A 43,789-nucleotide genomic window follows, 5' to 3' on the forward strand; every position below is an offset into this window, starting at 1 on the left:
CGCAAGCTTGGCTGTTCACGGCTTGCCTCTCTGGAGGTAAAGCCTCCTGTGCGGCGTTACCAGTGGGAAAAGCCCGGTCTCATGTCGCATATCTTCGCGAACAAGATCAGGCTGGACGGGCGGGAATGTGTGGTGGGCTTCGTGCTGCGGGAGGACAGAACGGGGAACCGTTTCTATGACCACGAACTGACAAAAATAATTAACCCCGATTCGCTCAACACGGGCGCGTTTTCTTCCGAAGAAGGCGTAGCTCTCGTGGCCCGAGCGAACCGGGGCGATGTGATGAACATACTCCGTGACAGGCTGGGTGTCAATGACGGGACGGGGCAGGTGCTTTTTCAGGCGCGGGAAAGCGGCGCGCCCGCTGAGACATTCGGCAGGCTGCATACAGCGCAGGCGCGAGCCTTTGAAACGGCTTACGGCGTTGATGCCGCCGGGCTGATGAAGCGGAGAAGTGTGGAGCTGGGGAGGGGCGACGCCCAGGGCGAGGCCCTGCATCAGGCCGCGCTGTACGAACAGACGCCTCTTGGCGAGACGGCACGCGCCAGTCTGGAACGGGACATCCGCGATTTCGGCACGGCGGTGGACGGCATCGTGGCGGCCGGGAAACTTCCGTCCAGCCCGGTAAAGATGCTTGGGCAGACGCCTCTGGTCATGCGCCTGTTGGGCAGGGATACCGTGACCGGCAAGGCCGCCGCACAGGGCGGCGTGTACGCCGCGCCACATGTCTTTGACGGTACGCACCCCAATATGACGCCGGAGATGTGGAAGCAGATCCCCGGGGCGCTGGCCGACCCTGTGGCGGTCTTTGATTCCGACAGCCCAAAGGGCCGGGCCAATGGCGATCTGGTCTTCATGCTGGAGCTTACCGACGCCGACGGGGCGACGGTCGTCGTGCCCGTGGCGTTGCAGGCGCGAGGGAAGCTAGGTGCACGTATCAATATCGTGAAGAGCGCTATGCCAAGGAAAGCGGCGGCGTTCCTGCCAACACATGGTTTTTGCGGCAGCTCAAAAAAAATGCCCGTTATGTGAACGGGCAGAAGTGGAAACATTGGCGGGACATCGGCTCCGGAGCTGATTCTCCTTTGGTTGTACCCTCCAACGCTTCCGGTAATACAGTATACACAGACGCAGATCTTGTCAATTTGCGGCAGGGCAATCCGACGCTCTACCAGTCGGAAGTTTCAGGCGATTCCCCAGCCCTGCGCGCCCAGGTCAATCTTGACGCTGAAACGGCCGCCATCCGCATCTTCAAGGGCGCTGACCTTTCCTCTATCCCGCACGAGTCCGCCCACATCTTTGTGGACGACTTGCGGCGTGTGGCTGCCGACGACGGGAGCATGGCCCGCGAGAGCCTGCGCTCCGATCTGGAGCAGGCCGGCATGGACGCAACCCCCTTTGCGGGTATTTTGTCCGGTGAGGTGGATGCGGAGAGGGCGCGCGCCATGCTGCGGGATGCGCGGGAAGAGCAGGCCATAACGCATATCGATCAGATCCTGGCCGTGGCCGAAGACGTCGGTCAGCCGGAGATGGTCAGCGTCTGCCGCAGGGCCCTGGCCATGTATCACTTCCTGAGCCGGCGGCGAAAGGAGGCGCGGCGCATCCTGGCGCTGGACGGCAGGGGCGGGCCGGCGCTGCCGCTGACGGATCCGCGGATGCTGGAGATGCTGGTCAGTCTGGAAAAGGACGGGCCGCCCATTCCCGGCTATGGCCTGCGGGAGATCATGAGCGAACTGGAGAAGGGGCCAAGCCGCCTCCTGCGCGGGGTATGCCTGCGGCTGCGGGCTCATTTTCCTGAAACGCCGGCAAGCGCACGCGGCAGGCTGCTGCGCGAAAGCTGCGAGGAGCTGGCGCGCACGGGCAACGTGCGGGAGGAACTGCTGTCCGTCAGGATGTTGGTGCAGGCGCTGGAAGAAGAGGGCAGGCCGGAGGATATCCTCGCGTGGAAGCAGAGGGAGAAGACCCTGCTGGCCTCCTGGCGGAGCGATCGCCGGTCCAAGGAAAAGCCGGGGGAACATGCGGCCTTCCCGGTCTGCGGGCCGTGCCTCAATGCCTTTTTGCGCATCCGGCCCGTCACGCGCGGCAGCGCCATCCGCCATGTGGTCGGGACGGTGCAGCGGGAGCTGGGCGCGCAACGGGCCATCCTGCTGCGCCTCTACAACGACGAGCGCATGGACTATCTGGAGGCCGTCAACGTCAGCCTCACCGAATTCGAGGACGCGTCGTTCCACACCATACGCCGGGCGCTTCTGGAGCTTTTGCAGTCCTCGGGCGCAGGGGCGGTCTTTTTCCCGCTCAATGATAACCGCAGCGCCTTTCTGCTGGACATCGACGAACAGACCCGCTGGCTGCTGTATCTGGACAGCGAGCTGCCCGGGAGCCTCTTTTCCCGCATCGGCCAGACGGAGGGCAGCGCCTTCGCCGCGGTGCTGTCCTCGGAGTTCCGCGCGGCCTGGCATCTGCCGGGGGAGGGACGCCGGGCGGGACAGGCGCAGGACGTGACGCCTTATTTCGGCATCGACATGGACAGGGTGCTGGAACAGGCCACGGAGGCCCTGGTGTCCGATGCGCCCCTGATCATCCACGGCGAGACCGGCACGGGCAAGGAACAGATGGCGCACTTCATCTACACGCGCGGCGACTACAAGGGGGCGTTCGTGCCCGCCCAGCTGTCCAGCCTGCCGGAACAGCTGTTTGAAAGCGAGATGTTCGGTCACGAGCAGGGGGCCTTTACGGGCGCACACCGCCGCAAGATGGGCTTCATGGAGCTGGCCCACGACGGCGTGCTCTTCCTGGACGAGATCGCCGACATTTCCCCCCTGATCCAGGTCAAGCTTTTGCGGGCCCTGCAGGAGAAGCGCTTTACCCGCGTGGGCGGGGTGCAGCAGCAGTTTTCCAATTTTCGCCTCATTTCCGCCACCAACAAGGACATCTGGCAGGAGGTGCGCGAGGGCCGCTTTCGCGAGGACCTCGCCTACCGCCTGTGCGTCATCCCGCTGGAGCTGCCCCCTCTGCGCGAGCGGCCGCATGATCTGGAGGTGCTGATCCGGCAGCTGCACACGCATTTCCTGCGCAAGTACGGCAAGGCGGAAAAGCCGGTGCGGGCGGAGGACATGCGCCGCCTGCTGGACTATGGCTGGCCCGGCAATATCCGCGAACTGTACAGCATCATGGAGCAGTATGTGCTGTTCGGCTGCTTTCGCTTTCGCGCGGCGGCGGAGGACAGGCCGGCGGCCCCCTGTGCGAGCGAGGCCGGCGAGTGCTTCGCGGATCTGCCCAGCATGGAGGACATGCAGCAGCGGTACATCCGTATGGTGCTGCGGCGCACAGGCGGAAAGATCTATGGCCCGGACGGCGCCGCGGCCATCCTGGGGATGACGAAGTCCACCCTTTACCAGAAGATGAAAAAATACGGCATCAGTCACAGGCACGACGATTGAACGCGAACCGCCCCGGACAGAGGGTATCCGTCCGGGGCGGTCCGTCATCGATGCGGCAGGGGCGTGCCGCACATAACGATATGGCCGCGCCTATTTGTTCTTTTTCTTGGCGGGTTGGGGCTGGGCGGGGCGCAGGCCGTCGGCGGCGTCCACATAGACCCAGACGGAGCTGCCTATCCGCAGCGGGCGGGGATCGCCGTCATGGCCCTTGAGGGGCGTGCCGTCCATGATGGCGGTGCAGCACCACCAGCCCGGCCGGTTGAGCGTCAACGCGAATTCGCCGCGCTCATTGGTGCGCACGGTGACGTCTTCATGCCAGCGGCTGGGCACGGGGCAGTTCTCCAGATTGATGCGCTGGGCGCGGACGATGGTCCCGGCGCTCGGCTTGCCGTGCGCCAGCACGCGCCCGCTGAACAGACAGGGATTGCTCAGGCCGAAGGGGCGGCTCAGGGGGACGATCTCCACCGGCAGGCCCGCGGGGTATTCCCAGCCGGTCTCCACGCCGTAGACCGGCAGGAAGCTCTTGACGTAGTGCTGGTCGTAACGCTGCGCGGCCTCGTTCCACCACGGGCGCGTCTCGATGATGAACTGATAGAGGCCGGGCTTGTCCAGCGCCACATTGGCGCCCCAGGCCTTTTTGTCGAGGTACTGGGCCTCTTCCACGTCGCCCAGAAGATCGACGCGCTCCGGCTGCATCACCCCGTCCTTGGGCAGGGTGTGCTCGTCGAAGCGCAGCACGGCAAAGAGCTGCGGCATGCTCATCTCTTCCGCCAGATGCCGGAAGGGATCCATGCGGGTCATCAGCACGTCCACTTCCTGCTCGATGCTGGGGGCCGTGGGCGCGGGCTCAGGGACGGACGTTTCGGCAGCGGGCGTTTCGGCTGTCTGGCCTTCCGCCGCCGGGGCGGTCTCCGGCGGCGTGCCGGGGGGCGCGTCTGGCGCGGACGTGCCGTCGCGCTCCGTTTTTTCCGCCGCAGCCGGCTTTTCCGTCGTTTCCGCTTTCTCCGCCGTGGCGGCGGATGGGGCGGACGCGGCCTGCCTGGCGCTCTTGCCGTCGTTCTTGCCGCTGGGAGCATCGGCCTTGCCGTCAGCTTCCGGGGCCGCGGCGGGCTCGATGCCGGGCTGGCTCGGGATGAGCAGGGTGACCGAGGCCTCGGCCGGGACGGGCGCGGCCAGACCGCAGAGCAGGCCCGCAAGCAGCAGTGCCGTAAGTGATCGGAACATTCTTTTCCTCCCTGAGGCCAAAGAGCCTAGAACAAAAGCGGAAAATTGTCATCTTGCCACTGTGCCCCCGGCCTTGAGGCGGGGCGGCCTCAGCTTGCGGGAGAACGGAAGGCGAAAAAAAAGCCCCTGTCAGATGACAGGGGCCGCAGGGAGGCGGATGGCGCGGCGGCTACATGCCGAGGTAGGCGGCGCGGATGTCGCTGCTTTCCAGCAGTTTGGAGGCGGCGTCGCTCATGACGACGCGGCCGTTTTCCATGACGTAGCCCCGATGGGCGATGCGCAGGGCCTGATTGGCGTTCTGCTCCACCAGAAAAACCGTGGTGCCGTCGGCGTTGACCTTCTGGATGATCTTGAAGATCTGCTGGATGATGATGGGCGCAAGGCCCAGGGACGGTTCGTCCAGCAGGAGCAGCTTGGGGCGTCCCATGAGCGCGCGGCTGATGGCGAGCATCTGCTGCTCGCCGCCGGAAAGGGTGCCGCCCGCCTGCTTGCGGCGCTGGGCAAGGATGGGGAAGAGGTCGAAGACATAGTCCATGTCGTCGCGGATGCCCTGCTTGTCCTTGCGCAGGAAGGCCCCCAGGTCGAGGTTCTCGCGCACGCTGAGATCCGGGAAGATGAGACGGCCTTCCGGCACCTGCGAGATGCCGAGTTTGACGATCTCATTGGGCGGCAGGTTGTGGATGGGCTCGCCGTTCCAGAGGATCTCGCCCTTGCGGGGCCGGTTGATGCCGCAGATGGTCATGAGCGTGGTGGACTTGCCCGCGCCGTTGGCCCCGATGAGCGTGACGATCTCGCCGTCATCCACGCGCAGCGAAACGTCGCGCAGCGCCTGGATGTTGCCGTAAAAGGTATCAATGCCCTTGACTTCAAGCATCGTCGCTTTCTCCCAGATAGGCCTGAATGACGCGGGGGTTGCTGCGCACTTCCTCCGGGGTGCCGTAGGCGATGCGCGAGCCGTATTCCATCACATAGATGCGGTCCGAAAGGGACATGACCATGCCCATGTCGTGCTCGATGAGCAGGATGGAGAGCTTGAGCCTGCCGCGCAGATCGCGGACAAGGGCCTCCAGTTCCTGCGTCTCGTGCGGGTTCATGCCCGCGGCGGGCTCGTCCAGCAGGAGCATGCGCGGCTCGGTGGCCAGCGCGCGGGCGATCTCCAGCCGCCGTTGCGCCCCGTAGGAGAGGTTGCGGGCCGATTCGTTCCAGAGGTTCGCCAGATTGACGGTCTCCAGCAGGGCGTAGGAACGGTCGATGGTGTCCTGTTCTTCCCGGCGGGTGCGGGCGTTGCGGGTGAGCGCCCCCCAGATGCCGGCGTGCGTGCGGCAGTGGCGGCCGATCATCACGTTCTCCAGTACGGTCATATCCCCGAACAGGCGGATGTTCTGGAAGGTGCGGGCCATGCCCATGCTGGTGATGATGTGCGGCTTTCTGCCGTTGAGCAGCTGTTTCGTGCCGTTGACGTCATACAGGAAGATCTGCCCCTCGGTGGGGGTGTAGATGCCGGTGACGCAGTTGAAGAAGGTCGTCTTGCCCGCGCCGTTGGGGCCGATGAGGGCGACGATCTCCCCTTCGTTGATGGTCACGTCCAGGTCGTTGAGAGCGCGCAGGCCGCCGAAGTCGCGGGAAAGCCCCTCGACGACGAGGACCGGGCGGGGGCTGCCGTCCGTCTGCGCGTCATGCTTGGCGAGAATGTTCATGCCTGCTCTCCCTTGAGGGCGCTGATGCGGTATTTGCGGCGTTCGCCGGTGACCAGGCCCTGCGGCCGGAAGATCATCATGATGACCATGATGGCACCGAAGATGAGCATACGGTAGTCCGAAAAGGCGCGCAGGTATTCCGGGGCCAGGATGAGGATGAGGGCCGCGATGACCACGCCCACGATGGAGCCCATGCCGCCCAGCACCACCATGGACAGGATCATGGCCGATTCCATGAAGGTGAAGCTGGCGGGGTTGATGAAGGTGTTCTTGGCGGCGAAGATGACGCCGGCAAAACCGGCCCAGCAGGAACTGAGGGCAAAGGCGGAGAGCTTGACCCGCGCAAGGTCGATGCCCATGGCCTCGCAGGCGATTTCATCTTCACGCAGGGCCTGCAACGCAAGGCCCACTCGAGAGTTCTTCAGACGGGTGATGACCACGATGGTCAGGATGACCGCCAGAAGGACAAGGTAGTAGATGAAGATGGTGTTGCCCTCGATGGAGAGCTGCTTGCCGAAGAAGCTGGGGCCGGGGATGTTCTTGATGCCGCCGGAGCCGCCCGTGAGGCTGGTCCAGTTGAGCAGGGTGAGGCGGACGATCTCGCCGAAACCGAGGGTCACGATGGCCAGATAGTCGCCCCGCAGGCGCAGCACGGGGAAGCCCAGCGCCAGGCCGAAGAGCACGGCCAGCAGGCCGCCCACGGGCAGACAGGCCCAGAAGCCGAGTCCGAAGAACTGATTGAGCAGGGCGTAGGCATAGGCGCCCACGGCGTAGAAGGCCACATAGCCCAGCACGAGCTGTCCGGCGATGCCCACGGCGATGTTCAGGCCCAACGCCAGCATGACGTAGAGCATGGCCAGGATCATGATGTTGGTCTGGTAGAAGGAGCTCGCCAGCGGCATGGCCAGCATGACGAGCAGCAGCACGGTCAGCGAAACGGCGCGGCTGCGGCCGTCCCGCAGGGGCAGGCTGCACAGGCGGCCGAGGCGCGCGCCCATGCCGGAGGGCAGGGCGATGAGGGGCAGGCCGCGTCCCTTGCGGCTGAAACACCAGTTCCAGAGCAGGGAAAGGAAGAAAATGGCCACGCCCAGCAGGATGATGCGGTCGAACTGCCATTCCACGGTCTGCTTGACCGTGTTGAGCTTGATGCCCATGACCGGGAAGGTCAGGAGCATGAACCAGATGGAGGCAAGGAGGGCTTTGCTGACAGGACGCATCATGGCTTACACCTTTTGTACCTTTGCCTTGCCGAGGATGCCGTCAGGGCGGAAGATAAGGATGAAAATGAGCAGGGCGAAGGCCAGGGCGTCTTCATAGTTGCCGGAGAGGTAGCCGGTGGTGAAGCTCTCGGCGATGCCGAGCACCAGACCGCCCACCACGGCGCCGGGGATGGAGCCGATGCCGCCCAGCACGGCGGCGGTGAAGGCCTTGAGGCCCGCCAAAAAGCCGATGCTGAAGTTCACCTGCCCCATGTGGGAGGCGATGAGCACGCCGCCCAGCGCCGCCAGCGATGAGCCGACGATGAAGGTCAGCGAGATGATGCGGTCGGCATTGATGCCCAGCAGCAGGGCCATCTTGCGGTTCTGGGCCGTGGCGCGCATGGCCTTGCCCATCTTGGTGTAGCGGATGAAGATCGTCAGGGCGACCATGGCCAGCATGCTGCAAACGAGGATGAGGAAGTCGCTGGGCCCCATGATGTTGTCGATGTAGTCCAGGAATTCCATGTCCGGCAGCAGGCGCGGGAAGGGCAGATACTCGGAAGTCTGGGCCAGCAGCACATAATTCTGCAGGAAGATGGACATGCCGATGGCGGAAATGAGCGGCGAGAGGCGCGGCGCGCCGCGCAGGGGCTTGTAGGCGACCTTTTCCAGCGTGAAGCCGTAGGCGGCGCTCCAGATGATGGCGGCCAGCGCGGCCACCACGAGGATGCCGCCCGCCGGGAAGCCCATGATGCCCAGCACCCCGGCCACCAGCAGGGCCGTGAAGGCGCCGAGCATGTAGATCTCGCCATGCGCGAAGTTGATGAGCTCGATGATGCCGTACACCAGCGTATAGCCCAGGGCAATGAGCGCGTAGATGCTGCCGCGGGTAAGGCCGCTGAAGAAAAGTTCAATGAAATATTGGACGTCCATGCCGTTCTTGTGTGCTGCGGTTCGCCCGGGGCGCAACGGGCAAAAGGGCGCGGAGGCCGTGCCTCCGCGCCCGTGCGCCGATGTCGGTTAGTGCAGGGTGATGGTGTGGTCGGTCTCCACGAACTTGCCGTCCTTGACCACATAGACGGACAGGCCGAGACCGGCGGCGTCGCCGCTCTTGTTGAAGGAGAGCTTGCCCAGCGGGGTATCCACTTCGTTGCTCTTGAGGGCTTCGAGCAGCTTGGCGGTGTCGGTGCCGCCGCTGGTCTCGATGGCCTTGAGGATGGCCTGCATGGCGGCATAGGCATTGTAGAAGCCGAAGCCGGGCTCGGTGCCGAACTGCTTCACATGGGCTTCGCGGGCCTTCTTGTACATTTCAAGGGAGCTGGTGTCCTTGGGATAGGAGGCCAGCACGCCTTCGCTGTCCTTGCCGGTCATCTTGAGGAAGGTCTCATCCTTCACGCCGTCGGGGCCCATGAGGGGCGTGTCCACGCGGTCGCGGCGCATCTGCTGCACGAGCTTGGAAGCGGTGGGCTGATAGCCGCCGAAGACGAGCACGTCGGCCTTGGCGCGGCGCAGCTTGCGCACCACGGAGGAAAAGTCCACGGCGTCGGGGGTCACGGCTTCAAAGAGCACGGTCTCGATGCCGGCCTTTTCAAGGATGTTGCGGTTCTGGGTGGCGAAGCCCTTGCCGTATTCGCCGTTGTCGTGCAGGTAGGCGACTTTCTTGGCCTTGATCACGTCCTTGATGTAGCCGCTGGTCAGTTCGGCCTGGGCGTTGTCATGCGCCACGGTGCGCAGGAAGTAGGGGTGCTTGCCTTCCAGGGTCAGCGCGGGCGTGGTGGCCGTGGGGGAGATGCTGATGAGCTTGGCGCTTTCGAACATGGGCAGCGCGGCATTGGTGGGGCCGGAGCAGATGGGGCCCATGACCGCGGCCACGCCGTCGGAGATCAGCTTGGTGGCGGCGTTGGTCGCCAGTTCGGGCTTGCACTGGTCATCCTGGGCCACGAGTTCGATCTTCTTGCCCAGGACGCCGCCCTTGGCGTTGGCTTCCTCAATGACGAGCTTGGCGGCATTGAGGCTGGGCACGCCGTAGGAGGCAAGGTCGCCGGAATGCGCGCCCTGCACGCCGATCTTGATGGTGTCTTCCGCCAGCGCCGGGGCCGCGAGCGCCGTGGTCAGCAGGGCCGCGGCGAGCCAGGAAATGCCTTTTTTCATCGTGCTTCTCCTCACGAAAAAAAGTTGCACACGACCACGCCGCGGGCCAAACCCCGTGGCGCAGCGTTAAAGTAGAGCAGCAATCCTAGCCGCAGTACAGGGGCTTGTCAACGAATCCCCTTGTCCGGCGCGGCACTACGGCCTTTTTTCTCTCCTGCCGGACAGGGGCGCGCCCGGCCGCGACGGACGGGCTGCCGGGAGGCGGTCCCCCTATTTTTTGTCCTTCTTGTGGCTGGAACGCAGGCGGATGCGCATGGGCGCATGGCTGATGCCGAAGATCTTGCGCAGGGAGCGCTCCAGATAGCGGGCATAGCTCTCCGGCACTCGTTCGGCGTCGCTCACGAAGAAAACGAAGGTCGGGGGCTGCGTCTCCGCCTGGGTGAGATAGAAGAACTTGGCTCGCACGCGCTTGACCACCGGCGGCTGATGGCGGGCCAGCACGTCTTCCATGGCCCGGTTGAGCTGCCCGGTGGGCACGCGCACGCCGCATTCCTCATGGATGGTGCGCGCCAGCGGCAGGATCTTCTCCAGCCCCTTGCCGGTGAGGGCGGACACGGGCAGGATGGGCACATGGCCGCAGAAGGCCAGCATCTGCCGCACGTTCTTCTCCAGCTGGCGCAGGGCCCCGGCGGGGACGAGGTCGCATTTGTTGATGAGCACCATGAAGGGGATCTTGCGGTTGTCCAGCAGATCCATGAGGCGCTTGTCCTGCTGGCTCACCTGTTCGGTGGCGTCCAGCGTAAGCAGGGTGACGTCGGCCTTGGTGGTGGACTTGATGGCCGCGTTGACCGAATATTTTTCCACGATGTCCGTGATGCGCGTGCGGCGGCGCACGCCGGCGGTGTCCACGAAGATGTAGTCGCGGCCGTCCTTGCTGAAGCGCACGTCCACGCTGTCCCGCGTGGTGCCCGCCACGTCGGAGACGATCATGCGCTCTTCGCCGGAAAGCGCGTTGATGAGGGAGGACTTGCCCGCGTTGGGGCGGCCCAGCATGGCCAGACGCAGGGGGGCGTCCTCCTCGCTCGCCGTATCCGCCTCCTCGCCGTCCGTGTCGGGCAGCAGGGCGGTCAGCTCTTCGACCAGCGCGCGGATGTTGTGCCCGTGTTCGGCGGAGACGGCCAGCACCGGGAAGCCCAGCGCATGGAATTCGGCAAGCTGCTCGTCCTCGCGCTCGATGCCGTCCACCTTGTTGACCACGCAGAGGGTCGGCAGGCCCATGCGGCGCACATGGGCGGCCAGAAACTCGTCCAGCGGCAGGAGGCCGTCGCGGGCGTCCACCACGAAGGCCACGGCGCGGGCGTCCCGCATGGCGGCTTCGGCCTGACGCAGGATGTCGGCCTCGAAGCCGCGGATGCCTTCGGGCCCCTCGGCCACGGCGGCGTGCGCGTCCAGCGTGATGCCGCCGGTATCCACCACCTGGAAATCCGGCAGGCCCTTGCGGCGCACGATCCCTTCCATGCGATCGCGGGTGACGCCGGGCCGGTCGTGCGTGATGGCGCGATTGCTGCGGATCAGACGGTTGAAGAGGGTGGACTTGCCCACGTTGGGGCGGCCCACCAGTACGATGCTGGGCAAGGGTGCTGCCATGACGCTGTCCTCGTTGTCGGGGTTCGGCGGGGGCGGGCGGTGCGCCCCGGCGCGGGAAGTGCACCCCTATAGCATCGAACGTCGCAAGAGGGAAGGGCCCGGCAGGGGACGCCGCCGGGCCGCCGGTGGACTACCTCGTCATCTGCGCGGCAAAGGCGGCGCGCATTTCCGCAAACATCGGTTGGGCCTTGGCGTACAGGGCGTCGTGGGCTTCCTTCTTGACGAGCATGTCGGCCTTGATGCGCTCAAATTCCTGTTCCGCCTCGCGAACGGTGTCCTCGTATTCCTTTTGGGTCAGGCAGACCTCAGGGTAAAATTCATTGTTGCCTTTCATCATCAGGGAAGCTGAGACAGCGACATCCTGCATGGTTCCTGAAAACATTTTTACACGAAGCGTCATGTAATATATGGACGACTTGCAATTTTTGTATTCAGGAAATTGCTTGGCGGCACTGATATCAGGGCTGTGTATAGCTTCCAGCATCATGGCGCTATGCGCAAGGCCGAGGCGCATCGCTTTCGTGTAGTATGCAACTGATTTTTTAATGTTTATAAGGCATTTTTCAGCTAGATACGCACCGCCGAACAGGCCGGTTGCGCGTGCCGAGCCGTTGGCGGCTGCCGCGCCCATCCAATAGCGGGATTCCGGGGTCTGGCAACCGTATTCCTCGATATCTTGAGGAAGGATGAAGAACTCCAGTTTATCCGGCAGGCGAAACGTCTTGTCCGGGTAGGTTTCGGAAAGATAGGCCAAGCCGTACATGGCTTCAGGATGCCCGAGCCTGGCCGCCTTGCGCAGGGTATCCGTCGCCATCTGCTGCAGCCGCGTTCTGGGGAGGTGGTCCGACTTGGCGCATATAAGCAGGGCCGCGCCGATGCGGAACCAGGCTTCCTTTTCACCCAGCATACGTACGGCCCAGTCCTCCCAGAAGGCGGCGGGCGCACCGAAGATAGGAGGGCGCTTTTCCGCTTCGGCCAGCCGGCTCAGCGCGGCCAGCGCAAAAAGGGCATCCATATCGCCGTTCAGGGCCTGCTCACGCAGGGCCGCCGCTCCTTGTGCATCGCTCTCCCGATAGAGAACGGCCGTCCGTGCATAGACGGGGGACATTTTTTGATTGCTGCTGGTGACAGGGATGATCTGCAGGTCGTCCCAACTATCGTCCGACGCTCCGTAATCAATGATGAACAGGCCTTCGGCGTGCGGCAGACACGGGACAAGGCAGAGGCAGAGGGCAAGGAAGAGGGTGCGAAAAATCGGCATAAGGTACCTCACTGGGGATGGCTGAAAGCGTTTTCTCTGTGGGAGCGACATCATGACAATATGACAGATTTTTCTTTTTCGGTCGAGCGATACCCTGCGGCAGGAGATCCGACGGCGCACGCCGTCCGGGTGGCAGAAAAAGAGCGGGGCACGCTTCCTGCGTACTCCCGCTCTGTAAAGGCTGCCTGCCGGTGGGGACAGGCGGAATGTATGGCCTCAGTTTGCCGCCTTCTTTTCGGCAGGAGCGGTCTTTTCCTTTGCCTGCGCGGCAAAGGCGGCGCGCATTTCCGCAAACATCGGTTTGGCCCTGGCGTACAGGGCGTCGTGGGCTTCCTTCTTGACGAGCATGTCGGCCTTGATGCGCTCAAATTCCTGTTCCGCCTCGCGGATGGCTTCCTTGTATTCTTTCCGGGTCAGGCAGGCTTCTGGGAAATATTCGTTGTTGCCTTCAATCATGAGGTTGGCCCACATTTCATTATACTTTAAATCTGTTGTGTCGTCAAGCATTTTTGTCTGAAGGTCTGCGTAGAATATGCCGGATTTGCAGCTGACATATTGCGGAACACTGGCTTTTTCATAGGGAGTGCAAATTACTTCCAGTGCCTCTGCGGCAGTTACAAGCCCAAGATGCAGACTTTTGGAGAACATTTCAAAGCTCTTTTGGTTGTTATAATTGAGAAGCATGACTCCGGCTGTATAACTGGCTCGTGCAGAGCCATAGAAGGCTCCCGCACACACCCAATACCAAAACTCGGAAACATCTTCTGGTTCACCTGTTGCTGTGGATGGGTAGATCGGGAAGCCGGGATCCTTCGGCATTTGAAACGAGGTGTCCGGATAGGGGCGTGAAAGAAACGCCAGAGCAAACATGGCTTCGGGATGTTCGAGTTTGGCCGCCTTGCGCAGGGTGTCCGTCGCCATCCGCCACAGCATAATTTGGGGAAGGCCGTCCGTCTTGCCGCATTCAAACAGAGCCGCGCCGATACGGAACCAGGCTTCCTTGCCGCCCAGCATGCGCACGGCCCAGTCCTCCCAGAACGCTGCGGGCGCGCCGAAAAGGGGAGGGCGCTTTTCCGCTTCGGCCAGCCAGCTCAGCGCGGCCAGCGCAAAAAGGGCATCCATATCGCCGTTCAGGGCCTGCTCACGCAGGGCCGCCGCTCCTTGTGCATCGTTCTCCCGATAGAGAACGGCCGCCCGTGCATAGGCGGGGGACATTTTTTGATCGCTGCTGGTGACAGGGATGATCTGCAGGTCGTCCCGACTATCAGTGTCCGGCGCTCCGTAATCAATGATGAACAGGCCTCCGGCGTGCGGCAGACACGGGACAAGACAAAGGCAGAGGGCGAGCAAGAGAGGGCGGAGCATCGGCATGGCGTACCTCGTCGGGAAAGGGGCAGGATGGCGTCCGGCAGATATTCCTATCTTCCACCGGAAGGGAAGCGCCTCTATTTTGCCTGCGCGGCAAAGGCGTCGCGCATTTCCGCAAACATCGGTTGGGCCCTGGCATACAGGGCGTCGTGGGCTTCCTTCTTTGCGAGCATGTCGGCCTTGATGCGTTTGAATTCCTTTTCCGACTCGCGGATGGCTTCCTCGTATTCCTTTTGGGTCAGACAGGCTTCTGGGAAATATTCGTTGTTGCCTTCCATCATGAAGTTAGCCCACATTTCATTATACTTTAAATCTGTTGTATCGTCAAGCATTTTTGTCTGAAGGTCTGCGTAGAATATGCCCGATTTGCAGCTGACATATTGCGGAACACTGGCTTTTTCATAGGGAGTGCAAATTACTTCCAGTGCCTTTGCGGCAGGTACAAGCCCAAGATGCAGACTTTTGGAGAACATTTCAAAGCTCTTTTGGTTGTTATAATTGAGAAGTATGACTCCGGCTGTATAACTGGCTCGTGCAGAGCCATAGAAGGCTCCCGCACACACCCAATACCAAAACTCGGAATCATCTTCTGGTTCAACTGTTGCTTTGGATTGATAGATCGGGAAGCCGGGATCCTTAGGCATTTGAAACGACGTGTCCGGATAGGGGCGTGAAAGAAACGCCAGAGCAAACATGGCTTCGGGATGTTCGAGTTTGGCCGCCTTGCGCAGGGTGTCCGTCGCCATCCGCCACAGCATAATTTGGGGAAGGCCGTCCGTCTTGCCGCATTCAAACAGAGCCGCGCCGATACGGAACCAGGCTTCCTTGCCGCCCAGCATGCGCACGGCCCAGTCCTCCCAGAAAGCGGCGGGCGCACCGAAGATAGGAGGGCGCTTTTCCGCTTCGGCCAGACGGCTCAGCGCGGCCAGCGCAAAGAGGGCATCCATATCGCCGTTCAGGGCCTGTTCACGCAGGGCCGCCGCTCCTTGTGCATCGTTCTCCCGATAGAGAACGGCCGCCCGTGCATAGACGGGGGACATTTTTTGATCGCTGCTGGTGACAGGGATGATCTGCAGGTCGTCCCGACTATCAGTGTCCGGCGCTCCGTAATCAATGATGAACAGGCCTCCGGCGTGCGGCAGACACGGGACAAGACAAAGGCAGAGGGCGAGCAAGAGAGGGCGGAGCATCGGCATGGCGTACCTCACGGGGAATAACAAGGTGAAGCGTCGTGTCGGCGGGAACGCTATCCCGGCAGTATGGCAGATTTTTCTTTTCTCGTCGAGCCATGCGTGGCCGCCGCAGGCCGTCCGGCGGCATACGCTGTGAAGATGGCAGAAAAAGAGTGGGGCACGCTTCCGGCACGCCTGCCGTGGCGGGAGCTTGTCATTTTTTGCACGATTTTTTATTGACTTTGAAATTCTTTTTCAATTATTCTCCTCCCAGAAAGGACATCAAACCTGCGCCAAAAGGCGCAGCTTCAGGAGAAGACCCATGTGCGTTACGCTTATCGGCGGTATGGACAGACTCAAGCCCGAATACATCGCCGCGGCCCGCGAGGGCGGAGCCACCCTCAAGTGCATCAGCCGCAATGAACGTAATTTCACGGACAAGATCGGCAATCCGGACGCCATCATCGTCTTTACCAACAAGGTCTCCCACGAGGCCCGGCGCAAGGCGCTGGAGCACGCGCGCTCCCGGCGCATCCCCATCCATATGATCCATTCCTGCGGCGTTTCGTCGCTGCGGGATTGTCTTGCCGCACAACGGGCTTGACAAGCGGCGGCAAATAGCGCATCACACGGTCGGAAATGAATTTCAATTCTTGCTGTGGACAGCAAGAAGGTGCGAGCGAGGAGAGTGGAAATGAGTGCTGTCATCCAATTCAGCGAGGCAGGGAGGCGCGCGGCCGGACAGCCGCTGCGCATCGCGCTGGCGGGCAATCCCAACTGCGGCAAGACCACGGTGTTCAATGCCTATACCGGGGCACGCCAGCATGTGGGCAACTATCCCGGCGTCACGGTGGACCGCAAGGAAGGCGTGGTCAGGCACGGGAGCGAAAGCGTCACCCTGGTGGACCTGCCGGGGACCTACTCCCTGACGGCCTATTCGCAGGAAGAGATCGTCGCGCGCGCCGAACTGGCCAGCGGCAGGGTGCAGGCCGTCATCAACGTGGTGGACGCCTCCGCGCTGGAGCGCAACCTGCTGCTCACCGTGCAGATGCTGGAGATGGGCCTGCCCGTGGTGCTGGCCTGCAACATGATGGACGAGGCCCGCAAGGCGGGCATCCATATCGACATCGACCGGCTTTCGCACAAGCTGGGCATCCCGGTGGTGTCCACCGTGGCCCGCAACGGCGAAGGCCTCAAGGAGGCCATGAACGAGGCCGTCCGGCTGGCGCAGGCCGGGGAGCGGCGCGTGCTGGAGGTCAACTACGGCGCGGACCTCAACGAAGGCATCACGGCCATGCAGGCCATCATCGAGCGGGAAAAGCTGCTGCCCAAGTACGCCCCCCGCTGGATCGCCGTCAAACTTATGGAAGGCGACCCCGAACTGCGGCAGGAGCTGCGCGCGGCCAACGCCACGGCGGCGCAGGAGATGGAAGGCATCTGCCGCCGGGTGGCCGATCATATCCGCACCGGGCACAGCGTGAGCATGGAATCCCACATCACCGACGCCCGCTACGGCTTCATCCGCGGCCTGCTGCGGGACGGCGTGGTCCGGCAGGATGCGGGCAAGGACCGCCTCGCCCTGTCCGACAAGCTCGACAGGGTGCTCACCAACGCCTTTTTCGGCCCGCTCATCATGCTGGCCGTGCTCTATGCGGTCTTCCAGATCACCATCGAGATCGGGGCCTATCCCCAGGGCTGGGTGGAAGACGCCTGCGGGGCGCTCGGCGAGCTCTTCGCGGGCATCATCCCTGAAGGCGACCTCCAGTCGCTGGTGGTGGACGGCATCATCGGCGGTGTGGGGGGCGTGCTGAGTTTCGCGCCGCTCATCGTCATCATGTTCGCGCTCATCGCCTTTATGGAAGACAGCGGCTACATGGCCCGCATCGCCTATATGATGGACAGGGTGTTCCGCGCCTTCGGCCTGCACGGGGCCTCGGTCATGCCCTACGTCATCTCCGGCGGCATCGCGGGCGGCTGCGCCATCCCCGGCGCCATGGCCACCCGCACCCTGCGCAGCCCCAAGGAAAAGCTGGCTACGCTTCTGACCCTGCCCTACATGAGCTGCGGGGCCAAGCTGCCCGTGTTCCTGCTGCTGGCGGCCGCCTTCTTCGGCAGTCAGGCCCCCACGGTCATGGTGCTCATCATGCTGTCCGGCTGGGTCTTCGCCCTGCTGGTGGCCCGTCTGCTGCGCTCCACCATCATCAAGGGCGAGGCCACGCCCTTCGTGATGGAGCTGCCGCCCTACCGCCTGCCCACCCTGTTCAGCGTGCTCATGCACTGCTGGGAGCGCACGTGGATGTACGTCAAGAAGGCGGGGACGGTCATCCTGGCCATCTCCATCATCATCTGGGCCGGTCTGACCTATCCCAAGCTGTCCGATGAGGAGACCGCCGCCTTTGATTCCCGCATCGAGGCGCTGAACGTCCAGATGGAAGCCCTGCCCGAAGGCGACGCCGCCCGCGCCGCCCTGGAAGAGCAGGTGACCAAACTGGAAGAGGAGAAGGGCGCCGCCGAACTGGCGCACAGCTTTGCCGGCCGTCTGGGCAAGCTCATCGAGCCGGTCACCGCGCCCGCCGGTTTCGAATGGCGTACCGACATCGCCCTGCTGGCGGGCATCGCGGCCAAGGAAGCGGTGGTGTCCACCCTGGGCACGGCTTATTCTCTCGGCGACGTGGATCCCGAAGACGCCAAGCCGCTGGAGGTCCTGCTCCAGTCCACGCCCGGCTGGTCCAAGGCCACGGCGCTCTCCCTGATGCTCTTCGTGCTGCTCTATTCCCCCTGCTTCGTCTCGCTGGTGGTCATCCAGCGCGAGGCGGGCGGCTGGCGCTGGCTGTTCTTCAGCCTCTTCTTCAACACCGCGCTGGCCTATGTGGTCTCCGTGGCGGCCTATCAGATCGGGCTCGTCGTCTGGAGCTGATGCCGCAGGCAGAGTCATCCTCCTCCCGCGCCCGCGCCCCCGCCTTGACAAGGCGTGGTGGCGCGGGCATGATTTTTATGGAATGACAACCGGCAGGGCCGCCTCAGCGGCGGCCGTGCGTTGTCCTGAGCCAGGCGTTGCGGCCCCCCCCAGGCGGCAAGGAGAGGTGTTCCCCCGTGCTGTACGCAGCCCTTGCCCGGTGCGTGATCATGCTGGAAGGAAAGGGCACCTGGCGTGTGCCGAGGAGGTTCTCATGTGCGCCGTCATGCGGAGTTTACCGTTGCTGCTCATGCTCTGTCTGCTGGCAGCCGAACCGGTGCAGGCCTTTGTGGCCTATGTACGGAACGTCGAGGACAGCGACTGCATTTCGGTCACCCGCAGTCGCAGCGGGAAAGGTGAGGCGGAGGTTTATTGTTTCTATGGCATCTCCGCCCCTCGGGGCCGCCAGCCTATGGCCGTGGACGCCAAGGCGCTGGTGCGCCGCATGCTCAAGCCGGGGACGCGCGTGACCGTGCAGTCTCCTCTGAAGGACGACAAGGGACGGCAGCGGGCCCTCATCTATGTGGACGGCATCTCCATGAGCTCGTCCCTGTTGGAAGCGGGACTGGCCTGGGTGGACAGGAAGAACTGCAAGGCCATGTTCTGCCCGCGCTGGTATCGGACGGAACAGGGAGCCGCGGCGGGCCACAAGGGGATCTGGGGACTGGGCCTCAACTCCATGCCGTGGCAATGGCAGGAAGAATAGCAGGAGCTGACGATGGACATCACATGGCCTCAGGAATTCCAAGATATGCTGGCAGGCTGGCAGGACGACCCCGTGGGGGCCCGTGCGGCTTTTGAAGAGTATGCCGCCCGGCTGGCGGGCCTTGCGCAGGTGACGCTTTCCTTCAAGGCCCGGCCCGGCGTGAGCTATTCCCTGCGCGCCCGGCACGCGGCGCAGAAAACGCGGGAAGTGTTCGTGCTGGTGGACGTGGTGGATGACGACCCGGAAAACCGCTGGCTCTCCGTCTGCTTCTACGCGGACATGGTGAACGATCCCGACGAGCGCGGCGATTTCGTGCCCGGCGGGCTCATGGGGGCGGATGCCTGCTGCCTGACGATGGATGAAGATGACGGCGAGATGCGCGCCTACATCGCCGCCCGTCTGGACGAGGCCGCCGCCGCTGCCGCCGAGGGCCGCGAGTGAACGACGGCACGGGCATCGCCCTTGACTTCGAGACCTCCGGCTACGGGGCGGACAGCGCCTGCGCCGTGGGTATGGCCCGTCTGGAAGAGGGCAGGGTGGCGGATCGCTTCTATGCGCTCATCCGTCCGCCGTCTTCCTTTGTCCGCTTTACCGAAGTGCACGGGCTGACCTGGCCCATGCTCAAGGACGCTCCCACCTTTGCGGAGCTCTGGCCGCAGATGGCCGCCTTCCTGCAGGGGGCGGCCTGGTTCGTGGCGCACAATGCCTCCTTTGACCGGCGGGTGCTCATCGGCTGCTGCCGGGCCGCCGACATCGCCGAGCCCCGCCTGCCCTTCTACTGCACCCTCAAGGGCTCACGGCGCAGCCTGCCGCTGCCGTCGCATCGCCTGAGCAGCGTGTGCGAACATTTCCAGATCCCCCTGCAGCATCACCATGCGGGGTCGGACGCCGAAGCCTGCGCCGAGATCTACCTGCGGCTGCGGGCGCTGGGCGTGTCGCAAGCCCAGATGAAAGCCTGATCAGCCCATCTAGGCGTCATGCCCGGCGCGCGCGTTGCCGCCGGGTACGGCGCTCCGGCGGCTTTCGCCGCATCTCTTTCTCCTTATAGTCGCCTTTTCCTGTTTTACGCGGGATTTCGTGCTGTGATCACATTTTTCCAAAGAAAAAATGGAAAATGTTGCTTGTGATTTGCATCACGATAAGGATGTATGCTATGTCCAAAACAGTCTGAGGAGGACTGTGGTGCGGACTTCAGCATGAAGGAGGATGCGATGAAACGTCCCTGCAATGGTTCATGGCTCAAGATCTTTCTGGGGGGCCTGCTTGCGGGGGGAGTGGTTCTGGCAGGACTGGCCTACGGGATGCGGGTGACGGACTCCCGTCCCTTTTGCGCCGGCTGCCACGTGATGCAGGAAGCAGCGGTGACGCACAAGATGTCGACACATGCCGCTCTGGCCTGCAACGAGTGTCATTCACCCCACAATCTGCTGGCCAAATTGCCGTTCAAGGCAAAGGAGGGCCTGCGGGATGTCCTTGCCAACATGCAGGGCAAGGACACGCCCATGCTGCCGAGCGTTGCGACTCGTGACATCATCAAGGAAAACTGCATAGCCTGCCATAGCGCGACAAATGCAAACGTGGCAAGTATGGACGCCAAGCCGTACTGTACGGACTGCCACCGCAATGTGGCGCATATGCGCAGCAAACCCATCAGCGTAAGGACGGTGGCCCATGAATAATCGAGTTTTTCGCGGCTTCTGCGTGATGTTGTTGTCTTTGGGGCTGCCGCTGCTCAGCGGATGCGATGATGTCGAGACGACACTGAAGGTCCCCACCTATTCGACGGCGCTGAAAGAAGATGAGACGCGCATCTCCGTCTTTGAGAAGGATTTTCCCCTGCAGTACGCCTCGTACATGAAAAACAACGAGAGCGAGGTGATGACGGAATACAAGGGGTCCGTTCCCTTCCATAAAAATGACGGCGTGAATCCGCTGCCCAAGGGGTGGAAGCACGCCCAGCCGTATCTCAAGAACCTCTGGCTCGGCTATCCGTTCATGTACGAATATAACGAGGCCCGCGGCCACACCCATGCCGTCAGCGACTTCGTCAATATCGACCGCATCAACCGCTATGCGGAAAAGGGCACGCTGCCCGCGACCTGCTGGAACTGCAAGACCCCCAAGATGATGAACTGGGTGAAGGAATATGGAGATGACTTCTGGTCGAAGGACGTGAACGTCTTTCGCAGCAAGGAAGCCATCAACGCCATGGATGAGACCATTGGCTGCGCCAACTGCCATGATCCCAAAACCATGGAGCTGCGGCCCTACTCCGAGCCGCTCAAGGACTGGCTGAAGCGTTCGGGCAAGGATTGGAACACCCTGAGCCGCAATGAAAAGCGGTCCCTCGTCTGCGCGCAGTGCCATGTGGAATACTACTTCACGCACAAGGACAACGGGCCGGCGGGTCGTCCGGTTTTCCCGTGGGACAACGGGTTCAATCCTGAAGATATGTACCAGTACTACAAGGGACATGGCGCCAAGGGCCCGGATGGCAAGCCCTCGCCTTTTGCCGACTGGACGCATGCGGCTTCGGGCGTGCCCATGATCAAGATGCAGCATCCTGATTTCGAGATGTTCCAGGACGGACCGCACGGGGCGGCCGGGGTGGCCTGCGCCGACTGCCATATGCCGTACCAGCGCGTGGACGGCAAGAAGGTTTCCAGTCACTGGATGACTTCTCCCCTGAAGGATCCCGAACTGCGCGCCTGCCGGCAGTGTCATGCGGACAAGACCGCGGATTATCTGCGCGAACGGGTCCTTTACACGCAGAAGAAGTCCTTTGATCAGCTGCTCAAGGCCCAGGAAGCTTCGGTGCGGGCCCATGAAGCCGTCCGGCTGGCCAATGCCTACGCCGGAGAAAGGGATCCCCGCTATGACGACCTGATGAAGGAAGCGCGGGAGATGGTGCGCAAGGGGCAGCTGTTCTGGGATTATGTCTCGGCGGAAAACAGCGTGGGCTTCCACAATCCCGCCAAGACCCTGGACACGCTCATGACCTCTATGGAATGCAGCAACAAGGCCGTGGCGCTGGCCGAACAGGCCACCCGTTACGGCATCAGCTCCGCGCTGGAAGGCGACATCAAGGAGATCGTGCCGCCCATTCTGGAGTTCAGCCGCAAGATGCAGCAGGATCCCGCCGTGCTGCAGACCAACCCCTGGCTCAAGCTCCTGCCCGTCCTGCCCAAGGCTGAACAGGTCTGGGTCGGACAGGAAAAGGTGTCCGCTCGCTAATCCGCTGAAGGGACGGTTTCCGAGCCTTGTCCCATGAAATGGCGCGGGCGGCGGCTGCAGGCCGTTGCCCGCGCCCGCTTTTTGCCGCCCCCAGAGCGGTTTTTAGGTTGAAGCGCTTGGCGTCCCTAACGATACGGCCTGTCGTTTCGCGGAAAAAACGCGGTGTTCCGCTTGGTTTGGGCCGGGCGGCGCTGCGCCGCCGCCTCGTGTGTTATCTTTGTCAAAGGTAAAACGCTCCGTACCGCCGGAGGAAGGGATCCTTGCGTGCGGCGGCAACGTGCGGCCGAAAGGCGGCCGCGGTCCTTACGCCATCGCCGTAAAGAGGAAAACGGCATGCAGGGCGGACACGATTACGACAAAAGCCCGTTCGGCGAGACCGTTGCCGCCCTTTCCGGCCCAGCGCAGACAGAGCCCGTTATGGGCGCAGGCGGACAGGCAGTCCCGGCAGAGGACGCAGGAAGGTCCGGGTTCCCGGCCCTCGCGAAGCCGGTCCAGCGCCCCGTAACGGCAGGCCCGGAGGCAGGCGCCGCATTGCACGCAGGTTGACGTCCGGCGTACGCGCCAGGGGGAGAGCCTGCCCAGCAGACAGGCCAGTATGCCCAGCGGGCAGATCATGGTGCAGTAGACGGCATAGCCGCGCCGACGGCTGAAGAGCAGGGCGGCGGGAACCAGCGATATGCCCAGCAGCAGGCCGCCCGCCACGGCCGGCGCGGAGGGCGCGCCGCAGGCGCGCAGCAGCAGCGCGCAGGCGCAGGTCGCCAGCAGGGAGAGGGATCGCAGGCGAAAGGGGTGAGGGTGGGGCGTCGGGCGTGTGCGCGAGGCGGCCAGCTGATCCCAGGAGCCGAAGTAGCAAAGGTGACTGCACCAGGCCGCGCCTGCTGTCAGTACGGACAGCGTGAACAGCGCGACCATGAATCCCGGCTGACCACGGTAGAGCGCGCCGCCGATGATGACGCCCGGCACGGGGATGTGCGGTTCGCCGCTCATGGAGAACGCGCTCTGGCCGGCGAGGCCAAGGGCGAACTGGGCGAAGAAGACAAGGGAAAACAACAGCCAGACCCGGCGGCGGATGACCGGCGCCGTCTGCCTGTCCGACAGCCGCCGGCACAACCAGGCGCCCCACAGGGCGGCGCAGACGATCTGCAGCGGGCCGAGGCCCGGGAAGAAGCGTTCCAGCAGCAGGGTCCGTGGCGAAAGGACGAGCAGGGGGAGCAGCAGGGCCGTCACGAGCAGAAAGCAGAGCGCCTGCGCGCCCGCGCTCTCCGCATGGCGGGAAAACCAGCGCCGCCCGCGGCTTCCCCAGACCAGCAGCGCCGTCAGCAGGGTCACGGCGGCTGTGGCGGTCAGGATCAGCGCAAGGCGCAGCCACGGCTGATGCCGCATCTGGCGCAGCTGGATGAACTGGTCAGCCGTCAGGAACCATTCCGCCGCCAGCAAAAGGAGCAACAGCGCCGTCAGGGGCCGCATCCAGGCTGCGCGCCGCAAACTTGCCGACCACCAGAGCAGACAGGCGAGGGCCACCCCGGCCTGACCAGCGCGCCACCAGTGCGCGGCGGACAGGAGCAGCGTCAGCAGGAGACAGACGGGGAGCAGTGCCCCCGGACGATGTGCGGACATGGAAGTTCCTCCTTGATTAGGGGGCGGTTCCCCCGTGACGTGGGCCGGCATCGCAGACCGAAGGCTGACGGCAGTCCGACCTGCGGAGGGGGCGGGCGTCCTGACGGTCGGAGAGGACGTCCGCTGCCGGGGCCGCCTGCCCGTCAGCTTCGGTGGCTGCATCCGTCGCCCGCCGTGCATGTCTGTACCCCGGTCGCGTCTCCTGTTCCGTGACGGCGGTCATGCCGGGAAGGCTTTGGATCGTTTTGCCGTGCTGTCCGCCGTCCCCCTGCGGGAGGATGCGTGTCCGCTGTCGGCACATGGCTTGCCAAAAGGGGAAAAGCCGGAGAAAGTGGGGTTGTCTGTTCTTGTTGCCCTGAAGGAGGCTGCATGTTCCTGCCGGATATCCGTCTGCGCCGCATCCGCCGTCAGACGGAACGTTTTCTGCCGCTGCTCCGGCTGGCGGACGATGAGCCCGCCCATATCGACGCCTGGCTGGCGCGGGGGACGCTGTACGGGCTTTTTGTCCGGCGGCGGGAACCCGTCAGCCTGGCGGTCCTGACCGACGAAACGGCGGCCTTTGCGCCGGACGGCCCGCGCGTGCGGCAATGCTCCGCCCTGCGCGGCAAGCGTGTGGTCGAGTGCCGCCTGCTGGTCACCGCGCCCGCGTACCGGCGCAGAGGGCTGGCCCGGCAGCTGCTCATGCGGCTGTGCGGCCTGCTGGATACGACGTACGACAGTCTGCTGGCGGGCACGGGGGCCGTTCCCCGCATGGACAGTTTTTACCGGGGCAGCGGCTTTGCGCCCTGTTTCGCGCTGCCGCACTTTTTTCGTGACAACTCCCCCGCGCCCATAGTGGAGGACGGCGTCCTGCTGGACGACATGCAGTATTATGTCCGCCATATCGGCAGAGCGGAGCCGGTGCGGACATGTCAGTAAAGTGACGCCATCCGGCCAACGGAGAAATGACGGCCCTGGAGCTTCGGCTCCGGGGCCGTTTTGTCATGTTTTCCCGCCGTCTTCGCCAATCTTACGACGTCAAAAAATCGTCCCGATGGTGGGGATGTCTGTATAATATGCTGAATATATTTGATTATTTTTAGTGTGGCACATGGGTTGCTAATAGAGAAGCAAACCTGTCTTCGGCTGGAGGAAAGCATGAAGAGTCTGTTCAATGATCAGATCGGCCTTGTGGGCAAGGTCATGGATATGCAGCTGCAGCGGCAGAACGTCATTGCCAGCAACCTTGCCAACATCGATACGCCCAACTACAAGCCGCGCGAACTGACGTTTGAAAACGAACTGCAGAAGGCGCTGGGACTCGACATGCGCGGACGCATGAGCACGACCACGCCGGGGCACATGCCGGCGGCCTTCACGCCCGAGACCTTCGGCGCCGAATGGGACAAGCAGTTCAAACCCCGTCAGATTCATGGCGAAGACCGCGTGAACCTCGACAAGGAAATGGCCAAGCATGCCAAGAATCAGCTGCATTATACGGCGCTTGCCCAGGTGATGCAGAAGAATTTTGAAGGGCTGTCTACCCTGATCCAGGACGCCAAGACAGTCTAACCCGTTTCAAGCCTGCGCTTGTAAAGGATGGATGACTATGGACTTCATGACCGCACTTGATATCAGCGCCTCCGCACTTACCGCGGACCGTACGCGAATGAACACCATCGCCATGAACCTGGCGAACGTCAAGACCACGCGTACGCCTCAGGGCGGCCCCTATCAGCGCCGTACCGTGGTGCAGGTCTCGACCGACGTGGACGATCCCTTTTCCGTCCATATGCGCTCGGCCCTTGACCGCGAACTCAAGGGGGTGCGCGTCATGGCCATCAGCGTGGACAAGCGTCCCCTCAAGCAGGTGTATGAACCCGGTCATCCCGACGCCAATGAGGACGGCTACGTGTCCTATCCCGACATCAACGTCGTGGAAGAAATGGCGCACATGATGACCACACAGCGGAATTTTGAAGCCAACGTGACCACGGTGGAAGCCCTCAAGGGCATGTACAACAAGGCTCTGGAAATCGGCCGATAGATTGTCCGAATATCGTTGTAGAGCATAAGTAGAGAGTAAAGGAGCATATATGAGCGCGCAATTTGTCGGAATGAGAGCCTATGCGGACGCCATGCGTCATTTCAGCACCGTGGAAAGTTCCCTGCAGCAGGGGATGCCCGTCAGCAAGGAGACCCTGTTTGCCAAGACGCTGGACCAGAGCCTGCTGCGCGACAGCGTGGACCGTCCTGAAAATTTCGGCGCCCAGGGCGACTTCATCAAGATGATGGGGCAGGAGCATACCCGCCTGGCGCATACCAATGATTTTGCGGAGACCCTTTCCGATTCCCTGAACCGGGTCAACGAACTGCAGACCGAAAAGGCCAACGCCATCGACGCCTTTGCGTCCGGCCGCAACCAGAACGTGCATGAACTCATGATCACCATGCAGAAGTCCAGCATGGCCATGAAGCTGACCACCGCCGTGCGCGGCAAGGTGCTCGAAGCCTACAAGGAACTGACCAAGATGCAGTTCTGATTTTCTCCCTGGCAACTTTTGTTCCGAAGCGCGAAAAACAGGTTGGTTCCGGCCGGCCTGTTTTTTGTCGTTGTGATCCGGCGGGAGCGCGTGACGGCATCCCTGCCGCGACCCCGCCACGGCAGGACGGCAGGTGGGGCGGCCAGCTCTCCGACTGGAGACTGTCGGACATGCGGCGTCTTTGCCGGATGCCGACACGGCGTCAGGGCATTTTTCGTTGGTCCCGGTCTGTTTGCCTGCGTGGCCGCAGGAGAATCGCCCGGGGGCAAAGGCTGGCGTCAGAAAGATGTCTGCCGTGGCTGGCGGGAAAGGGAAGGAGAGTGTCGCGGGCAGGGCCATACAGGCCGGGTAGGTGTGACGGCAGGGGCCCCGGGGTCGGGCGGCGGACAGGCTGGAAAACTCTGCGCCGTGCATGACGGGAGCGAAGGGAACAGAGACGCGCCCTGTCCCCTTCGCCCGGAAACGCCCATCGGCGTAACGACAGGGGGGCCGTCTACTTGCTTTCCTGCCGCAGGGCCCGCAGGAAGCGATCCGTCACGGCGTCCGGCGCGGCATGACGTGCCGTCGTGCCGGGATTCATCCGCTCACTGAAGGCGACGATCTCCCGCAGCTGCGCGCCGATGCGCCCGCCGTCCTTGCCCGCGAAGAGCTCCAGCTGCTCGGCAAGGGAAAAGACGGGATGATCGGTCAGATCCGCCACCGCATCATCCACGCTCAGGCTCCTGTGCATCCATTCCTCGGCAAAGCGGACATAGTCGGGCGCCAGCGCCCGCGGGCCCTGCCGGCGGATCTCCTCCACCACACGCAGGTAGACCTGCAAAAAGGCCTGTACGGCAGCGGGATCACGTTCGGCAAACTCGCGGTCCGCCACGAGCAGGACGGGCTGCAGCGCGCCGCAGTCCTGCGAGCGGGCCGCGACCTGGAAGCCCATGTGCTCCGCCTCCCGGGTATAGGGCGCCCAGATGGACAGGATGTCGCCATAGCCGTTCTTGAAGACCCCGAGCGCCGGCGTGGGATCGAGTTCCTCGATGACGACGTCCTTTGCCGAAAGGCCCAGCGCCGCCAGCCAGCGGTCAAGCAGGTAGCGGGCCGATGTCCGCTTGGGGCAGAGCACGATCTTTCCCTTGACGGATGCGGCCGAGCCGAACACATTCGGGAAATCGGGATTGCCGCCCTTGTGCCGCAGGACGGGGCTGTCCGGCCGCACGAGGATGGCATTGGCCCGGGACTCGTCATTGGCGATGCCGATGACGGCGATGCGGTCGCTCATGGTCGCCTGCATGGCGGGCACGGCGCCGCAGCCGGCAATGGCCCAGTCATAGGCCTTGATATTCTCGATGAGGCTCTTGCCGGAGTCGAAGCGCAGCATGGAGATGTCGAGACCGGCCTCCTTGTCCCAGCCTTTTTCCTTGGCGTACCAGACAAGAAAGGCCTCGTGTTCGCCAAGCCATGCCGTGCGCAGAGGGGTGGCCGCCGGGGAGGGGGACGCCTGCAACAGGCAGCACAGGAGCGCGCAAACTGCCAACAGTGCCGGGAATCGCATAACACAATCCTTTGCGTTGAAGGTGAAGAGGAAGCCGCGAAGCTTCCGGAAATCGCCCCCCCGAAAGCAAAAAATATTCCATACTAGCTGAAAGATCCCGTTTTGCAAAGCCCGAAATGGCGGCGGACGCTGCGCGCGGACGAGCGGGAAGGGCCGCGCCCGGCGCGCGGCCAGAGGGAGAACGGTGCATATGCCGTCGACAAGCGAATTCCAGATGACGCTCATCGGCCCCTACAAGGGGGTGGATGCCGGCATCTTCCGTCAGGTGGCGCGGGAGCTGCACTGCCATCTGCAGTTTGTGGATGCCGTGTTCGATGAGGCCGTGGAGCCGGCAAAGCGGCTTTCGCCGGAAACCTGTGACGTGGTGCTCAGCCGGGGCGTCACGGTGGATGTGGTCAAGGCGCATACCTCCATCCCCGTGGTGCCCATCGATCTGTCGGCCTGGGACGTGCTGCAGGTGCTGCAGCCTTACGCCGGGCGGGTTCGCAAGGCGGCCTTCTTCCGCTACGGCCAGCCTCTGCCGGGGCTGGCGCGCGTGGGGCAGGCGCTCGGCATGGAGATCAGCGAATACCTGTACACCACGCGCAATCAGATGCGCCTCAAGCTCATGCAGCTTTCGCCGGTGGACGTGGACCTGTTCGTGGCGCGCGGCAGCCTCATCTGCCAATGGGCGGACGACAGGGGCTTCGCCACGCTGGAGATCATCGATGGCGAGATATCGGCCAGGCGGACCCTGTTCGAAGCCGTCAACGTGGCCCATGCCCGGCGGACGGAGCGGCAGCGCGTCGCCCGGCTGGAGGCCATCCTCAATGCCGTGGAGGAAGGCATCGTCGCCTACGATGCGCGCGGGCAGGTGAATCTTGTGAATCCTGCCGCCGAGAGCCTGCTCAAGTGCAGCGGGAAGAAGGCCGTCGGCCGGCATGTGCGCTCGATCATGCCCGGGGCCTTCCCGCCGGACCGCATAACGGCCCAGGAGCCCGAACATGGCCGCATCCAGACCATACGGGGCACGACGCTCGTCATCAACCGTATCCCCATCCTCTTCCAGGGGCGGAGCATGGGCACGGTCTGCTCGTTTTCCGACGCCCGCCGCATTTCCCGCGCCGAAGAGAAGCTGCGCACCAGCCTGAAAGCCAAGGGCTTCACCACGCGGTACAGCTTCGAGGACATCTGCACCTGTTCGCCGTCCATGCAGCACCTCAAGGAGATCGGCAGGCTGTATGCCTCCACGAACGCGAGCCTGCTCATCTGCGGCGAGTCCGGCACCGGCAAGGAGCTTTTCGCGCAAAGCATCCATGCGGCCAGCGAACGGGCGGACAAGCCCTTTGTGGCCGTCAACTGCGCTTCCATACCGGAAGGGCTGCTGGAAAGCGAGCTGTTCGGCTACGAGGAGGGGGCCTTTACCGGCGCACGCCGCCAGGGCAAGGCCGGGATGTTCGAGCTGGCGCATACGGGGACGCTCTTCCTCGACGAGATCGGGGATCTGCCGCTCCCTCTGCAGGGACGCCTGTTGCGCGTCCTGCAGGAGCGGGAGCTCGTACGCGTCGGCGGCACGCAGGTGGTCCATCTTGATGTCCGCGTGCTCTGCGCCACGCATCAGGACTTGCGCAGCCTCGTGGAGGAGGGGCGTTTTCGCGCGGACCTCTTCTACCGCATCAATGTGCTCTCCCTGTATGTGCCGCCGTTGCGCGAGCGCCCGGAAGACATCATGGAGCTTGCCGTCACGTATCTTGAGGCCCATCTGGACAATCCCCCGCCGGACGAGGAGCTGCGGCGTCAGCTCAGGACGCCGCTGCTGCGCCACACCTGGCCCGGCAACATCCGGGAGTTGCTCAGCATCATGGAGCGTCTGGCCATCGTGGCCAACCATATGCGTCAGGTGGACGACTGGGCCGGGCTGCTCGCCCGGATCTGGGAAGTGTCCGTACAGGAAGCCGGCCAGAAGGAGTACGGCGGCGAGCCGGTCACGCTCCGGGAGCATCTGGCCCGCGAGGAGGCCCGCTTTATCGACCGGACCATCGACGTCTGCGGCGGCGACCTCGGCCGGGCCGCCGCCCGGTTGGGCATCAGCCGCATGACGCTTTGGCGCAAGCTGCACCCGAAGGAGGGGAGGGAAGACGAGGCGGAAATGTAACACAAATGTTAAGTTTTGTTGCTGAGGATAACATTTGTGATATGCGGACAAGGCGCGCCAGACGCGCGAAGAGGAGGGAACGGGGCGAAAATCCCGGGAAAACGGATGGCATATTTCTTGATAGACAGGAAACGGCGCGCCGGGGCGAGTGGAGCCGCGGTGCGCCGGACCCCGTGCGGCGGCGTCTGCCGCGGCACTCCCTATCATGCAAGGATGGACTGCCATGAAAAAACGCCTCGTTGCCACGCTGCTACTTGCCTGTGCCCTGTGCCTCGGCATCACGACCCATGCCCGGGCCGAGTATCCCTACGACAAGCCGCTCAACGTCATCGTGCCCTTTGGTCCGGGGGGCGGCGTGGACATTGCGGCACGCATTCTTGCCGATTATTTCCAGCAGAACTACAACATCACCATCAACGTCATCAACAAGCCCGGCGGGGCGCAGGCCATCGGCATGAACGAGATGCTCCGCGCCCGGCCCGACGGCTATACGGTGGCCTTCCCCGGCTTCAGCTCGCTGGCCACCACGCCCAAGCTGACCAACGTGGGCTATTCGCTCAAGGACATCAAGCCCGTGGCCCACATCGCCGTCATGGAGCCTGTCCTGACCACCCACAAGAGCTCCGGCATCGACACCTGGGAAAAGTTCATCGAGGCCGCCAAGTCCAATCCGGACGGCACCGTGTACGGCACCACCGGGGCCATCTCCACGCAGCGCCTCTACATGACCAAGCTGCTCGAGCGTTTCTACAAGGGCTTGACCATCCGTCACGCCGCCTACACCAGCGGTCATGAGGTGAGCACGGCCCTGCTCGGCAAGCATATCACCGCCGGTTGCCAGGTCCCCTCCAATATCCTGCCCTATGTCGCCTCCGGCGACTTCAACGTCATCGCCATCGCCCGCAAGGAGCGCCGCGCCGACCTGCCCGATACGCCTACGTTCCGGGAACTGTTCGCCGGTCAGCTGACGCCGGAAGACGAAAAGTGGATCGACCTCGGCGCCTGGCACGGCTTTGTCGTGTCCAAGAAGGTCAAGGACGACCGCATCGCCAAGCTGCAGCCGCTGATCGAAAAGGCGCTCAAGGATCCCGGCGTCATCGAAAAGTTCGAAAAGATCGGTCTGTCCGCCGACTACCTGCCCGCCAAGGAATTCGGCGACCGCATCAAGTCCTCGTCCGACCTCGCCGACGAAGTGCTGGCCGGCCGCAAGTCGCTTGACTAGCGCTGACGGGGCGGGACGCTGCGGCGTTTCGCCCCTTTTCTTCCGACGAGAGCATTTTGCCTTTGAAAAAGGCAAAATGCGAGGCGGCGGCACAGCGCCGCCCGGCCGAAAGTGAGCGGAAAAACCGCGTTTTTCCGCAAACGCCAGGCCGTATGATTTGGAACGCGAAGCGGTTCAAACGGAAAATGCTCTAAAGGTTCACCCATGAAGAACAAGACCGACTTTTTCATCGGACTGGCCCTGCTCGTCTTTTGCGGCGTCATGGCGCATCAGATCTACCTTCTGCCGCCGCCCGCGGGCAACGATTTCTTCACGGCCGGTTCCTTCCCCACCGGCGTGACGGCGGCGCTGGCCGTCCTTTCCCTGCTGCTGGTGTTCCGCTCGCTGCGTGCCGCGCCGGGGGGGGCAGCGGCCTGCTGGCCGGAGCGGGAGATATTCGTCCGCGTCGCCCTCATGGGCGTCTGGATCATCCTTTATGTGATCGGCTTCATCATGCTCGGCGACATGGCCTATGATGCCGAATGGCCGGAAGGGACCGGCTTCACCCTGTCCACGCTGGCCTTCCTCGTGGGCGCGCAGTTCATCACAGGCTACCGCAATATTTTCAAGATAGTGCTCATCTCCATAGCCATCGCGGCCTTTCTCTATGTCGTTTTCGCCATGCTCTTCAAAGTTCCGCTTCCATAAAGGGGATATGCCATGATCGACTCGTTTCTTGCCGCCTTCGGCTCCGCCTGTAGTCTGGAAGCGCTCATCGCCAACTTCGTCGGCGTCGCCCTCGGGATCATCTTCGGCGCGCTGCCCGGTCTGACCGCCGTCATGGGCGTTGCCCTGCTCATCCCCCTGACCTTCGGCTTTGCGCCCGTCATCTCCTTTTCCGCGCTGCTCGGCATGTATTGCGGGGCCATCTACGCCGGCAGCATCACCGCCATCCTCGTGGGGACGCCGGGAACGGCCGCGGCCGCGGCCACCATGCTGGAAGGGCCGCAGTTCACGGCGCGCGGGGAGTCGCTCAAGGCGCTGGAGATGACCACCATCGCCTCCTTCATCGGCGGCATCTTTTCCTGTCTCATCCTGGCCACGGTGGCCCCGCAGCTGGCCACCTTCGCCCTGGACTTCAGCGCGCCGGAATACTTCTCTCTCGGGATCTTCGGGCTGACCATCGTGGCCACCCTGTCCGAAGGGGCCCTGCTCAAGGGCTGCATCGCCGCGCTGCTGGGGATGCTCATTTCCATGATCGGCATGGACCCCCTGTCGGGGAACCTGCGCATGACCTTCGACTCCTCCAACCTCATCAACGGCGTCTCCCTCATCCCCGCGCTCGTGGGCCTGTATGCCCTGTCGCAGGTGCTGATCACGCTGGAGGACGTCTTCCGGGGCAAGCGCCTCTCCACCACCCAGATCTCGCGCAAGGGCATCTCCCTCTCCGAGCTCTGGGCCAATCGTGCGGCCCTGCTGCGCGGCTCCATCATCGGCACCTTCATCGGCATCGTGCCGGCCACGGGCTCGGGGACGGCCTCCTTTGCCGCCTACAGTGAGACGAAGCGGCACTCCAAGCACCCGGAATGCTTCGGCAAGGGCTCGCTGGAAGGCATCGCCGCCACGGAGTCGGCCAATAACGCCGTGACCGGCGGCGCGCTCATCCCGCTGCTGACCCTTGGCGTGCCGGGCGACGTGGTGACGGCCGTCATGCTCGGCGCGCTCATGATCCAGGGCATGACGCCCGGCCCGCTGCTGTTCCAGGAGCAGGGCACGCTGGTGTACAGCATCTTCATCGCCCTGTTCATCGCCAACTTCTTCATGCTGGCGCTGGGCTACTATGCCGTACGTCTGCTGGCCAAGATCGTGCTCATCCCCGGCGGCGTCCTGATGCCGCTGGTCACCACCTTGTGCGTGGTGGGCGGCTATGCGCTGAACAACTCCAATTTCGATCTGGCCGTGATGCTCGCATTCGGCATCCTGGGCTACATCATGACCAAGGCGCGTTTCCCGCTGGCCCCCCTGTTGCTGGCCATGATCCTTTCCGGCATCATCGAAACCAATTTCCGGCGGGCGCTCAGCATCTCCAATCAGGATTATTCGGTGTTCTTCACGCGTCCGGTCTGCGCGGTCTTCCTTGCCATCAGCCTGTTCATCCTGATCAAGCTGCTCTGGAAGGAAGTGCGCAAGGCCCGCACCCCCGAGGCGCAGGCGGCCGACCGGTCGTAGCGGCCCGTTTGGCCGTATCCGTTTCCGGCGCGATACGGCCGATCCTCCATGACACCACGCGCCGGAAGGGGAGGGGCGCTCTCGTGCAAGGGCGGGAGCTTTCCCCCTCCCTGTCGGGAGCCTCCCGGCCCTGCTCCGTCCACCCATCACCCAAGGAGGGCAACCATGCAGCAGTTTGCAACCCACATTTACCGTAACGGCGTCATCCTGACGATGGATTCCCGCTGTTCCGTCGCTTCCTGCCTGGCCGTCAACGGCGAGACCATCCTTGCCGTCGGTTCCGAGCAGGATGTGGCGGCCTTCCGCAGCGCCGCGACCGAGATCGTGGACCTGCGCGGGCAAACCATGCTGCCCGGTTTTTACGACGGTCACAGCCACTTCATGCGCGCCGGCATGTACAACCGTTATTATCTGGATCTGAACCCCTATCCCATCGGCGACATCCGCACGCATGACGACATCCGCCGCAAGGTGCGCGCGGCGCTGGAAAAACTGCCGGAAGGGGAGTGGCTGCTCTGCTCGGGCTATGACGATACCGCCGTGGCGGAGGCCCGTCATTTCACCCTGGCCGAACTGGATGAGCTCGCTCCCCGGCATCCGCTGTTCCTGCGGCATATCTCCGGCCACCTTGCCCTGTGCAACAGCCGGGCCTTTGCCGCCGCCGGCATCGACGGCCGGACGCCGAACCCGGCGGGGGGCGTGTTCCGGCATGACGGGGACGGCGGGCTGACCGGTCTTGTGGAAGAGCCCGCGGCCATGGAGATGGTCCTGCATGCCGCGCCGCAGATGACCGAGGAAAAATGGCTCGGCGCCGTGGAGCGCGCCACGGCCGATTATGTGGCCAAGGGCGTGACCACGGCCCATGACGGCGGCGTGACCACGGCCATGTGGCAGAACTACATGACCGCCCATGCGCGCGGCATGCTCCGGAACAGGGTGCAGCTGTTGCCCAAGCACGGGCAATATGATTTTTCGCTGGCGCCGACCTCCCGCTGCGGCGCGCCGCTCACGCCGGACGGCATGCTGAGCATGGGCGCGGTCAAGCTGTTCCAGGACGGCAGCCTGCAGGGCTATACCGGTTATCTGACCAATCCCTACCATGTGCAGCAGGCGGGCGGCGGGGACGATCTCTGGCGCGGCTACGCCATCTATCCGCTCCATGAGCTCATCGAGATCGTGACCGGCTATCACCGGAAGGGCTGGCAGGTGGCCATCCACGGCAACGGGGACGCCGGCATAGACGATATCCTGACGGCCTATGAGGCCGCACAGAAGGACTATCCCCGCACGGACGCCCGGCATCTTGTCATCCACTGCCAGACGGCGCGTGAAGATCAGCTGGACCGTATCGCCCGGCTCGGCGTGGTGCCCTCGTTCTTCGCCGTGCATACCTACTACTGGGGCGACCGTCACCGCGACATCTTCCTTGGCGAAGACCGCGCGGCCCGTATCGACCCCCTGCGCAGCGCGCTGCTGCGGCATATCCCCTTCACCTGCCACAACGACACGTCGGTGACGCCCATCGATCCGCTGCTTTCCGTCTGGTCGGCGGTCAACCGGCTGACTTCCTCCGGCAAGGTGCTTGGCCCGGCCCAGCGGATCCCCGTGCTGGACGCCCTCAAGAGCATCACCATCTGGGGCGCTTACCAGTTCCACGAAGAGCGGACGAAGGGCAGTCTGGAACCCGGCAAGCTGGCGGATATGGTGGTCCTCGGCGAAAATCCGCTGACCGTCGCGCCGGAAACGCTCAAGGATCTCCCCATCACGGCGACCATCGTGGGCAACAGGCTCGTGTACGGCTCGCTGGCGGGCTAGCCCGTACGCCCGGGGACCGGCAGGCGGCACAAGCCGCGTGTCCGTCCCCGATGCGGACAGCGCGGATAACGGCAAAACAGGGGGAGCGTTGGCGGACGCTCCCCCTTTCTGTTCCCTGCGCGGGCCGCCATTCGGTCGCGCTCTGCTGTCGATGCTCGTAGCTTCCTCCGTCGCAACGAGCACGGCCCTGCGGGCCGCCTTTCGGTCGCGCTCTGCTGTCGATGCTCGTAGCTTCCTCCGTCGCAACGAGCACGGCCCTGCGGGCCGCCATTCGGTCGCGCTCTGCTGTCGATGCTCGTAAGGCTTCTGCGTCGCCCAACGAGTACGGCCCTGCGGGCCGCCATTCGGTCGCGCTCTGCTGTCGATGCTCGTAGCTTCCTCCGTCGCAACGAGCACGGCCCTGCGGACCGCCTTTCGGTCGCCGTCGGCGCGGGAGGGCCCAGCCATTTCGCAGCGAAGCGGGGCATGACGCTCTCGCCATCTTTCCCCCGGGCCTCCCATCCCTTCCCCAGCGCGTTTTTGCCGGGAGAAGAGTCCGGGACACGAGGCAAGCCTGCCACAAACGGCAGGCGGAGGACTGTCCGCCGCATCCGCCACGTCTTTTTTCTCGACCTCCCGGCGCAAGTTTGGCATGCTCCCCTTCGTATCTTCCCCGTCGCAGGCCGGCCCTCCGGCTCCAGCCCGCGGCCGGGGACAGGAAAGGCGCGCCGCCGCAGGCCCTTCCGCCACGGCAGGCGGAGCCTGTCCGCCGCAGCGTTGAGCCTGCGTCCCCGGACGGGAAGGAAGCAACAGGAAGAGAGTATGGACGCTCTGATAGAAACGTTCTGGCGGGATCTGTGCGCGCGCTGTCCCCAGTGGCAGGGAGCTGCCGCCGCCTTTGGCGCGGCCGTGCGCCTGCTGGCGGAGTGCGTTGCCGCCGGCGGGAAGATCCTGCTGTGCGGCAATGGCGGGAGCGCCGCCGATGCCGAACATATCGCCGGGGAGCTGATGAAGTCCTTTCTGCTGCCGCGGCCGCTGCCGGAGGCCTTCCTCCGCCGCGCCTGGAGCGCCTATCCGCAACAGGCGGCGGAGCTGGCGCGGCTGGAAGGGGGCATAGCGGCCATCCCGCTGGTTTCCGGGGTGGCGCTGCCCACGGCCTTTGCCAATGATGTCGACGGACGTCTGGCTTTCGCGCAGCAGGTCTATGCGCTGGCCCGCCCCGGCGACGTCGTCTGGGGCATAAGCACCTCGGGCAATTCGGCCAACGTGAACCAGGCCCTGCGCACGGCGCGTCTGCTCTCCTGCCGGACGCTGGGACTCACCGGCAGGGACGGCGGGGAGATGGCCGGGCTGCTGGATGTGGAGCTGCGCGCGCCGTCCTCGCGGACGCCGCAGGTGCAGGAGCTGCATCTGCCCATGTACCACGCCCTTTGCGCCTGTCTGGAAGCTGTCGTCTTCGGCGGCCCGGCACAGGCGGCCGCCGCGACGGATGCGGGATAAGACGCACGGCACAGCGGCCCGGCGCGTTTCGCAGCTGGCGGCGGGATAAAGAACGCATTGTATTTGTTTGATATTTTTCAGATGTTCCGTTAGAGGGAAAAAACGGCTATGCTGCCTGCCGGCATGCCAAGCGGCTGCCTGGCCGGAAAAGTTCTCCAGCCGGGACGGCGGCGGGCGGGCATGTCGTGGGGACGCAGGGGAGCGGACGCCGCTCCCGCATCATGAACCATGCGAGTCAGGGAAAGAAGGACCGTGTGCGACCATCCGCCTCCAGCAAAGATTTCTCCCCGCGATCCGGCGCGGGAGACGCCGCTTTTTTCCTTGTGCATCCCCGCCTTTGAGGATGCCGCAGCGGTCGAGAGGGCCCTTGCCTGCCTTCGCAGGCAGTCCGTGACGGACTGGGAGTGTCTGGTCAGCGACGATTCCCGCTCGGATGCGGTGGCCGAGGTGGTGCGCGCGTGCGCCGATCCCCGCATCCGCTACGAGAAAAACACGCCGGCTCTGGGCGTGCCGGCGAACTGGAATCAGGCCCTCGCGCAGGCGCGCGGCGAATACGTGAGCCTGCTGCATCAGGACGATTTTTACCAGCAGGAGACCGTGTTGGAACAGGTGGCCGGACTGTTCGTCCGCGAACGGTGCGACGTGGTCGTCTGTGCCTGCCGCCGCTGGCAAGAGGGCAGGGAATGCGGACGCCATACCGGCGGCGCGCGGCATCTGCGGCACTTTTTGCGGGACTTCCCGGGACGTTCGCTCGTCGTCAACAGGATAGGACATCCCTCCGTATTGTTTCTTCGCAGAGAAAAAGGTATCCCTCTTTTCGATGCCAGCCTGCGTTACTTCCTGGATACGGACTGGTACGCGCGCATCCTGAAGCAGGGCGGACGCGCCTGCTTCCTGTCCTCGGCCTTCGTGGATGTGGAGTCAGGACGGCAGCATCAGCTTTCTGCGTCATGCACGCAGGCGCTGGAGCGGACCGCGGCGGAGCTGCGCCATGCGCTGGAGCGCAACGGGGCCACGGCGGCACAGACGGCACAGGCCTATGCCCGCTTCTATGCGTCCCATGCGCGGCACTGGCGTTCGGGCTGTTCCGCCGCGCTGGGCAGGACGCTGCGCGCCTTTGGCTGGGCGCAGCGCGGCGTATTCTGCCTGTACTTCACGGCATGTCTTGTCCATATGGGATACAGAGGCCTGAGGAAATTCCTGGGCTTTTCCGCATGGAGATAAGATGCAGGTTGACCTCCTTCTGACCACGCAAAATCGCCATGCGGAGATGCGGCGTCTGCTGGATTCGCTCTGTCGGCAGCGGACGCCGGCCTTTCGCCTCGTCGCGGGGCTCCAGGATGCGGACGAGGCCATGTGCGCGCTGCTGGCCGCCTATGCGGACCGCCTGAGCATCGAGATCGTCCATCTGCCGCGCTGCAGCCTTTCCCATGCCAGGAACCGCCTCCTTTCCCATCTGCGCAACGATATCTTTGCGCTGACCGATGACGATTGCGTTTATGCCCCGGATACGCTGTCCCGCTGTCTGGCCTTTTTTGCCGGACACCCGGATGTCGCGGCGTGCGTCGGTACGCCTGTCGATCTGGACGAGCAGGGGCGGGCTTTCGACGACCGGCAGGACCGGGCGGAAGGCCGGAACAGACGGATTTCCCGCACGGGGGCCTTTCTTGCGGCGCCGTCGTATGTGCTGTTTTTCCGCCGGAGCGTGGCCGGGAAGGTGGGGGCCTTTGACGAAGAGCTCGGCGTGGGCGCGCCGACGCCGTGGCAGTCCGGCGAGGAGACGGACTACCTCCTGCGCTGCATGGACTGCGGCGGCAAGGTCATGCGCGTCCCCGGCATCCGCGTTGCCCATCCGGCTGCCGTCTTCAGCCCGGAGAACGCCGGCAAATGGTACGCCTATGGCCGCGGAAGGATGCGTGTGCTGCACAAGCACCGCTTTTCGTTCCCCATGCGCCTTGTCCATGTGGCGCATCCGCTGCTGCGCCTGCTCCGGGAGCCGTTCCGCCCCAGGTGGGGCCTTGTGCGCATGTTCAAGGGCCGCCTTGACGGTCTCTTCCATCCTTAACTCTTCAGCGACAGACTCCGTATGCGTTTTGACTGGCAGAATTTTTTCGATCTCAAACGACTGCTGGGCTGCATCGGCAGGAAGGACAAACAGAAGGCCTTCCTGCTGTTCTCGTTCATGGTGATGCAGGCGGCCCTCGAACTCTTTTTCATCCTGCTGCTCAGCTTCCTGCCGCGCGCCCTGACGGCTCCCGAAAGCATCAATGCCCATGCGGCCCTGCAATATGTGTATGGCGTCTTTCCCTCAGTGGGGGAACTTGCCCGCAATCCGCGCTTTTTCGTGCTCATGGTCGGGGTGCTCATCGTCATCGTCTCGATCCTGAAGAACGTGTTCAACTACATCACCGCGCGCATGACGGCGACGCTCAGCGAAAACATCTCCATCGCCATCGCGCGCGAGATCATGTTTCGTTATCTGTACTGTCCCTATCTCTGGCATCTTTCCGCGGACGGCGGACATATGTACCAGTGCATGCAGTGGCGGCGGCATGTGGCCAATGCCGTGATGTACCTGCTGTCCATGGCCTCGTACCTGCTGACCATCACGGTGCTTTTTCTCTGTCTCCTCACCACGGAGATCCTGCTGACCTCGATGGTGGTGGGCATCACCGCACTGGTGGGCGTCGTGTTCTACAAGGGACTGCGCCGCCGCATAGATCATGCCGCCCAGCGGACGGCACAGGCGGAACACAAGGAGAATCAGGCCGTCCTCTGCGCCACGCACGGCATTCGCGACGTGCTGATCTACCGGCAGCAACCGGCTTTCCTGGGCGCTGTGGAGCGCGCGGTGGAGGAGGGGCAGTCGTCCCGGGTGTTCACCAGCATGGCCCCGACCATGCCCACCTGGGTGCTGGAGGCCACGGGCTTTGCGGCCGTCATCTGCGCGCTGGCCTATCTGATCTGTGTGGAACAGGCGGAGACCGCGCGCATCGTCGGCGTGCTGGGGCTGCTCATCCTCACGGCCTGGCGCGTCCTCCCCTACGCCAACCGCATCGTGGGCTTCCAGGTGTCGCTGCGGTCGGAGCGGCCGCGCCTCGTGGCGGTGCTCGATCTGCTGGAGACGCTGCGCCGGCGTCAGGTCGAGCGGATGGCGGAACCTGATCCGGATTTTCGTTTCCGGGAGCGCGTCTCCCTGCGGCATGTGTCCTTTCGCTATCCCGGGGCGGAGCGGGACAGCCTGTGCGACCTGACGTTCGACATCCCCATCGGGGCGAAAGTGGGCATCGTCGGCTCCTCCGGCGCGGGCAAGAGCACGCTGGTGGCCCTGTTGAGCGGCCTGCTCCAGCCCACCAGCGGGGAGATCCTCGTTGACGGTCAGGAGCTTACGCCCGGGCGCGCCGCCGCCTACGCGCAAAAAGTGGGCTATGTCCCTCAGCAGCTCTTTCTTTTTGAAGGCACGCTGGCCGAGAACGTCGCTTTCAGCCAGTGGGGCAGGGGCTGGGATGAGGAAAAGGTCCGCACGGCCTGCCGGCTGGCGGCCATCGACTTCATCGACGCCCATCCCAAGGGCCTGCTGCGCCCCATCGGCGCCAACGGTTCCGGGCTTTCGGGCGGACAGGCGCAGCGGGTGGGCATAGCCCGCGCCCTGTATGCCGACCCTGAACTGCTCATTTTCGACGAGGCGACGAGCGCCCTTGACCAACAGAACGAGGCGCACATCCAGGCGACCGTGGACAGTCTGGCGGAACGCATGACGTGCATCATCGTGGCGCACCGGCTGACGACCATGGAGAGTTGCGACATCATTTTCTGGATCGACAAGGGAAGGCTGGTCATGTCCGGCCCGGCCGGGACGGTGCTCGAGAGCTACCGGCAGGGAACCGCCGGCGAGCGCACGGCGTAGAGGCCGTCCGCAGACCACACCTCTTTGCCGCCCGTTCGCAGCTCTTGGCGCTATGCGCTGTCTGCGAGGGGTTCCCCTTCCCCCCCAAAGCAAATCACGATGGCGTTCCCCCCTGAACGCCGGGCGCGTATCCTCTCCGGGGTCGGGAGGGCATACGCGTGTTTTTTGTTGCCACAGCGAGGCGTTTGGCATAGGCTACCTGCCCTTTCCGGGCGCGTCCCTTGACAAAAGAGGGGGCAGGCCGTATGCGAAAGTGAGGTCGCGTGCGCGGCGAGCGGGGAGGCCGGTCAGGCGCGCCCGCCGCACGCCGGCATTCGGGAGGGCTGGAAGCGCCGGACGGCGTCCTCCGCCCGGCCGGGAGACCCTCACCGGCTGCGCGTACAGGGCCGGCGGTCTCTTTTGGGGAGTGCGGGCGGCGTGCTGTGCGCATCCGCCGTTATTTGCCGCAGGGCATGAGGAGTGTGTTGCTGATGGAAAACAGGCTGAAGGATCTGTTGCCCCTGTACAAGGGGCGCAAGGTTTTTGTGACGGGGCATACGGGCTTCAAGGGATCGTGGCTGACGCTCTGGCTGAAGCAGCTGGGCGCGGACGTCATGGGCTACTCGCTGTCGGAGTATGACAGCCCCTGCATGTTCAAGGCGCTTGAGCTGTCTGGCGTATGCCGCCATGTCGAAGGTTCCGTGGCGGACTACCGGGCGCTCAGGGCGGCCGTGGAATCGTTCCAGCCTGAGATCGTCCTGCATCTGGCGGCGCAGCCTCTGGTGCGTCCTTCCTATGACGACCCGCTGGGCACGCTCGAGACCAACGTCATGGGCACGGCCATGCTGCTTGACGCCTGCCGCTTCACGCCGTCGGTGCATGCGGTGGTCATCGTCACCAGCGACAAGTGCTATCGCAACAACGAATGGGTCTGGCCCTACCGGGAGAACGATCCCATGGGCGGGCACGATCCCTACAGCGCCAGCAAGGGCTGCGCCGAACTGGTGACGGCTTCCTACATCAAATCTTTCTTTGCGCCCGAGCGTTACGGCACGGATCATCATGTGGCCGTGGCCTCGGCCAGGGCGGGCAATGCCATCGGCGGCGGCGACTGGGGCAAGGACCGCCTCATCCCCGACTGCTTCCGCGCGCTGCACGAGGGGCGTACCATCAGGATCCGCTATCCCCGCGCGGTGCGGCCCTGGCAGCACGTCCTCGAGTGCCTGAGCGGCTACCTGCAGCTGGGCGCGCAACTGCTTGAACACGGGCCCAAATTCGGCTGCGGCTGGAACTTCGCGCCCATCGACATGGGCGACGTCTGGCCGGTGGAGCGGGTGGTGCGCTTCATCTGCGAAAAGTGGGGCAACGGCAGCTACGAGGTGGACAGCACCCCGCAGCCGTACGAGGCCAGCATGCTTTGCCTGGACTGCACCAAGGCCAACATCGAACTGGGCTGGCGGCCCCGTTACCCTGTGGCGCGCGCGCTTTCCGAGACGCTCAGCTGGTATAAGGAATGGTCGGTCAACGGCGATGCCGCGCATATGCGCGAGTACACCCTGCGGCAGATCGAGGCGTATGTCGATGCCTTGCCGCAGTAGGCGGACAAGGCGCGCGCAGTCACCGCAACCGGAGACGAAACGAGGATCAGATGCAGAACGAAGAATTGCAGGCGGCCATCCATGCGCTGCTGGAACACGTTCCTGATGTAAGCCCGGCCTTTGAGCCGGGCAAGACGCCCATCCCCGCCTCGGGGAAGGTCGTCGGCACGCCGGAAAAGGCGCTCATGATCGAGGCCGCGCTTGACGGCTGGCTGACCACCGGCCGTTTCAATGATGCGTTCGAGGCGGAGCTTGGCGGCTTTCTCGGCGCAAAGCATGTCCTGACGGTGAACTCGGGCTCCTCGGCCAACCTTGTGGCCTTTTCCGCGCTGACCTCGCCCCGCTGGGGGCAGCGCGCCATCCGGCCCGGGGACGAGGTCATAACCGCGGCGGCCGGATTCCCCACGACCATCGCGCCCATCATGCAGTTCGGCGCCATCCCGGTATTCGTGGATGTGAACGCCGATACCTGGAACGTCGATGTGGAAGCGGTGGAACGGGCCATCACCCCCAAGACCAAAGCCGTCATGCTGGCGCATACGCTGGGCGTTCCCTTTGATGCGGAGCGGCTCGCCGCTCTTTGCCGGGAACGGGGCCTCTGGCTGGTGGAGGATTGCTGCGACGCGCTGGGCGCCCGCTGGAACGGGCGGCTCGTGGGCAGCTTCGGGGATATCGCCACCCTTTCTTTCTATCCCGCGCACCACATCACTACCGGCGAGGGTGGGGCGGTCTTCACCAGCAATGACGAGCTGGCCCAGGTCGCCGAATCCTTCCGCGACTGGGGCCGGCACTGCCACTGCCGGCCGGGGCAGGACAATGCCTGCGGCAGGCGCTACAGCGGTCAGTACGGCGAACTGCCCGAAGGCTATGATCACAAGTACGTCTACGCGCATGCCGGGTACAATCTCAAAATGACCGATCTGACGGCCGCCTGCGGACTGGCCCAGATGCGCCGTCTGCCCGGATTCATCGAAAAGCGCAGGCAGAATTATGCCTATCTGCACAACGGGCTTGCCGGCTGCGCGCATCTGCGCTTCCCCGTCACGCCTGAACAGGCTGATCCTTCCTGGTTCGGCCTGCCCGTCATCCTCAAGGAGAGCGCCCCCTGTTCGCGAGTGGACTTCCTCAAGGCGCTCAACCGTCGCCGTATCGGGACGCGGCTCATGTTTGCCGGCAATGCCGTGCGACAGCCGTTCATGGAGGGCCGTCCCTACCGCGTGGCGGATGTCCTGACGCAGACGGATCTCATCATGGAGCGCGGCCTCTGGCTGGGCGTCTGGCCGGGACTCAGCCAGGAGATGCTGGATTACGTCATCGAAAGCGTACAGGCTATCCTGTCGGCCTGAGCGGCTGTGCCGCCTGCGGCCTCCGAGTCCTTGCGGAGATGTCGGGCGGATCACCTTGCCTTACCGGGGGCGCGCCAGCGGGCGCGCCCCTTTCCGTTGCGAGCGGCGGCACAGCGCCGCCCGGCCAAACGTAAGCGGAAAAAGTGCGTGTCATCTTTTTCGTGAAAATTTTTATTTTGTATTATTATATAATTATTTCAGAATATTATATGTGATTGCTATAATTTTTACCCCTAAAATCAACCCCTAAAATTACTGGATGCTTTTGGCTGTATCAGGTCGATTTGGGATAATCACCAAAAAGGCGCGAAATCTAAAAACGGAAATTGTGGCTTTTGGCATAGTCTGGGTAGTGTCCAGAATTTTTCGCAGATTTTTTGAGGCAGTCCAACAAGTCAAGCAGGATTTCCCGGCACGGTCCTTG

35 protein-coding genes and 1 pseudogene are annotated in these 43,789 nt (G+C 63.8%); 24 read left to right on the forward strand and 12 right to left on the reverse strand.

Features of this window, described 5'->3' with window-relative positions; all coding sequences use genetic code 11:
- A pseudogene (locus Q0K12_RS08035) lies at window positions 1-1,032 on the forward strand (hypothetical protein); the annotation flags it as partial.
- Window positions 1,033-1,145: 113 nt separating this feature from the next.
- Window positions 1,146-3,440: a sigma 54-interacting transcriptional regulator gene (locus tag Q0K12_RS08040; RefSeq protein ID WP_297261795.1), complete on the forward strand. Its 2,295-nt coding sequence runs from the start codon at window positions 1,146-1,148 to the stop codon at window positions 3,438-3,440.
- Window positions 3,441-3,530: 90 nt separating this feature from the next.
- Here the strand turns inward: Q0K12_RS08040 and Q0K12_RS08045 are convergent, their stop codons facing one another.
- From Q0K12_RS08045 to Q0K12_RS08090, 10 genes are all read right to left on the reverse strand, one after another.
- Window positions 3,531-4,664: a DUF4198 domain-containing protein gene (locus Q0K12_RS08045; RefSeq protein WP_297261797.1), complete on the reverse strand. Its 1,134-nt coding sequence runs from the start codon at window positions 4,662-4,664 to the stop codon at window positions 3,531-3,533.
- A 169-nt stretch (window positions 4,665-4,833) separates the two neighbouring features.
- Window positions 4,834-5,538, reverse strand: a complete 705-nt coding sequence (locus Q0K12_RS08050) for an ABC transporter ATP-binding protein (protein WP_297261799.1) — start codon at window positions 5,536-5,538, stop codon at window positions 4,834-4,836.
- A complete protein-coding gene (locus tag Q0K12_RS08055; protein ID WP_297261801.1) occupies window positions 5,531-6,361 on the reverse strand; it encodes an ABC transporter ATP-binding protein in 831 nt (276 codons plus the stop codon). Before Q0K12_RS08055 ends, Q0K12_RS08050 begins: the two co-directional genes overlap by 8 nt.
- The gene (locus tag Q0K12_RS08060) at window positions 6,358-7,578 is read right to left on the reverse strand and encodes a branched-chain amino acid ABC transporter permease (RefSeq protein ID WP_297261859.1); all 1,221 of its coding nucleotides are present in this window, start codon (window positions 7,576-7,578) and stop codon (window positions 6,358-6,360) included. The genes Q0K12_RS08055 and Q0K12_RS08060 overlap by 4 nt, the downstream gene beginning before the upstream one ends.
- A 6-nt stretch (window positions 7,579-7,584) precedes the next feature.
- Entirely contained in the window at window positions 7,585-8,493 is a 909-nt protein-coding gene (locus tag Q0K12_RS08065) for a branched-chain amino acid ABC transporter permease LivH (RefSeq protein WP_296304912.1), read from the reverse strand.
- Between the two features lie 87 nt (window positions 8,494-8,580).
- Window positions 8,581-9,711, reverse strand: coding sequence for a branched-chain amino acid ABC transporter substrate-binding protein (locus Q0K12_RS08070; protein ID WP_297261804.1), 1,131 nt, complete (start codon window positions 9,709-9,711; stop codon window positions 8,581-8,583).
- Between the two features lie 210 nt (window positions 9,712-9,921).
- Window positions 9,922-11,298 carry a ribosome biogenesis GTPase Der gene (der, locus tag Q0K12_RS08075; protein ID WP_297261806.1) on the reverse strand — a complete coding sequence of 459 codons (1,377 nt, stop codon included), beginning with the start codon at window positions 11,296-11,298 and terminating at the stop codon, window positions 9,922-9,924.
- A 130-nt stretch (window positions 11,299-11,428) separates the two neighbouring features.
- The gene (locus tag Q0K12_RS08080) at window positions 11,429-12,559 is read right to left on the reverse strand and encodes a hypothetical protein (RefSeq protein WP_297261808.1); all 1,131 of its coding nucleotides are present in this window, start codon (window positions 12,557-12,559) and stop codon (window positions 11,429-11,431) included.
- Window positions 12,560-12,775: 216 nt separating this feature from the next.
- Complete coding sequence (locus Q0K12_RS08085; protein ID WP_297261810.1) at window positions 12,776-13,930, reverse strand: hypothetical protein; 1,155 nt, start codon at window positions 13,928-13,930, stop codon at window positions 12,776-12,778.
- 74 nt (window positions 13,931-14,004) lie between these two features.
- Window positions 14,005-15,123, reverse strand: coding sequence for a hypothetical protein (locus Q0K12_RS08090; RefSeq protein WP_297261812.1), 1,119 nt, complete (start codon window positions 15,121-15,123; stop codon window positions 14,005-14,007).
- Between the two features lie 298 nt (window positions 15,124-15,421).
- On the opposite strand from Q0K12_RS08090, the gene Q0K12_RS08095 reads away from it, so the two are divergent.
- The 7 genes from Q0K12_RS08095 to Q0K12_RS08125 all read left to right on the forward strand — a co-directional run bounded on the left by Q0K12_RS08095 (window position 15,422) and on the right by Q0K12_RS08125 (window position 21,995).
- Window positions 15,422-15,703, forward strand: coding sequence for a DUF2325 domain-containing protein (locus tag Q0K12_RS08095; RefSeq protein WP_297261814.1), 282 nt, complete (start codon window positions 15,422-15,424; stop codon window positions 15,701-15,703).
- A 90-nt stretch (window positions 15,704-15,793) separates the two neighbouring features.
- Window positions 15,794-18,016: a ferrous iron transport protein B gene (gene feoB / locus Q0K12_RS08100; protein WP_297261816.1), complete on the forward strand. Its 2,223-nt coding sequence runs from the start codon at window positions 15,794-15,796 to the stop codon at window positions 18,014-18,016.
- A 253-nt stretch (window positions 18,017-18,269) separates the two neighbouring features.
- The gene (locus Q0K12_RS08105) at window positions 18,270-18,761 is read left to right on the forward strand and encodes a thermonuclease family protein (RefSeq protein ID WP_297261818.1); all 492 of its coding nucleotides are present in this window, start codon (window positions 18,270-18,272) and stop codon (window positions 18,759-18,761) included.
- 12 nt (window positions 18,762-18,773) lie between these two features.
- Window positions 18,774-19,202, forward strand: coding sequence for a hypothetical protein (locus tag Q0K12_RS08110; RefSeq protein WP_297261819.1), 429 nt, complete (start codon window positions 18,774-18,776; stop codon window positions 19,200-19,202).
- Window positions 19,199-19,720: a 3'-5' exonuclease gene (locus Q0K12_RS08115; protein ID WP_297261821.1), complete on the forward strand. Its 522-nt coding sequence runs from the start codon at window positions 19,199-19,201 to the stop codon at window positions 19,718-19,720. The genes Q0K12_RS08110 and Q0K12_RS08115 overlap by 4 nt, the downstream gene beginning before the upstream one ends.
- A gap of 252 nt (window positions 19,721-19,972) precedes the next feature.
- Window positions 19,973-20,440, forward strand: a complete 468-nt coding sequence (locus Q0K12_RS08120; RefSeq protein WP_297261824.1) for a NapC/NirT family cytochrome c — start codon at window positions 19,973-19,975, stop codon at window positions 20,438-20,440.
- A complete protein-coding gene (locus Q0K12_RS08125) occupies window positions 20,433-21,995 on the forward strand; it encodes an ammonia-forming cytochrome c nitrite reductase subunit c552 (RefSeq protein WP_297261826.1) in 1,563 nt (520 codons plus the stop codon). Before Q0K12_RS08120 ends, Q0K12_RS08125 begins: the two co-directional genes overlap by 8 nt.
- A gap of 303 nt (window positions 21,996-22,298) precedes the next feature.
- Here the strand turns inward: Q0K12_RS08125 and Q0K12_RS08130 are convergent, their stop codons facing one another.
- The gene (locus Q0K12_RS08130; RefSeq protein ID WP_297261828.1) at window positions 22,299-23,612 is read right to left on the reverse strand and encodes a 4Fe-4S binding protein; all 1,314 of its coding nucleotides are present in this window, start codon (window positions 23,610-23,612) and stop codon (window positions 22,299-22,301) included.
- A gap of 369 nt (window positions 23,613-23,981) precedes the next feature.
- On the opposite strand from Q0K12_RS08130, the gene Q0K12_RS08135 reads away from it, so the two are divergent.
- From Q0K12_RS08135 to fliE, 4 genes are all read left to right on the forward strand, one after another.
- Window positions 23,982-24,530, forward strand: a complete 549-nt coding sequence (locus tag Q0K12_RS08135) for a hypothetical protein (protein ID WP_297261829.1) — start codon at window positions 23,982-23,984, stop codon at window positions 24,528-24,530.
- A 219-nt stretch (window positions 24,531-24,749) separates the two neighbouring features.
- A complete protein-coding gene (gene flgB, locus Q0K12_RS08140) occupies window positions 24,750-25,163 on the forward strand; it encodes a flagellar basal body rod protein FlgB (RefSeq protein WP_297261831.1) in 414 nt (137 codons plus the stop codon).
- 37 nt (window positions 25,164-25,200) lie between these two features.
- On the forward strand, window positions 25,201-25,638 hold the full coding sequence (gene flgC, locus Q0K12_RS08145) for a flagellar basal body rod protein FlgC (RefSeq protein WP_297261833.1): 438 nt from the start codon (window positions 25,201-25,203) through the stop codon (window positions 25,636-25,638).
- A gap of 91 nt (window positions 25,639-25,729) precedes the next feature.
- The gene (gene fliE, locus Q0K12_RS12450; protein ID WP_363315620.1) at window positions 25,730-26,134 is read left to right on the forward strand and encodes a flagellar hook-basal body complex protein FliE; all 405 of its coding nucleotides are present in this window, start codon (window positions 25,730-25,732) and stop codon (window positions 26,132-26,134) included.
- Window positions 26,135-26,627: 493 nt separating this feature from the next.
- Here fliE and Q0K12_RS08155 read toward each other — a convergent pair whose 3' ends face one another.
- Window positions 26,628-27,677, reverse strand: coding sequence for an ABC transporter substrate-binding protein (locus Q0K12_RS08155; protein WP_297261835.1), 1,050 nt, complete (start codon window positions 27,675-27,677; stop codon window positions 26,628-26,630).
- Window positions 27,678-27,867: 190 nt separating this feature from the next.
- Here Q0K12_RS08155 and Q0K12_RS08160 point away from each other — a divergent pair, with 190 nt between their 5' ends.
- The 11 genes from Q0K12_RS08160 (at window position 27,868) to rfbH (ending at window position 43,365) form a co-directional block, all read left to right on the forward strand.
- Window positions 27,868-29,811, forward strand: a complete 1,944-nt coding sequence (locus Q0K12_RS08160) for a sigma 54-interacting transcriptional regulator (RefSeq protein WP_297261837.1) — start codon at window positions 27,868-27,870, stop codon at window positions 29,809-29,811.
- 223 nt (window positions 29,812-30,034) lie between these two features.
- Complete coding sequence (locus Q0K12_RS08165; protein WP_297261839.1) at window positions 30,035-31,033, forward strand: tripartite tricarboxylate transporter substrate binding protein; 999 nt, start codon at window positions 30,035-30,037, stop codon at window positions 31,031-31,033.
- A 204-nt stretch (window positions 31,034-31,237) separates the two neighbouring features.
- Complete coding sequence (locus tag Q0K12_RS08170; protein ID WP_297261841.1) at window positions 31,238-31,720, forward strand: tripartite tricarboxylate transporter TctB family protein; 483 nt, start codon at window positions 31,238-31,240, stop codon at window positions 31,718-31,720.
- 12 nt (window positions 31,721-31,732) lie between these two features.
- Window positions 31,733-33,241 carry a tripartite tricarboxylate transporter permease gene (locus Q0K12_RS08175; protein ID WP_297261843.1) on the forward strand — a complete coding sequence of 503 codons (1,509 nt, stop codon included), beginning with the start codon at window positions 31,733-31,735 and terminating at the stop codon, window positions 33,239-33,241.
- A 165-nt stretch (window positions 33,242-33,406) separates the two neighbouring features.
- Window positions 33,407-35,056, forward strand: coding sequence for an amidohydrolase (locus Q0K12_RS08180; protein ID WP_297261845.1), 1,650 nt, complete (start codon window positions 33,407-33,409; stop codon window positions 35,054-35,056).
- Window positions 35,057-35,857: 801 nt separating this feature from the next.
- Window positions 35,858-36,535, forward strand: a complete 678-nt coding sequence (locus Q0K12_RS08185; protein WP_297261847.1) for an SIS domain-containing protein — start codon at window positions 35,858-35,860, stop codon at window positions 36,533-36,535.
- A gap of 228 nt (window positions 36,536-36,763) precedes the next feature.
- Complete coding sequence (locus Q0K12_RS08190; protein WP_297261848.1) at window positions 36,764-37,759, forward strand: glycosyltransferase; 996 nt, start codon at window positions 36,764-36,766, stop codon at window positions 37,757-37,759.
- 1 nt (window position 37,760) lies between these two features.
- A complete protein-coding gene (locus Q0K12_RS08195; protein WP_297261851.1) occupies window positions 37,761-38,600 on the forward strand; it encodes a glycosyltransferase in 840 nt (279 codons plus the stop codon).
- Between the two features lie 21 nt (window positions 38,601-38,621).
- Complete coding sequence (locus Q0K12_RS08200) at window positions 38,622-40,442, forward strand: ABC transporter ATP-binding protein (RefSeq protein ID WP_297261853.1); 1,821 nt, start codon at window positions 38,622-38,624, stop codon at window positions 40,440-40,442.
- A gap of 470 nt (window positions 40,443-40,912) precedes the next feature.
- Complete coding sequence (gene rfbG, locus Q0K12_RS08205; protein ID WP_297261855.1) at window positions 40,913-42,019, forward strand: CDP-glucose 4,6-dehydratase; 1,107 nt, start codon at window positions 40,913-40,915, stop codon at window positions 42,017-42,019.
- A gap of 50 nt (window positions 42,020-42,069) precedes the next feature.
- On the forward strand, window positions 42,070-43,365 hold the full coding sequence (gene rfbH / locus Q0K12_RS08210; protein ID WP_297261857.1) for a lipopolysaccharide biosynthesis protein RfbH: 1,296 nt from the start codon (window positions 42,070-42,072) through the stop codon (window positions 43,363-43,365).
- The last annotated feature ends 424 nt before the right edge of the window (window positions 43,366-43,789 follow it).

Source organism: uncultured Desulfovibrio sp. (assembly GCF_944324525.1).
In the GTDB taxonomy this organism is placed as follows: domain Bacteria; phylum Desulfobacterota; class Desulfovibrionia; order Desulfovibrionales; family Desulfovibrionaceae; genus Desulfovibrio.

What these genes read in the sequence shown, in the direction of transcription:
- Q0K12_RS08045 (WP_297261797.1), bottom strand. Translation starts at nt 4,664, where the DNA reads ATGTTCCGATCACTTACGGCACTGCTGCTTGCGGGCCTGCTCTGCGGT.
- Q0K12_RS08050 (WP_297261799.1), bottom strand. Translation starts at nt 5,538, where the DNA reads ATGCTTGAAGTCAAGGGCATTGATACCTTTTACGGCAACATCCAGGCG.
- Q0K12_RS08055 (WP_297261801.1), bottom strand. Translation starts at nt 6,361, where the DNA reads ATGAACATTCTCGCCAAGCATGACGCGCAGACGGACGGCAGCCCCCGC.
- Q0K12_RS08060 (WP_297261859.1), bottom strand. Translation starts at nt 7,578, where the DNA reads ATGCGTCCTGTCAGCAAAGCCCTCCTTGCCTCCATCTGGTTCATGCTC.
- Q0K12_RS08065 (WP_296304912.1), bottom strand. Translation starts at nt 8,493, where the DNA reads ATGGACGTCCAATATTTCATTGAACTTTTCTTCAGCGGCCTTACCCGC.
- Q0K12_RS08070 (WP_297261804.1), bottom strand. Translation starts at nt 9,711, where the DNA reads ATGAAAAAAGGCATTTCCTGGCTCGCCGCGGCCCTGCTGACCACGGCG.
- der (WP_297261806.1), bottom strand. Translation starts at nt 11,298, where the DNA reads ATGGCAGCACCCTTGCCCAGCATCGTACTGGTGGGCCGCCCCAACGTG.
- Q0K12_RS08080 (WP_297261808.1), bottom strand. Translation starts at nt 12,559, where the DNA reads ATGCCGATTTTTCGCACCCTCTTCCTTGCCCTCTGCCTCTGCCTTGTC.
- Q0K12_RS08085 (WP_297261810.1), bottom strand. Translation starts at nt 13,930, where the DNA reads ATGCCGATGCTCCGCCCTCTCTTGCTCGCCCTCTGCCTTTGTCTTGTC.
- Q0K12_RS08090 (WP_297261812.1), bottom strand. Translation starts at nt 15,123, where the DNA reads ATGCCGATGCTCCGCCCTCTCTTGCTCGCCCTCTGCCTTTGTCTTGTC.
- Q0K12_RS08095 (WP_297261814.1), top strand. Translation starts at nt 15,422, where the DNA reads ATGTGCGTTACGCTTATCGGCGGTATGGACAGACTCAAGCCCGAATAC.
- feoB (WP_297261816.1), top strand. Translation starts at nt 15,794, where the DNA reads ATGAGTGCTGTCATCCAATTCAGCGAGGCAGGGAGGCGCGCGGCCGGA.
- Q0K12_RS08105 (WP_297261818.1), top strand. Translation starts at nt 18,270, where the DNA reads ATGTGCGCCGTCATGCGGAGTTTACCGTTGCTGCTCATGCTCTGTCTG.
- Q0K12_RS08110 (WP_297261819.1), top strand. Translation starts at nt 18,774, where the DNA reads ATGGACATCACATGGCCTCAGGAATTCCAAGATATGCTGGCAGGCTGG.
- Q0K12_RS08120 (WP_297261824.1), top strand. Translation starts at nt 19,973, where the DNA reads ATGAAACGTCCCTGCAATGGTTCATGGCTCAAGATCTTTCTGGGGGGC.
- Q0K12_RS08125 (WP_297261826.1), top strand. Translation starts at nt 20,433, where the DNA reads ATGAATAATCGAGTTTTTCGCGGCTTCTGCGTGATGTTGTTGTCTTTG.
- Q0K12_RS08130 (WP_297261828.1), bottom strand. Translation starts at nt 23,612, where the DNA reads ATGTCCGCACATCGTCCGGGGGCACTGCTCCCCGTCTGTCTCCTGCTG.
- Q0K12_RS08135 (WP_297261829.1), top strand. Translation starts at nt 23,982, where the DNA reads ATGTTCCTGCCGGATATCCGTCTGCGCCGCATCCGCCGTCAGACGGAA.
- flgB (WP_297261831.1), top strand. Translation starts at nt 24,750, where the DNA reads ATGAAGAGTCTGTTCAATGATCAGATCGGCCTTGTGGGCAAGGTCATG.
- flgC (WP_297261833.1), top strand. Translation starts at nt 25,201, where the DNA reads ATGGACTTCATGACCGCACTTGATATCAGCGCCTCCGCACTTACCGCG.
- fliE (WP_363315620.1), top strand. Translation starts at nt 25,730, where the DNA reads ATGCGTCATTTCAGCACCGTGGAAAGTTCCCTGCAGCAGGGGATGCCC.
- Q0K12_RS08155 (WP_297261835.1), bottom strand. Translation starts at nt 27,677, where the DNA reads ATGCGATTCCCGGCACTGTTGGCAGTTTGCGCGCTCCTGTGCTGCCTG.
- Q0K12_RS08160 (WP_297261837.1), top strand. Translation starts at nt 27,868, where the DNA reads ATGCCGTCGACAAGCGAATTCCAGATGACGCTCATCGGCCCCTACAAG.
- Q0K12_RS08165 (WP_297261839.1), top strand. Translation starts at nt 30,035, where the DNA reads ATGAAAAAACGCCTCGTTGCCACGCTGCTACTTGCCTGTGCCCTGTGC.
- Q0K12_RS08170 (WP_297261841.1), top strand. Translation starts at nt 31,238, where the DNA reads ATGAAGAACAAGACCGACTTTTTCATCGGACTGGCCCTGCTCGTCTTT.
- Q0K12_RS08175 (WP_297261843.1), top strand. Translation starts at nt 31,733, where the DNA reads ATGATCGACTCGTTTCTTGCCGCCTTCGGCTCCGCCTGTAGTCTGGAA.
- Q0K12_RS08180 (WP_297261845.1), top strand. Translation starts at nt 33,407, where the DNA reads ATGCAGCAGTTTGCAACCCACATTTACCGTAACGGCGTCATCCTGACG.
- Q0K12_RS08185 (WP_297261847.1), top strand. Translation starts at nt 35,858, where the DNA reads ATGGACGCTCTGATAGAAACGTTCTGGCGGGATCTGTGCGCGCGCTGT.
- Q0K12_RS08190 (WP_297261848.1), top strand. Translation starts at nt 36,764, where the DNA reads ATGCGAGTCAGGGAAAGAAGGACCGTGTGCGACCATCCGCCTCCAGCA.
- Q0K12_RS08195 (WP_297261851.1), top strand. Translation starts at nt 37,761, where the DNA reads ATGCAGGTTGACCTCCTTCTGACCACGCAAAATCGCCATGCGGAGATG.
- Q0K12_RS08200 (WP_297261853.1), top strand. Translation starts at nt 38,622, where the DNA reads ATGCGTTTTGACTGGCAGAATTTTTTCGATCTCAAACGACTGCTGGGC.
- rfbG (WP_297261855.1), top strand. Translation starts at nt 40,913, where the DNA reads ATGGAAAACAGGCTGAAGGATCTGTTGCCCCTGTACAAGGGGCGCAAG.
- rfbH (WP_297261857.1), top strand. Translation starts at nt 42,070, where the DNA reads ATGCAGAACGAAGAATTGCAGGCGGCCATCCATGCGCTGCTGGAACAC.